Raw genomic sequence first — 54,506 nt, 5'->3', positions numbered from 1 at the left:
GTGGCTGGCGATGGCGTCGGGCCCCAGGCCATGCTCGCGGGCCAGCCAGGCGGTCAGCTCGACCGCGGCCTGCAGCTGCGCGGGCGTGGGCTGCTGCTCCTCGAAGTTGCCGACCAGCATGACCAGGGCGTGGCCGCGCGGGTCGTACTCGGTGTTGGTGTCTCCCGGCTGGGCCAGGGGCCGCGCGGCGTAGATGTGGCCGTCGGTCCCGATGACGTAGTGGTAGGGGATGTCGGCCCAGTGCTTGGTCTCGCGCGACCACTGCTGCAGACGCCGCAGATAGGCCTGGATGTCCGTGCCGGCCTGCCAGATCTCGCCCTGGTGGTGGAGGGTGATGTGCGTGATGGGCTGCGGCGCCGCCGCCGAGGGCGCGCTGTGGCCGCCCCAGGCCTCGACGGCGACGATGGCGGGCGGTGCGGGCCGCGGCGCCGCGGCGCAACCCGCCAGGGCCAGCAGCAGGGCGATGGCGAGCGCCTTCATCGGACGGCGTCGATGGCGTCCAGCACCGCCTCGGCGGTGGCCGGCGCCCGCAGCGGCGGGTCGCAATGCGCCGGGCCGCAGGCCGCGCAGGCGTCCTTGATGGCCAGCAGGGCGGCGAAGCCCAGCAGCAGCGGCGGCTCGCCGACGGCCTTGCTGCGGTGGATGGTCTCGCTGGCATTGGCCACGCCGAAGAGCTCCACCTTCAGCTCCGGCGGACAGTCGTTGGCGGTCGGGATCTTGTAGGTGCTGGGCGCGTGCGTGGTCAGCACGCCCGTCTTGGGGTGCCAGACCAGCTCCTCCATCGTCAGCCAGCCCATGCCCTGGATGAAGCCGCCTTCGATCTGGCCGATGTCCAGCGCCGGGTTGAGGCTGGCGCCGACGTCGTGCAGCAGATCGGCGCGGGTGATGCGGCTCTCGCCGGTCAGCGTGTCCACCAGGGCCTCGCAGACGGCGCCACCCCAGGCGTAGTAGTAGAAGGGGTGGCCTTGCAGGCGGTTGCGGTCCCAGTGCAGGCCGGGTGTCGCGTAGAAGCCGTCGCTCCAGAGCTGCACGCGCTGCAGGTAGGCCGCGGCGACGAGGTCGGCGAAGGGCAGCGACTGGCCTCCGCCGCTGACGCTGCCGCCTTCGAAGGCCACCAGCTCCGCCGCGCAACCGAAGCGTTCGGCCGCGAAGGCGGCCAGGCGCGCCTTCACCTTGCGCGCGGCGTCCTGTGCAGCCTTGCCGTTGAGGTCGCTGCCGGTGGAGGCGGCCGTGGCCGAGGTGTTGGCCACCTTGCTGGTATCCGTGGCCGAGCAGCGCACGGCCTGCAGCGGCAGGCCAAGCTCGTGGGCGACGACCTGGGCGACCTTGGTGTTGAGCCCCTGGCCCATCTCGGTGCCGCCATGGTTCACGAGCACCGAGCCGTCGGTGTAGACGTGCACCAGGGCGCCGGCCTGGTTCAGGTGGGCGACGTTGAAGGAGATGCCGAACTTGACCGGCGTGAAGGCCAACCCCTTCTTGAACACGTGGTTCTCGGCGTTGAAGGCGTCGATCTCGGCGCGGCGCCGGGCGTAGTCGCTGCTGGTCAGCAGACGTTCGGTCAGGGCCTGGGCATGCAGCTCCTCGACCTGCTGGCCGTAGGGCGTCGTGTCCTGGCCGGGGGCGTAGAAGTTGCGCCGCCTCACCTCGGCCGGGTCCAGGCCCAGCCGGCGGGCGATGCCGTCCAGGATCATCTCGATGGCCAGGGCGCCCTGCGGGCCGCCGAAGCCGCGGAAGGCGGTGTTGCTCTGCGTGTGCGTGCGCGCGCAGTAGCCGTGCATGGCCACGTGGGGCAGCCAGTAGGCGTTGTCGAAGTGGCACAGCGCCCGCGCCATGACGGGGGCGGACAGGTCGGCGCTGTGGCCGGCGTTGGACACCAGCTCGACGTCGGCGGCGAGGAGGCGGCCCTCGTCGTCGAAGCCCACGTCCCAGCGGTAGTCGAAGCCGTGGCGGCGCCCGGTGATGAGGAAATCGTCGTCGCGGTCCAGCCTCAGCTTGACGGCCCGCTTGAGCTTCAGCGCCGCCACGGCGGCGACGCAGGCGAAGAGGGCTGACTGGCTCTCCTTGCCGCCGAAGCCTCCGCCCATGCGGCGGCATTGCACCGTCACGCGGTGGGCTGGCCACCCGAGCGCGTGGGCGACGAGCTGCTGCATCTCGCTCGGGTGCTGGGTGGAGCAGTGCACGAGGATGCCCTCGCCGCCCTCCTGAGGCACCGCCAGGCTGATCTGGCCTTCCAGGTAGAACTGCTCCTGCCCGCCCAGGCTCCAGGCACCCTGGAGGCGGTGAGGCGCGGCGGCGAGGTGGGCGGCGGGTTCGCCCCGCGTCAGGTGCATGGGCGGCAGCACGTACTGGCCGGCGGCGTGGGCCTCGAGGGCCGTCAGCACGGCGGGCAGGGGCTCGGCGCGGACGACTTCCCTCGCCAGCGCGGCGGCGCGGCGGGCCTGCTCGCGCCCGGTGGCGATCACGGCGAACACCGGCTGGCCGGCGTAGCGCAGCTCGCCGTCGGCGAGGATGGGGTCGTCGTGCAGCAGCGGGCCGCAGTTGTTCTCGCCGGCGATGTCGGCGGCCGTCAGCACCGCGACGACGCCGGGCATGCGGCGGATGCGTTCGACGTCCAGGTCCAGCAACCGGCCGTGGGCCAGCGGCGACAGGCCCAGGGCCGCATGCAGGGTGCCAGCCGGCTCCGGCAGGTCGTCGGTGTAGGGCGCCGCGCCGCTGACGTGCAGGTGGGCCGACTCGTGCGGGCGCGGGCTGCCGACGACCGGCTCCGCCACCACCAGGGCTTCGGGCTTGTTCATTGAGGCACCCTTCGCGCTCCGCGCTGTCCCGCCAGGCGGGAATGAGCCCCTTTGGGCGGCCGAGCGGGGCTCATGCCGCCAGCCTCCCGGCACGCCAGATGGTCAGGGTGCGCCTCTCCAGGGTCTCGTGCCAGAGCTTGCGCAGCAGGTTCTGCGCCACCTTGAGCCGGTAGGCCTGAGAGGCTCGCATGTCGGTCAGCGGAGTGAAGTCGGCCGGCAGGGCGGCGGCCGCGGCCTCGGCGGCGGCTTGCGTCCAGGGCTGGCCGACGACGGCAGCCTCGGCGGCTGCCGCGCGCTTGACGATGGCGGCCATGCCGCCGAAGGCGAAGCGTGCCTGCCGCACCTGGCCGTTGCGCAGTTGCAGGGCCAGCACGGCGCAGACGGCCGAGATGTCGCTGTCGTGGCGCTTGGACACCTTGTGGGCGGAGATGGCCCAACTGGTGTCGGGCCGGGGCAGGTGCAGGGCCTCGATGAACTCGCCCGGCTGCAGGTCCTTCTTCATGTAGTCGAGGTAGAAGTCCTGCAGCGGCAAACGGCGCTGCGTGGTGCCGCGGCGCAGCACCACGTCGGCGCCCAGCGCGATGAGGGCAGGCGCCCCGTCGCCGATGGGCGAGCCGTTGGCGATGTTGCCGCCCATCGTGCCGGCGTGGCGCACCGGCGGGGAGGCGAAGCGGCGCCAGAGTTCGGCCAGCGAAGGGGCCAGCTCGGCCAGGGCGGCCCAGGCGTCTTCCAGCGGGGCGGCGGCCCCGATCCACAGCCCCGGCCCGCCGTCGAAGGGCTCGGAGCGGATCTCGCGCAGGGCGTCGACGCGGCCGGTGTAGATGAGCTGGGGCAGGTCGCGGAACTGCTTGTTGACCCACAGGCCGACGTCGGTGGAGCCGGCCAGCAGCGTGGCCTGGGGATAGGCCTCGCACAGCAGCGCCAGGTCCGGCACCGTGCGGGGCGCGTGGAAGCGCAGGCCTGCATGGTCGTAGTCGAGCGGTCCGTCGCTGGCCAGGGCCTGCAGCGCGCGGGTGATGGCCTCGCGGTCCAGCCGCTCGGGTGGTGCGTCGAACATGCGCTCGCCGGCGTCGAGGATGGGCCGGTAGCCGGTGCAGCGGCAGAGGTTGCCGGCCAGGGCGTCGGCGAGCTGCTGGCGGTCGGGCCGGGTGCCGGCGGCCAGGTGGGCCTCGTAGCAAGCCGTCAGCGTCATGACGAAGCCGGGGGTGCAGAAGCCGCACTGCGAGCCATGGCAGTCCACCAGGGCCTGCTGCACGGGACCGAGGCGTTCGGGGCCGCCGACGTCCTCGACCGTCAGCAGGGCGCGGCCGTCCAGCGTGGGCAGGAACTGGGTGCAGGCGTTGACATTGCGCAGCTGCAACTGCCCCGACGCGTCCAGCTCGCCCTGCAGCACCGTGCAGGCGCCGCAGTCGCCCTCGGCGCAGCCTTCCTTGGTGCCGGTACAGCCGGCATGCTCGCGCAGGTAACGCAGCACCGTCGTCGTGGGCGGCAGGCCGTCCACCTCGACGACCTCGCCACGGTGGAAAAAGCGGATGGGACGGGTATTCATGCTGGCCTGGATTGTCGAGCCTTGCCTCAGAATTGCCATATGAGTTTTACTAACCAGGAAAAATTCTCCGATCAACCCCGCCGTTGGGCCCTGCGGGGCGATCTGCTCGACTTCACCGCGGCACCAGCCTGGGGCGAGATCGAGCCGTCGGCGGTGCGTTTCGACCGCGACCACTGGCTGCTGGTCGAGGACGGGCGCATCGTCGGCCGCCAGGCCGAGGCGCCGGACGCGTCCTGGGTGCGCAAGGACCATGCCGGCCAGCTCGTGCTGCCGGGCTTCATCGACACCCACGTGCACTGCCCCCAGCTGGAGGTCATCGCCTCCTACGGCACCGAACTGCTGGACTGGCTGGAGCGGTACACCTTTCCGGCCGAGGCGGCCTTCGCCGACCCGGCGCGCTCGCGTGCCGGTGCCGAGGTCTTCCTGGACGCCTTGCTGGCCAGCGGCACGACCTCGGCCGTCGTCTTCCCGACCGTGCACAAGGTGTCGGCCGAGGCCCTGTTCGAGGCCGCGGCGGCGCGCGGCATGCGCCTGGTCACCGGCAAGGTGCTGATGGACCGACATGCGCCCGACGGGCTGCGCGACGACGTGGCCCAGGCCGAGCGCGACTGCATCGACCTCATCGACCGCTTCCACGGCCAGGGGCGCCTGGCCTATGCCGTGACCGTGCGCTTCGCGCCGACCAGCACGCCGGCCCAGCTGGCCATGGCGGGCGCCCTGTGCCGGGCCGATGCCAGCCTCTACATGCAGACCCACGTGGCCGAGAACCGCGCCGAGGTCGACTGGGTGGCGCGCCTCTTCCCCGAGGCGCGCAGCTACCTGGACGTCTACGAGCGTGCCGGCCTGCTCCACGAGCGCGCGGTGCTGGCCCACGGTATCTGGCTCGACGCCCACGACCGCATCCTCATCGCCGACCGCGGCGCCCAGGTGGCGCACTGCCCGTCGAGCAATCTCTTCCTGGGCAGCGGGCTGTTCGACTGGGCGGGCGCGGCCTTCAACGTCAGCCTCGCGTCCGACGTCGGCGGCGGCACGACGCTCAGCCTGCCGCGCAACATGCTCGATGCCTACAAGGTGCAGGCCCTGCGCGGCGAGCGGTTGACGGCTTGGACGGCCCTGCACGCGGCCACGCGCGGTGCGGCCGAGGCCCTGGGCCTGGGCGACGAGATCGGCGGCCTGTCGGTGGGCCAGGCGGCCGACCTGTGCGTGTGGGACTGGGCGCGCGGCCCCGTAGCCGAGGCGCGCGACGCCGTGGCCAAGGCGCTGCACGAGCGCGTCTTCGCCTGGATGGCGCTGGCCGACGAGCGCAACCTCGCGGCCTGCTACGTCGCCGGCCATCGGCGGGCCTGACCCGCCCGTCCCGCGAATCCGCCGCTTCGTCACAAACCGGATGGAAGGCGGACCGAGGCTGGCTAGAGTCTGACCACTTCATTGAACGGAGACTGCCGGCCGCGAGCCGGCAGGAGAGCCTCGATGTTCAGCTTCCTGCTCTGGTGCATCCTGTTCGTCGCCTGCTGGCCGCTGGCGCTGCTGGCCCTGCTGCTGTGGCCGCTGGTGTGGCTGCTCACGCTGCCGTTCAGGCTGCTGGGCATTGCGGTGGACGGTGCCTTCGCCTTGCTGCGCGCCGTCGTCATGCTGCCGGCGCGGGTGCTGGGCGGACGTTAGCCGCGCCTGGGCCGGCCGCCCGATCGCAAAGCCGCGCAGGCTAAGGCGCCGTGGCCGGCCTGTCGACCCCCCAGCGGCGGTAGAGCTCGGTGGCCGAGCCCGTGCGCAGCCATTGCTCGAAGGCCTGGTCGTAGCGCTGGGCCAGGGCCTCTCCGGCGGCGCTGCGGCCGAAGGCCATGTGGCCGTGCAGCACGTCCAGCGGCGGCGAACAGCGGCCGACGGCCTCGGCCAGGCCGAGGCGCTGCAGCACCGGCTGGCAGTTGCGGTCGTTGGCGGCGAAGAGCTCCACTCGACGCTTGCCCAGCATCTGCAGGCCCGCCTCCACGTTCTGCACCCAGGTCAGCTGGCCGAGCAGGGGCTTCATGCGCTCGAAGCGGCTGCCGTAGGCCCAGCCGCGCACGGCGGCCACCGGCGTCTGCGCCAGGTCCGCGAACTCCCCGGTCCAGCGGCCTTCCTCGCCGCGGCGGGCGTACCAGACCATGGCGTCGGAGTAGAAGGAGCGCACGCTGAAGAGCATGCGCGTCTCGCGTTCCGGCGTGCGGTAGGGGCCGATCAGGATGTCGGCCTCGCCCTGCTCCAGCATCAGCTGCGCCCGGGACCAGGGCAGCCATTCGCAGCGCACGCCGTCGCCGAACAACTGGCCCAGCAGGTCCACGGCCAGGCCCTTGGGGGCGACGCCTTCGGCACCTTCGAAGATGCGGGCGAATTGCGAGCCCACGGCGCGCAGCGGCGTCGCGTGCGCCGGCCGGGCCAGCGCCAGGCCGGCCATCCACCCCAACCCCGCCCTGCACCACGCGCGCCGTGTCGGCATGCCCTGCTCCCGGTCGTCGGATGGGTCGATGATGCGCGCGGCCCGCGCCGGGATCAAGGAATGTCGATCTCCCGCAGCGGGTAGCCGCTGCCGCCGCGGCGGTCGTCGAAGAAGCAGCGCAGGGTCTCGCGCGTGGTTCGGAAGGCGATGTCGTCCCAGGGGATCTCGTCCTCGCCGAAGAGCCGGGCCTCGAGGGATTCGGGGCCGGGATCGAAGTCGGTGGACCGCAGCCGGGCCCGGTAGAAGAGGTGGATCTGGCCGACGCGCACGACGTTGAGCACGGTGTAGAGCGCACCCATCTCGATGTCGGCGCCGGCCTCCTCGTGGGTCTCGCGCAGCGCGCCCTCGGCGGTGGTCTCGCCGAGTTCCATGAAGCCGGCCGGCAGGGTCCACAGCCCGTGCCGCGGCTCGATGGCGCGCCGGCACAGCAGGACGCGGCCGTCAGCCTCCCAGACCGGCAGCGTGCCGACGACGTTGAGCGGGTTCTGATAGTGGATGTGGTCGCACGCCGTGCAGATGGCGCGTTCGCGGTTGTCGTCCGGCGGGACGCGGTAGTCCACGGCGGCGCCACAGTCCGGGCAATGCTTGAAGCGGCTGGGGATGGGCATGCGGACGAGTTTATAGAGGGTCAAAATCGCCATCATGAAGCTCTATAACTACTTCCGCTCCTCCGCCTCCTGGCGGGTGCGCATCGGCCTGGCGCTCAAGGGCCTGGACTACGACTACGCGTCCATCCACCTCCAGAAGAACGAGCAGTTCGCCGAGCCCTTCGCCAACCAGCAGGTCTCCCACCTCGTGCCCGCCCTGGTGCTGGACGACGGCCGCTGGCTCAGCCAGTCCATGGCCATCCTGGAATACCTGGACGAGACCCACCCCGAGCCGCCGCTGCTCCCTCGCGACCCCGTCGCGCGCGCCACGGTGCGGGCCCTGGCCCAGGACATCGGCTGCGACATCCATCCCATCAACAACCTGCGCGTGCTGCGCTACCTGAAGAACGACCTCGCGCTGGAGCAGGAGACGGTCGACCGCTGGTACCGCCACTGGGTCGCCACGGGCCTGGCCATCGTCGAGCAGCGCCTGCAGCACACGGCCGGCACCTTCTGCTTCGGCGACGCGCCCGGCATGGCCGATTGCCTGCTGGTGCCCCAGGTCTACAACGCCCAGCGCTTCGAGTGCCCGCTGGACGCCTATCCCACCGTCATGCGCGTCAACGCCGCCTGCCTGGCCCTGCCGGCCTTCGCCAACACCCACCCCGGCGTCTGCCCCGATGCGGCCTGACCCCGACTGGCTGAGCCCGGAGTGGCCGGGCGTGACGGCCTTCATGACGACGCGCGGCCCCAATTTCGGGCGCAAGGCGGGCGACCCGCAGCAGGCCCGCGCCAACCGCGCCGGGCTGGCGGAACTGCTGGGCGCGCGGCCCATCTTCCTCGACCAGGTGCACGGTGCCGAGGTCGCGCGGCTGCGGCCCGACTGGCACGACGACAACGCGCCCCGGGCCGATGCCGCCGTGTCCACCGATCCCGACCTGGCCGTCGCCATCCTCGTGGCCGACTGCCTGCCGGTGTTGTTCGCGGCGCCCGGCGGTGTGGCGGGCGCGCATGCCGGCTGGCGCGGCCTCGCGGCCGGCGTGCTGGAGAACACGGTGGCGGCGCTGTGCGATGCCGCGGGCTGCGCGCCGGCCGACGTGAAGGCCTGGCTGGGCGCCTGCATCGGCCCGGAGGCCTTCGAGGTGGGGCCGGAGGTGGTGGCCGCCTTCGGCCGGCAGCCGCTGGCGCAGGACCAGCCGGGTTTTGCCTACCGCCCCAACCCCGAGCCGCGCTGGCGAGCCGACCTGCCGGCGCTGGCCCGCGAGCGCCTGCGGGCCGCTGGCGTTGGCGACATCAGCGGCGGGGGCTGGTGCACGCTGACCGAGGACTCACGCTTCTTCTCGTTCCGGGGCGAGACCCTCGGCCGGCCCCGTGGCCGCATGGCCGCCTGCATCAGCCTGCGCTGAGGCGTCGGCCGCCCGCCGGCGCCGGCGGCGCCCCGGCGTGCCGAGGATGTAGAGCAGCAGGCCCAGCGGCAGCACGCCATAGAGCATCAGGGTGACGAAGGCGCCGAACAGCGTGCCCTGGGGGCTCAGCGCCTCGGCGGCGGCCATCATCAGCGCAACATAGGCCCAGGCGATGGCGACGAGATACATGATGATGGGGGTGTCATGGGCGCGTCAGCGCCCGTGGTTACAAGGCCGTGTCAGCCGGATGTGGCAAGCTTATTGCAACGGTCCGGTACAGGCCCGCCCAGGAGGAAGGATCCGAGGAGACCCATGGCCCATCGCAAGAAGAACGACACGTCGCCCCCGGTCGAGGGCCAGGCCTTCGCGGACCTGATGCAGCAGATGGCCCATCTGCCGCAGATCCCGCCTGCGACGCTGGCCGAGTTGCAGGCGGACTATCTCAAGCAGGCCACCGCGCTGTGGAATGCCTCGCTCGGCCAGGGCGATGCGGGGTCGCCCGGCGACCGGCGCTTCGCCGCACCCGAGTGGCGAGCCAACCCGGCGGCCCACTTCATGGCCCAGCTCTACCTGCTCAACGGCCGTGCGCTGCAGCAGATGGCGGCGGCCGTGGAGGCCGACGACAAGACGCGGGCGCGCATCCGCTTCGCCGTGCAGCAGTTCGTCGACGCGGCCTCGCCGAGCAACTTCCTCGCCCTCAACCCCGAGGCCCAGAAGCTCGCCCTCGACAGCCATGGCGAAACCCTTGCACGCGGCCTGCAGCACCTGTGGGGCGACGTGCAGCGCGGCCACGTCTCGCAGACCGACGAGAGCGCCTTCGAGGTGGGTCGCAACGTGGCCACCACCGCCGGCAGCATCGTCTTCGAGAACGAGCTCTTCCAGCTCATCGAGTACGCGCCGCTGACGGCGCAGGTCAAGGCCCGGCCGCTGCTGATGGTGCCGCCCTGCATCAACAAGTACTACATCCTCGACCTGCAGCCCGATAACTCGTTGATCCGTTATGCCGTGGCCGAGGGGAACCGGGTCTTCGTCGTCAGCTGGCGCAACCCGGACGAGTCCGTCAAGCACCTGGGCTGGGACGACTACATCGACAGCGGCGCCATCCAGGCCATCCGCGTGGCGCAGGAGATCTCCGGCCAGGACCAGATCAACACGCTGGGCTTCTGCGTCGGCGGCACCATCCTCGCCACCGCCCTGGCCGTGCTGGCTGCGCGAGGCGAGCAGCCGGCCGCCAGCGTCACGCTGCTCACCACGCTGCTGGACTTCACCGACAACGGCGTGCTGGACATCTTCATCGACGAAGCCAGCGTGCGGCTGCGCGAGGCCACCCTCGGCGCCGAGGCGCCCCAGGGCCCGCAGCTCCTGCACGGCCAGGAGCTGGCCACGACCTTCAGCTTCCTGCGGCCCAACGACCTGGTCTGGAACTACGTCGTCGGCAACTACCTCAAGGGCGAGGCGCCGCCGCCCTTCGACCTGCTCTACTGGAACGGCGACTCGACCAACCTGCCCGGGCCGATGTTCTGCTGGTATCTGCGCCACACCTACCTGCAGAACGAGCTGAAGCAGCCCGGCAAGCTGACCGTCTGCGGCGAGCAGGTCGACCTCGGCGCCATCGAGTCGCCCGTCTACATCTACGGCTCGCGCGAGGACCACATCGTGCCCTGGCATGCGGCCTACCGCAGCACCCAGCTGCTCAAGGGCAAGCGGCGCTTCGTGCTCGGAGCCTCGGGCCACATCGCGGGCGTCATCAACCCGCCGCCCAAGCCGGGCAAGCCGCCCAAGCGCAGCCACTGGATCGCCAAGGGCGCCGCCCTGCCGGCGGACCCCGAGGCCTGGTTCAAGACCACCACGGAGCACCCGGGGAGCTGGTGGCCGGACTGGTCGGCCTGGCTGGCCTCGCATGCCGGCGCCGCCAAGGCGGCTCCCAAGGCCCCGGGCAACCGCAAATACAAGGCCATCGAGCCCGCGCCTGGCCGCTACGTCAAAGTCAAAGCCTGAAAGGAAACCGAACCATGAGCAAGCAAGAGATCGTCATCGTCGCCGCAGCGCGCACCGCCATCGGCAAGTTCGGGGGCACCCTCGCCAAGACGCCCGCCAGCGAGCTGGGCGCCGCCGTCATCCAGGACCTGCTGCGCCGCACCGGCCTGGCGGGCGACCAGATCGGCGAGGTCATCCTCGGCCAGGTGCTGACCGCCGGCGTGGGCCAGAACCCGGCCCGCCAGGCCGTCATCAAGTCCGGCCTGCCGCAGGCGGTGCCCGCCATGACCATCAACAAGGTCTGCGGCTCGGGCCTGAAGGCCGTGATGCTGGCCGCCCAGGCCATCCGCGACGGCGACAGCGAGATCGTCATCGCCGGCGGCCAGGAGAGCATGAGCATGAGCCCCCACGTGCTCAACGGCTCCCGCGACGGCCAGCGCATGGGCGACTGGAAGATGGTGGACACCATGATCGTCGACGGCCTGTGGGACGTGTACAACCAGTACCACATGGGCATCACCGCCGAGAACGTGGCCAAGAAGTACGGCATCACCCGTGAGCAGCAGGACGCCCTGTCGCTGGCGTCGCAGCAGAAGGCCGCTGCCGCCCAGGACGCTGGCCGCTTCAAGGACGAGATCGTGCCCTTCAGCATCCCGCAGAAGAAGGGCGACCCCGTCGTCTTCGCGGCCGACGAGTTCATCAACCGCAAGACCAATGCCGAAGCCCTTGCCGGCCTGCGCCCCGCCTTCGACAAGGCCGGCAGCGTGACGGCTGGCAATGCCTCCGGCCTGAACGACGGCGCCGCGGGCGTGGTGGTCATGACGGCAGCCAAGGCCGCCCAGCTCGGCCTCACGCCCCTGGCCCGCATCGCCTCCTACGCCAGCGCCGCGCTCGACCCGGCCTACATGGGCATGGGCCCCGTGCCCGCCGCCCGCAAGGCGCTGGAGCGCGCCGGCTGGAAGCCCGCCGACCTCGACCTGCTGGAGATCAACGAGGCCTTCGCGGCCCAGGCCTGCGCCGTGCACAACGAAATGGGCTGGGACACGAGCAAGGTCAACGTCAACGGCGGCGCCATCGCCCTGGGCCACCCCATCGGCGCCAGCGGCTGCCGCGTGCTGGTCACGCTGCTGCATGAGATGGTCAGGCGCGATGCGAAGAAGGGCATCGCCTCGCTGTGCATCGGCGGCGGCATGGGCGTGGCCCTGACCGTTGAGCGCTGATACCCTCACCCAACCACAACAGGAGACACACCATGAGCCAGAAAGTCGCATACGTCACCGGCGGCATGGGCGGCATCGGTACCGCCATCTGCCAGCGCCTGCACAAGGAAGGCTTCAAGGTCATCGCGGGCTGCGGCCCGAGCCGCGACTTCACCAAGTGGCTGGACGAGCAGAAGGCCCTGGGCTACACCTTTTACGCCTCGGTCGGCAACGTCGCCGACTGGGACTCGACGGTCGAGGCCTTCCAGAAGGCCATCTCCGAGCATGGCGCCATCGACGTGCTGGTCAACAACGCCGGCATCACCCGCGACCGCATGTTCCTGAAGATGACGCCCGAGGACTGGAAGGCCGTCATCGACACCAACCTGAACTCCATGTTCAACGTGACCAAGCAGGTCGTGCCGGGCATGGTGGAAAAGGGCTGGGGCCGCATCATCCAGATCAGCTCGGTCAACGGCGAGAAGGGCCAGGCCGGCCAGACCAACTACTCGGCCGCCAAGGCCGGCATGCACGGCTTCACCATGGCCCTGGCCCAGGAGCTGGCGAGCAAGGGCGTGACGGTCAACACCGTGAGCCCGGGCTACATCGGCACCGACATGGTCAAGGCCATCAAGCCCGAGATTCTCGAGAAGATCGTCGCGACCATCCCGGTCAAGCGTCTGGGCACGCCCGAGGAGATCGGCTCGGTGGTCGCCTGGCTGGCGGGCGAGGACAGCGGCTTCACGACCGGCGCCGATTTCTCCTGCAACGGTGGCCTGCACATGGGCTGACGCCTTCCGGCGCCCGGCCCTCGAACGGCCTCCCTGCCTTGCGGGAGGCCGTTTTTTTCTCAGAGCGAGGGTTTGTTCACCATCAGGAAGAAGACGATCAGCATGGCCGCGAATGCCGGGTAGCCGAGGGCTTCCCACGCGCGCTGCCAACGGTCGTATCGAGCGGACAGCGGCCGGCCCTCGGCCAGGGCTGCTTCGACCTCGCGGGCCATCTTCAACTGCAGCCACAGCACCGGCAGCCAGCACGCCCCGGCGAAGAGGAAGAGCGCGAGGGACGCGGCGAGCCAGGGCGTGGACAGCGGCCAGCCGGCGGTGTGCGCCAGCCAGATGCCGCTCAGCGGCTGCACGATGACGGCCGGCGTCGTGAACCACAGGTCCGCCCGCACGACCAGCCGGGCGACGACGGCGCGCGCCTCCAGGCTGGGGCTGCGATTGGTGAAGAACAGGTAGAAGGCCGAGCCGAAGCCCGTGCCGGCGAGCAGCACGCTCGACACGACGTGCAGCCACTTGACGATCAGGTAGGTGTTCATCGCGCTGGCGTCTCCGGGGTGAGCAGGTGCAGCAGCGCCAGCACCGGCAGGTTCTTGAGCAGGGCGCCGAAAGGGTCCAGCCACAGCGATGGCATCAGGAGCGTGGCCAGCCCCGTCATGCCGATCACGCCCGCGATGGCCAGGCGGTAGGCGAGGACGCCGGGACGCACGAGCAATAGCAGGCCCACGGCGGCGTCCCAGGCGCAGCCGGCCAGCACCAGGGCCAGGGCCGGGGCTGCGCCCATGCCGGTGGCCTGGCGGAGCAGGGCGACGCCCGCCGCGCCGCCGTCATGCAGGCTGGCCACGACGGTGCCCCACCAGAGGAGCACCAGCGACAGGCGGGCGACGGATGCCTTCATGCCCAGGCGCCTTCCAGGACGTCCCGCAGCGGCCGCGCGGCCGGCGTTGTCGTCGACGCCTCCGTGCTGTCATGGGCCAGCAACTCCAGCGCGGTGCTGCACCAGGGGCCGAGGGGCAGCAGGTCGCCCAGGCGGGCCGAGGCACGCGTGAGGGGCTCGGGCAGTTGGATGCGCCGCGGCGCCGGCAGGCCGCGGGCGACACGGCGGCGGGCGATCCAGTCGGCGATGCTGGCCGCTTCGGGCCCCACGGCCACCCAGGGCGCCAGCGTGGGCGTCGCGAGCAAGGCGACGATGCCTTCGGCCAGGTCTTCGACGCGTATGGGCTGCACCCGGCAGCGCGCCACCGCGGCCGGCAGCGGCAGCCAGGGCAGACGGGCGAGGCGGTCCAGCATCCGGCTGCTCACGCCGCCCGGCCCGATCACCAGGCTGGGCCGGACGACGGCGGCGCGCCCCGCGAGGGCGACTTCGCCCGCGTGCTTGCTGCGGGCGTAGGCGCTCACGCCGCCGCACAGGGCCGACACGTGGACGAGGCGGCGGATGCCGGCCGCATCGCAGGCATCGGCCAGGGCGGCGGGCGCGCGGTGGTGCAGCAGGTCCAGCAGGTCCGCCACGCCATCCCTGCTGTCGCGCAGGCAGCCGGCGGCGTAGACCACGCCGTCGATGCCGTTCAGGCCCGGGGCCCAGGCGGCGGGCCGGTCCCATTGCGTGACCGGCCGCAGCCTGGCCGGCACGGGTTCGTGCCCGACGGCCTGCAGGGCCTGGCAGACATGGCGGCCGATGAAGCCGCCAGCTCCGACGACGAGGATCTTCATGGCTCAGGCCCAGCGGATGGCGGCGCCAAGGGTCAACGCGAGATTCAGTTCGGACATGACGGTCTCCTGGGTTGAAAGCGGCGGCGAAGGGGTCAGCGCATGTCGCAGGCGCCGTCGGCGCGGCAGGAGCGCTGCTGCAAGCGGAAGAAGCCCTGCACGAGGGCATGGGGCAGGCGGTAACGGTTGCGCACGATCCACGGGTAGGCCCGCGCCGCGACACGCGCCGCCCAGGGGCGGGCGAGCCAGCGCGCCACGCGTTGGAAACCGGTGGCGGCGTACATGACCTGGAAGGCTGGAACGCCGACCAGCCAGCTGCCGTCCGGGCGGCGCACGTGCATGAGGCTGAGCAGGGCGGGCATGCCGACGCCGAGCGGCGCCGGGTCGAAGCCGGGTGCGGCGATGTCGACGAATTCCAGCAGGCCGGCGGTGTTGCGCTGCATGAGCATGGCGATCTCGCCGCGGCAGAGCGGGCAGGCGCCGTCGTAATAGACGGTATGGACTTGAGGTGTTATTGCAGTCATGGCGGTTATTTCTGTCTGAAGTGAAATAAACGGGCAAAAAAAGAGGCCGAAAGAGCCTCGTCAACCCGTGGGAGGCATGGGCGGCGTGACGGGGAAGATCGGCGCCGGGGCAGCCGCCTCGGTGCCCTCGCCGGGCCGCACGAACCGCTGCACCTGGGCCCCGAGCCGGAGGATCTTTTCCAGCGTGGCCGGGGACAAGCGCAGCATCTCGTCGGTCCAGCTGCCCAGCGTCTGCATGAAGTCCAGCGTGCTGCGCAGGCGGTCCTGCAGGTCGGGCGGCTCGCGGTCGAGGGCCGGGTCGGCGGACAGCTCCCGCAGCAGCGCGACGGTGGGATCGAACTCGCGCTCCTTGCGCTCGCGCACGATGGTGCGGAACAGCTCCCACACGTCGCCCGAGGTCTCGTAGTAGTCGCGGCGGTCGCCGAGCAGGTGGGTCACGCGGATGAGCCGCCAGTTCAGCAGCTCCTTGAGGCTGTTGCTGACGTTGGAGCGGGCCAGGGCCAGGGTCTCGGCGATGTCTTCGGCATGCAGGGGCCGGCCGTGGACGAAGAGCAGGGCGTGGATCTGCGCGACGCTGCGGTTGACGCCCCAGTTGGAGCCCATCTCGCCCCAGTGGACGATGAAGCGGCGGGCGATGTCGGTGAGTTCCATAGCCGCAAGCGTACTCCGACTGAAATTTCTGTCAATACAGAAATTAAGGCGGCTGGCTTTGGCCGTGGCTATCATGCGACCCGTTTTTTTGAGCGGGAGCGCTTCATGGCCATGGATGTGGTGGATTACGAGATCAAGGGTTCCGAGATGCAGTTCGTCGAGATCGAGCTCGATCCCGGCGAGGCGGCCATCGGCGAGGCGGGCTCGATGTTCTTCATGGATTCGGCCATCGGCATGGACGCCGTCTTCGGCGACGGCTCGGCCAGCCAGGGCGGTTTCCTCGGCAAGCTGCTGGGCGCCGGCAAGCGGCTGCTGACGGGCGAGTCCCTCTTCACGACGGTCTATACCAACCATGGCACCGGCAAGCAGCGCGTGGCCTTCGCCGCGCCCTATCCGGGCAAGATCATCGCGATGGACCTGCGCCAGCTCGGCGGCACGCTGATCTGCCAGAAGGACGCCTTCCTCTGCGCGGCCCGCGGCGTGTCCCTGGGCATCGCCTTTCAGCAGAAGCTCTCCACCGGCTTCTTCGGCGGCGAGGGCTTCATCATGGAGCGCCTCGACGGCGACGGTCTGGCCTTCGTCCATGCCGGCGGCACCATCGTGCGCCGCAGCCTGCAGCCGGGGCAGACCTTGCTGGTGGATACCGGCTGCGTCGTGGCCTACACGCCCAACGTCAATTTCGAGATCCAGTACGTGGGCAAGATCAAGACGGCCCTGTTCGGCGGCGAGGGCCTCTTCCTGGCCAAGCTGACCGGCCCGGGCGAGGTGTGGCTGCAGAGCCTGCCGTTCTCGCGACTGGCTTCGCGCATCTTCGCGGCGGCGCCCCAGATGGGCGGGCACAAGGAAGAGGGCTCGGTCCTGGGTGGCTTCGCCGGTGGCGGCCTGCTGGGCAGCATCCTGGGCGGCGACGACGAATAACCGCCCGGTGACGCGGTGAACTGTGTGCCTGTGTAAAGGGCTGGCCGGCCATGCGTAATTCGCGTCCGGCTTGACCTGGGACAGGGGTGCGCAAGACCCCCCGGGTAAACTCGAAGGGCAGGGCGGCAAGGGGCCGCCCTTTCCTTTGGAGAGCGGGATGTTGCGCAGTTGGGCGGTGGTCTTGGGATTCCTGGCGGCCTTCGGAGCCGAGGCCCAGCAGGCGCGGCCACCGATCTTCGTGCTGAACTCGCTGGACGCCGACATCTCGGTGATCGACCCCGCCAGCTTCGCCGTCGTGAGGCGCATTCCGACGGGCAAGGAACCCCACCACCTCTACCTGTCGCCCGACGAGAAATCCCTCATCGTCGCCAACGCCCTGGGCGACTCGCTGACCTTCCTGAACCCGCGCACCGCCGAGGTCCAGCGCGTGGTGCGCGGCATCTCCGACCCCTACCACCTGCGCTTCTCGCCGGACATGAAGTGGTTCGTCACCGCCTCCAACCGGCTGGACTACGTCAGCCTGTACCGCTGGCAGGGCAGCGAGGCCAAGGAGCCGTTGCAACTGGTCAAGCAGTTCCCCGCGCCCAAGACGCCCAGCCACCTCAACATCGACAGCAAGAGCACGGTGGTGTATGCCAGCCTTCAGGACAGCAGCGAGCTGCTGGCCATCGACCTGGCCACGCAGACCGTGCGCTGGAAGCAACCGGTGGGCAAGCTGCCGGCCGACATCTTCCTGACGCCCGACGACAAGACCCTGCTCGTCGCGCTGACGGGCGACCGCTTCGTCGAGGTCTGGGACGTCTCCGGCAAGGCGCCGCAGCTCGTCAAGCGCATACCCACCGGCGACGGCTGCCACTCCTTCCGCGGCTGGGGCGACAAGCGCCACGTGCTGGTCAGCAACCGTGCCGGCAACACCATCAGCAAGATCGACTACACCACCTTCACCGTCGTCGACCAGTTCCCCGGTCCGGCGGGCCCGGACGACATGGAGGTGCTGGGCGACGGCAAGACCCTGCTCGTGACCTCGCGCTGGGCCGGCAAGCTGACGGAGATCGACACGGCCGCCCACAAGGTGGTGCGCCAGGTCAAGGTCGGCAAGTCGCCGCACGGCATCTGGACCCTGGACCACCAGCCGCGCCAGTGAAGCCCCTCGCCCAGCCTCGCCTCGCTGAACGCGGTCGCGCCCGGTCGGTGCCCCGCGGGGACGGCGATGCTTGCGGCATCAAACCGCAAGCACGTCGCCTGCGGGCCGGCTCGGGAGCGGCCCAGCGCTCGGCCCGCCGCTGGAATGCCCTGATCATCGCTTTAGGCGTGACGACGGCGACAGCCCAGCCGCCCTGCGACAAGCCGGTCTACCTCACCTTCGACACCGGCCACATGGGCGTCGCGCCCCTCGTCGCGGAGACGCTGAAGAAGCACAACGCCAAGGCGACCTTCTTCCTCGCCAACGAGCCCACGCAGGCCGGCGGCACGACGCTGGACGAGACCTGGGCGCCGTGGTGGCGCGAGCGCGCGGCCGAGGGCCACGATTTCGGCGCCCACACCTGGGACCACGACATCTTCATGGCCGACGTGCTCGACGCCGACGGCAAGGTGGTGCGCTTCAAGGTTCGAACCCAGGCCGGCGTCAACCCGCCGGTGGTGCGCGAGCTGACGCCCGAGCAGTACTGCGAGAGCCTGAAGAAGGTGGCCGATCGCTTCACGGCCATGACGGGCAAGCCGCTCGGCCCCATCTTCCGGGCGCCGGCCGGCCGCACCTCCCCGGCCCTGCTGAATGCCGCCAAGGCCTGCGGTTTCGCCCACGTCGGCTGGAGCCATGCAGGCTTCCTGGGCGACGAGCTGCCCAGCCAGAGCCACCCGAATGCCCAGTTGCTGGAGAAGGCCCTGCGCGACGTGAAGCCGGGCGACATCCTGCTCGCCCACCTCGGCATCTGGGAGCGGCAAGACCCCTGGGCGCCTGCGGTGCTGGAGCCGCTGATGACCGGCCTGGAGCAGCGGGGCCTATGCTTCGCGCCGCTGCGCGATCATCCGCGCTACGCCCCACTCTTCAAGACGCCGGAACCCAAGAAGCCGTGATCGACTGGATCGCCAACGCCTTCGACGCCGCCCAGTTGGCGCTGTACGAGAACGTCGTGCAGCCCATCGTCTTCAACCTGGGCTTCGGCAACCTGCTGGAAGACGCCTTCGACGCCACGCGCTGGCTGCTGCTCGGTTTCATCCAGGTCGCCGTGCTGCTGCTGGGCATCCGGCTGCTGGAAAAGCGCTGGCCGGTCGAGCCCGTGACCGACCGCGCGGCCGTGCGCACCGACGTCGTCTACACCCTCATCCACCGGCTCGGCCTCGTGCGGCTGGCGATGTTCTTCAGCATCGAGCCGGCCTGGGATGCCGTCGCCGGGCAGTTGCGCCTGGCCGGCCTGCCGACCTGGCAGCTCGACGCGCTGTGGCCGGGCGTCACCGACATCGGCTGGGTCAGCCTGCTGATGTACCTGGTCGTGTTCGACTTCGTCGGCTACCTGCTGCACCGCGCCCAGCACCAGTTCGACTGGTGGTGGGCCTTGCACAGCCTGCACCACAGCCAGCGCCAGATGACGATGTGGAGCGACAACCGCAGCCACCTGCTGGATGACGTCATCGTCGCCACGGTCTTCGCCCTGCTGGCGCGCCTGATCGGCGTTGAGCCCGGCCAGTTCGTCGCCATCACCGTCATCACCCAGCTGCACGAGAGCCTGCAGCATGCCAATGCGCGCATCAGCTTCGGCCGCGTCGGCGAGCGGCTGCTGATCAGCCCGCGCTTCCACCGCCTGCACCACGGCATCGGCATCGGCCACGAGTCGCTGGGCCGCGGCACCTTGGGCGGCCACAATTTCGGCATCCTGCTGCCCGTCTGGGACATGCTGTTCCGCACTGCCGACTTCTCCCCCCGCTTCGATGCCACCGGCGTGCGCGACCAGTTGCCCGAGGAAGGTGGCCGCGACTATGGGCGCGGCTTCTGGCGCCAGCAGTGGCTGGGCCTCACACGCCTGGCCGCGTCGTTGCGAGGACAGGCCTGATGCAGGGCCTCATCGACGCCTTCTGGCGCGCCGTCGCCTATTGCCTGCATCCGCGGGTCATCGGCCTGTCGCTGCTGCCCCTCGTCATTTGCGGGGTGCTGGTGTTCGGCTTCATGTATTTCTTCTGGGAGGCGTCCATCGCCGGCGTGCGGGCCACGCTGGAGAGCTGGCGCCTGGTGGAGAGCCTGCTGCAATGGCTGGACGCCATGGGCTGGCAGTCGCTGCGCAGTGCCCTGGCCGCCATCCTCGTGCTGGCGGGCGTGCTGCCGGTCGTGGTGCTGCTCAGCCTGCTGCTCGTGGCCCTGTGCATGACGCCCGCCATCGTCCGCCTGGTGGCTGAGCGCCGCTTCCCGCTGCTGGAGAAGAAGCGCGGCGGCACGCTGCTGCAGAGCGTCGCGGCCTCGCTCGGCGCGACGCTGGTCGCCCTGGTGCTCATCGTCCTGTCGATGCCGCTGTGGCTGGTGCCGCCCCTGGTGATGGTGCTGCCGCCGCTGATCTGGGGCTGGCTGACCTATCGCGTCTTCGGCTTCGACGTGCTCGCCGAACATGCCTCCGCCGAGGAGCGCCATGCCCTGCTGCGCGAGCATCGCCTGCCCATGCTGGCCATGGGCGTGGTGTGCGGCTACCTGGGCGCGGCGCCGTCGCTGATCTGGGCCATCTCGGGCATCACCGGCATCATCTTCGCGCCCTTCGTGGTGCTGCTGGCCATCTGGCTGTACACGCTCGTCTTCGCCTTCTCGACCGCCTGGTTCGCGCACTACGGGCTGGCGGCCCTGCAGGCGCGGCGCGCGGCGGAGCCTGTGGCCGAATCCGCCGTCCTCATCGAAAGCTGAGATACCGATGCAAATTGGGTTGATCATCATTGGCGACGAGATCCTGTCCGGCAAGCGCCAGGACTCGCACCTCGCCAAGTTCATCGAACTGCTGGGCGAGCGCGGCATGCAGCTGGCCTGGGCCCAATACCTCGGCGACGACCGCGCCCAGCTGACGGCACGGTTGCGCGACGCCTTCGCCAGCGGCGACCTGGTCGTCAGCTGCGGCGGCATCGGCGCCACGCCGGACGACCACACCCGCCAGGCCGCCGCCGCGGCGCTCGGGCGGCCCCTGGCCCTGCACCCCGAGGCGCGCGAGCTGATCTGGCAGCGCATCCAGCAGATGGCGGCCGACCAGGGCAAGACCGTCACGCCCGACGAGCCCGACAGCCTGCGCCGCTTCGAGATGGGCGTCTTCCCCGAAGGGGCCGGCATCGTGCCCAACCCGTACAACAAGATTCCGGGCTTCCATGTCGGGAATGTGCACTTCGTGCCCGGCTTCCCCGTCATGGCCCACCCGATGATGGCCTGGGTGCTGGACCGCTACCCCCAGTTGCATCGCCAGGTCGGCGTCATCGAGCGCTCCCTCATCGTGCAGGGCGCCATGGAGGCCAGCCTCACGCCGCTGATGGAATCGGTCGAGGCGGAATTCCCCGGCATCAAGGTCTTCAGCCTGCCGAGCGTCGACCACCCGCAGTGGGGACGCTGCATCGAGCTGGGCGTCAAGGGCTCGCCCAACCACCTGGCCAACGCCTACGATGCTCTGAAACGGGGCGTGATCCTGTTTGGTGCATCGATTAGCACTGAGTTGGTGCGTTAGTGGCCGGCCATCGGCGAACGTCAGCCCCCGGTCATCCCGCCGCCACCATAATGCTCGGCGCTGCACGGTCGCTACCCATGTCGGTGCACGCTGGCATGCAACCTGCTTTGATTTCCCCCGTTGGCCGTGTGCGCGCGTGCGCCCGCGGCGGCAAACCACCCCTCGATCCCGCTAGGAGCTATTGATGGCCAAGACCGTCGCCGATGTGATGAACATGGTGAAGGAGAACGAAGTCAAGTTCGTCGACTTCCGCTTCACCGATACCCGTGGCAAGGAACAGCACGTCTCCGTGCCCGTGTCCGCCTTTGACGAAGACAAGTTCACGTCGGGTCACGCCTTCGACGGCTCCTCGATCGCCGGTTGGAAGGGCATCGAGGCCTCGGACATGCTGCTCATGCCCGACCCGAACACCGCCAACATCGACCCCTTCTTCGAAGAGCCGACGCTGATCCTGTCCTGCGACGTCGTCGACCCCGCCGACGGCAAGGCCTATGAACGCGATCCGCGCTCGCTGGCCAAGCGCGCCGAGGCTTATCTCAAGGCCTCCGGCCTGGGCGACACCGCCTACTTCGGTCCCGAGCCCGAGTTCTTCATCTTCGACAGCGTGCGCTGGGGCAACGAGATGTCCGGCTCGTTCTTCAAGATCGAATCCGAGGAAGGCGCCTGGAACTCCGCCAAGGAGTACGAGCACGGCAACAGCGGCTACCGTCCCACCGTCAAGGGCGGCTACTTCCCCGTGCCCCCGGTCGACAGCGGCCAGGACATGCGCTCGGAGATGTGCCTGATCCTCGAACAGATGGGCATCCCCGTCGAAGTGCACCACCACGAAGTGGCCAACGCGGGTCAGATGGAAATCGGCACCAAGTTCAGCTCGCTGGTCCAGCGCGCCGACTGGCTGCAGCTGCAGAAGTACATCATCGTCAACGTCGCCCACGCCTACGGCAAGACGGCCACCTTCATGCCCAAGCCCCTGGTGGGCGACAACGGCTCCGGCATGCACGTTCACCAGTCCGTCTGGAAGGACGGCAAGAACCTGTTCGCCGGTGACGGCTACGCCGGTCTCTCCGAGTTCGCGCTGTACTACATCGGCGGCATCATCAAGCACGCCCGTGCGCTGAACGCCATCACCAACCCCGGCACCAACAGCTACAAGCGCCTGGTCCCCGGCTTCGAAGCCCCGGTCAAGCTGGCCTACTCGGCCAAGAACCGCTCGGCCTCGATCCGCATTCCGTACGTCGGCAACCCCAAGGGCCGCCGCATCGAGGCGCGCTTCCCCGATCCTTCCGCCAACCCCTACCTCGCCTTCAGCGCCCTGCTGATGGCCGGCCTGGACGGCGTGGAGAACAAGATCCACCCGGGCGAAGCCGCCACCAAGGACCTATACCACCTGCCGCCCGAGGAAGACGCGAAGATCCCGACCGTCTGCCACAGCCTCGACCAAGCCCTCGAGTACCTGGACAAGGACCGCGCCTTCCTGACCAAGGGCGGCGTGTTCACCGACAGCTACATCGACGCCTACATCGAGCTGAAGATGCAGGAAGTGACCCGCTTCCGCATGGCGACCCACCCGGTCGAGTTCGACATGTACTACGCGCTGTGATGGCCATGGGCAGCACCTTCGCTGCCTCGTCATCCCTTGAAAGGGGCCGCCCGCGCGGCCCCTTTTTCATGGCTCGGCCTGAGCCACAATGTCTGCATGAATCGACTGCTGGCACCGCTGCTCGTCGTGGCAAGCCTGGGCGCGCAAGCGCAGGGCACGGTCTATCGCTGCCCGGGGCCGCCGGTCCTCTACACCGATGCCCTCTCCGCCAAGGAAGCCAGCGAGAAGGGCTGCCGCACCATCGAGGGCACGCCCATCACCGTCGTGCAGTCGGTCAGGCCGCGCGCCGGCAATGCGGCGGCGGGCATCGACGGAGCCCGCGGTGCTGAAAGCCGTGTCGACGCCCAGCAGCAGCGCCTGCGCGACGACGAGCGCCGCCGCGTGCTGCAGGCCGAACTGCGCCAGGCCGAGGAGCGCCTGTCCGCCGCCCAGAAGGAATTCAACAACGGCCAGGGCGAGCGCCGCGGCGACGAGCGCAACTACCAGAAATACCTCGACCGCATGGCCGAGCTCAAGGACAGCATCGCCCGCTACGAGGCCGACGTGCAGGCCCTCAAACGCGAGATCGCCAAACTGCCCTCCTGAAGCGCCGGGCGCTGCGGGAGACTCCAAGCGCCATGACTGATACCCCCCTGCTGCCGGCCGAGTTCGCCGGCCTCGACCTGCTGGCCACCATGGTGGTGGTCGCCCGCGCAGACGGCGAATGCCTCTTCGCCAACGCCGCCTTCGAGAACGGCATGCGGCTGTCGCGCCGCACGGTGCAAAAGGCCCAGTTGGCCGACTGGTTCGACGACGCCCAGCGCCTGCTCGAGACGCTCGCCGGCGTGGCTGCCAACCACTACTCCAGCAGCCGCTTCGACGCCCTGCTGCGCCGCGGCGCCTGGGCTCATGAAGACGGCCTGCCCGTGCACGTCATCGTCTCGCAAATGGATGCGGCCGAAGACGGCACGCCGCGCGTCCTCGTGGAGCTCATCGAGATCGCCCAGCAGGCCCGCCAGGACCGCGACGAGCGCAACCTCGACCAGGTGCAGGCCACCAAGGAGCTCACGCGCAACCTGGCCCACGAGATCAAGAACCCCCTGGGCGGCATCCGCGGCGCGGCGCAGCTGCTGGCGCTGGAACTGCAGGACGGCCACGCCGAACTGAACGAGTACACGCAAGTCATCGTCCACGAGGTGGACCGGCTGCAAAGCCTCGTCGACCGGCTGCTGGCGCCCCACCGCCGCGCCCAGGTCGTGGGCGACGTCAACATCCACGAGATCTGCGAGCGCGTGCGCGCCCTGGTGCTCATCGAGCATCCCCGGGGCCTGAGCATCCCCCGCGACTACGACACCTCGCTGCCCGACTTCCGCGGCGACCGCGAGCAGCTCATCCAGATGGTGCTCAACATCGTCCAGAACGCCGCTCAAGCCTTGAGTTCGCGCATCGCCGCCGGCGACGCCGAGATCGTGCTGCGCACGCGGGTGGCGCGCCAGGTGACGATAGGCAAGCAACGCTGGCGCTTGGCACTGGAATTGCATATCGAGGACAACGGTCCCGGCGTCCCCGCCGAGATCCGGGACCGCATCTTCTTCCCGCTGGTATCGGGGCGGGAGGGCGGCTCGGGGCTCGGCCTCACGCTCGCGCAGACGATCGCCCAGCAACACCAGGGCATGATCGATTGCGAGAGCGAACCGGGCCTGACGAATTTCCGAATCACGATTCCGCTGCCCTGAGGTCACGAGCCCGCCGGCGCGGTTGAGGAACCGAATGAAATCCATCTGGGTTGTAGACGACGATCACTCGATCCGCTTCGTGCTCGAGAAGGCCTTGGCCCGCGAGGGCCTGCCGGTGCGCAGCTTCAGCAACGCACGCGACATGCTCGCCGCCCTCGACGACGATTCACCTCAGGTGCTCGTCTCCGACATCCGCATGCCGGGCGGCTCGGGGCTGGAACTGCTGGCCAAGGTCAAGGCCAGGCTGCCGGCCCTGCCCGTCATCATCATGACGGCCTACTCCGACCTCGACAGCGCGGTCTCCGCCTTCCAGGGCGGCGCCTTCGAGTACCTGCCCAAGCCCTTCGACCTGCCGCGCGCCGTCGAACTCATCCGTCGAGCGCAAGAGGAAAGCCAGCGCGAGGCCGGCGAGCAGGAAGCCGCCGCCCAGGTGCCCGAGATGCTCGGTCAGGCACCGGCCATGCAGGACGTCTTCCGTGCCATCGGCCGGCTCTCGCAGAGCAACGTCACCGTGCTCATCACCGGCGAGAGCGGCTCGGGCAAGGAGCTGGTCGCCCGCGCGCTGCACAAGCACAGCCCGCGCGGCGAGGGCCCCTTCGTCGCCATCAACACCGCAGCCATCCCCAAGGACCTGCTGGAGAGCGAACTCTTCGGCCACGAGCGCGGCGCCTTCACCGGCGCCCAGGCCTCGCGGCGAGGCCGCTTCGAGCAGGCCGACGGCGGCACCCTCTTCCTCGACGAGATCGGTGACATGCCCTTCGAGCTGCAGACGCGGCTGTTGCGCGTGCTGTCGGACGGCCAGTTCTACCGCGTCGGCGGGCACAGCCCGCTGCGCAGCAATGTGCGCGTCATCGCCGCCACCCATCAGAACCTGGAGGAGCGGGTGCGCCAGGGCGCCTTCCGCGAAGACCTCTTCCACCGCCTCAACGTCATCCGGCTGCGCCTGCCGCCGCTGCGCGAGCGCCGCGAGGACATTCCCTCGCTGGCCCGCCACTTCCTGCAGCGCAGCGCGACCGAGCTGGGCGTCGAGCCCAAGCGCCTCAGCGACGCCGCCCTGGCCGTGCTGACGCAGTTCGACTTCCCGGGCAACGTCCGCCAGCTCGAGAACATCTGCCACTGGCTCAGCGTCATGGCGCCCAGCCAGGTGGTGGAGCCCAAGGACCTGCCCGACGAGCTCCAGCCAGGCTACGTCGCCGCGCCTTCCCCGGCGCCGGCCCCGCCGCCCGGCGTCGTGGCCGTGCCCGCAGCGGCGCCGGCGCCGCCCGTCAGCACCAGCAGCGGCGAAGGCTGGCTGGCCGACATGGCCGCCGATGCCCGTGCCCGGCTGCTGGCCGGCGAGCCCGAGGTCTGGGACGCCCTCACCAAGCGCTTCGAGGCCCAGCTCATCCTGACGGCGCTGGACATCACCCGCGGCCGCCGCATCGAGGCCGCGCAGAAGCTCGGCATCGGGCGCAACACCATCACCCGCAAGATCCAGGAGCTGGGGCTGGACGTGTGAGCCCTTGCGCGCGGCGGCTGTGCTGCTAACGGCCGGTCGCGCGCAAGCCCAGCAGCACCAGCGTGGCCAGGCCGAGCGCCACCGTCGCGGCGCGCCAGAACAGCAGGGGGTGGCGCTGCGCCAGCGGCGTGCGGTCGCGCGCCAGGAACTCGGGCCCCGGCTCGTGCAGGTCGTGCACGAACTCCGACAGCGCCTGCTGCCGCCGCGCTGCCTGGGGTTGCAGCGCCTTTCTCAGCACGCGGTCCAGCCACTCCGGCAGGTCCGGCCTGCGCGTGCGCAGCGGCACGTAGTGCAGCTTGTGCAGGTCGCGCGCGCCGCGCACCTGCGGTACCTGCAGGCCGTAGGGCAGGGCGCCGGTCAGCATCTGGTAGACCAGCACGGCCAGCGAGAACAGCTCGGCCACGGGTGAGCCGCCGTCGCCGGTGAAGTATTCCGGCGCCGTGTACTGCAGCGTCCCGGCCAGCTCCAGCGCACGGGCGTCACCGAGGCCTTCGCTCAAGCCGGCCACATGGGCCGAGGCCAGGTCGATGAGGATGACCGTGCCGTGGCGGTCGATGATGAGGTTCTCGGGCCGCAGGTCCTGGTGCAGCATCTCCTTGCGATGCAGCGCCTGCAGGCCGCGGGCGACCTGCCCGGCGATGTCGCGCACCTCGTCCAGGCCGGGCCGGGGGTGGTCGGTCATCCACTGCGCCAGCGTCTGGCCGTGGATGAACTCGACGGCGGTGAACAGGTGTTCGCGCTTCTTCTCGGCCGGCGCAGCCTTGACGACGTGCGGGCTGTCGATGCGCCGCGCCACCCACTCCTCCCGCGCGAAGCGGTCCAGTTCGCGGGCGTTGCCGGCCAGCTCGGCGGTCGGCAGCTTGAGCGCCCATTCACGGCCGGCGTCGTCCACGGCCAGCACGACCTGGCTGCGCGCCGTGTGCTGCAGTTCGCGCACGACACGGTAGCCCTCGAAGGCCTGGCGCGGCGACAGCCTCGGCGGCAGGCGCAGACCGTCTCGGTCGACGGGCGGCGCGATGTCGCGGGGCAGGGCGTCGACGCGTGCCAGCATGAGGGTCGCGTTGTCCTCGCTGCCGCGCGCCAGCGCCTCGGCCACCAGCGACTCCGCTGCAGCCTGCAGGTTGGGGCCGTGGCGGGCCAGCGCGTCGTTCACCAGCGCGGCGTCCAGGTAGTCGTAGGCGCCGTCGGTCGCCAGCAGGAAGGTCTCGCCGACCTCCGTGGGCCAACTGGCGTGGTCGATGTCGAGATGGGCGCTGAGGCCCAGCGCGCGGCCGAGGTAGGTGGGGCCTCCATAGGCGCGCACGCGGTGGTCCTGGCTCAACTGCTCCAGCGCCGTGGCATGGACACGGTAGACACGCGTGTCGCCGACGTGCAGCAGGTGCACCTCGCGGCCCTTGAAGACGAGGGCGCTGAAGGCGCAGACGTGGCCGCGGTCCTTGTCGAAGCGGCCCTCGCCGCGCTGGCTCTCGGCGTGCAGCCAGGCGTTGGTGGCCGACAGCACGCCGTGCGCGGCGCGGCGCACCGTCCACGCTTCGGACGTGCCGTAGTAGTCCTCCAGGAAGCCGCGCACGGCGGCGGCGCTGGCGACCTGGCTGACCGGGCTGCTGCTGATGCCGTCGGCGACGGCCAGCGCGATGCCGCGGGCGCGGCGCTGCGCGTCGGTGGGTTGCGCGACGCCGTGGAAGTCCTGGTTCAGCGGCTTGCGGCCGGCGTCGGAGTGTTGGCCGACCGCCAGTCGCAGCGTCATCAGTTCAGCACTCGCTTGGGGGCCGTCTTGTAGTGGGTCGAGTACAGCGTCAGGCCCACGAAGGTCAGGCCGCCGACGAGGTTGCCAAGCACGGTCGGGATCTCGTTCCAGATGAAATAGTCCATCAGCGTGAACTTGCCGCCCAGCATCAGGCCCGACGGGAACAGGAACATGTTGACGATGCTGTGCTCGAAGCCCATGTAGAAGAACACCATCACCGGCATCCACATGCCGATGGCCTTGCCCGAGACCGAGGTGGACATCATGGCCGCGACCACGCCGGTGGACACCATCCAGTTGCACATCACGCCGCGGATGAAGAGCGTCAGCATGCCGGCCGCGCCGTGGGCCGCGTAGCCCACCGTGCGGCCTTCGCCGATGGTGCCGATCTTCTGGCCGATGGCATTGGGCGCCTCGCTGAAGCCGAAGGTGAAGATGATGGCCATGAAGACGGCCACGGTGAGCGCGCCGGCGAAGTTGCCGGCGAACACCAGCCCCCAGTTGCGCATCACGCCGCCCCAGGTCGCGCCGGGCCGCTTGTCCAGCACGGCCAGCGGCACGAGGGTGAACACGCCGGTGAGCAGGTCGAAGCCCATCAGGTAGAGCAGGATGAAGCCCACCGGGAAGAGCACGGCGCCGAGCAGCGGGTTGCCCGTGTTGACGCTCACCGACACGGCGAAGGCCGCGGCCAGCGCCAGGATGGCGCCGGCCATGTAGGCACGGATCAGCGTGTCGCGGGTGGACATCAGCAGCTTGGATTCGCCGGCGTCCACCATCCTGGTGACGAACTCGGTCGGGACGACGTAGGCCATGGTTTGTCTCCTCTCGCCTTTGGGTTTGTTCAGTTCAATGCGACCAGCACGCGGCCGTCGCGCACCTGCACGGCATGGGCGCGCACCGACTGCTCGGGCGCCTCCAGGCATTCGCCGGTGGCGAGGTCGAAGTGGTTCTTGTAGAGCGGCGAGGCGACGACGATGCGTTCGCCCAGGTTGCCCACGAGGCCGCGGGCCAGCACGCTGGCGCCGGAGCGCGGGTCGATGTTGTCGATGGCATGGAAGCGGTCGGGGCCGACGCGGAAGACGGCCACGTGGCGTCCGCCCACGCGGGCCGCGACGCCGGTGTCGGGAAGGATGTCGTCGACGCTGCAGACGGGGGTATAGGTCATGGGGGCTCCGCAAGCTGAAGAAATGCAACCACAGAGGCGCAGAGGCACAGAGAAGCTCACTCCTGTATTTGCTCTGTGTCTCTGTGCCTCTGTGGTTGCGTTTTGGGGTTGTTCAAGCAGTGGCTTCGTCGTGCTCTTCCGCGCGCTCATCGGGTCGCGCCGGCCGGATCTGCCCGCGCTCCTCGACGAAGACGATGCGTTCGTCCGGCTGGTCGCTGTTGACGAAGGAGCGGAAGCGCTGGCGCACGGCGGGCGTGGTGACGGCGGTCTTCCATTCGCACTGGTAGCTGTCGACGACGGCCTGCATCTGCGCCTCCAGCTCGGCGGCGAGGCCCAGGCTGTCCTTCACCAGCACGTCCTTCAGGTAGTCCAGCCCGCCCTCGAGGTTCTCGCGCCAGGTGCTGGTGCGCTGCAGGCGGTCGGCCGTGCGCACGTAGAACATCAGGAAGCGGTCGACCAGGCGGATGAGTTCGGCCTTGCTCAGGTCGCTGGCGATCAGCTCGGCATGGCGCGGCTTCATGCCGCCGTTGCCGCAGACGTAGAGGTTCCAGCCCTTGTCGGTGGCGATGACGCCCACGTCCTTGCCCTGGGCCTCGGCGCATTCGCGCGTGCAGCCCGAGACGCCGAACTTGATCTTGTGCGGCGCGCGCAGGCCCTTGTAGCGGTTCTCCAGTTCAACGGCCAGGCCCACGGAGTCGTCCACGCCATAACGGCACCACGTGCTGCCCACGCAGCTCTTCACGGTGCGCAGGGCCTTGCCGTAGGCATGGCCGCTCTCGAAGCCGGCGGCGATCAGCTCTTCCCAGATCAGCGGCAGCTGCTCCACGCGGGCGCCGAAGAGGTCGACGCGCTGGCCACCGGTGATCTTGGTGTAGAGGCCGTACTTCTTGGCGACCTGGCCGACGGCGATCAGCCCCTCGGGCGTGACCTCGCCGCCCGGCATGCGCGGCACGACGGAGTAGCTGCCGTCCTTCTGGATGTTGCCGAGGTAGTAGTCGTTGCTGTCCTGCAGGCTGGCCAATTCGGGCTCGAGCACGAAGGCGTTCCAGCAGGAGGCGAAGATGCTGGCCGCGGCCGGCTTGCAGACGTCGCAGCCCAGGCCGCGCCCGTGCCTGGCGAGCAGCTCGGAGAAGGTCTTGATGCCGCCCACGCGGACGAGGTGGAAGAGCTCCTGGCGCGAATGCGGGAAGTGCTCGCAGAGGTGGTTGTTCACCGCCATGCCGCGCCTGGCCATCTCCAGCTTCATGACCTGCGTCACCAGCGGCACGCAGCCGCCGCAGGTGGCGCCCGCCTTGGTGCAGGCCTTGAGTTCGGCCATGGTGGTGGCGCCATCGCCCACGGCGGCGCAGACCTGGGCCTTGCTGACGCTGTTGCAGGAGCACAGCTGGGCGCTGTCGGGCAGGGCGTCGGCGCCCAGGCCGGGCCTGGCCTTGCCGTCGCTGCCGGGCAGGATGAGGAACTCGGGCTCGGCCGGCAGCTTGATGCCGTTGAGCGCCATCTGCAGCAGGGTGCCGTACTCGGCCGCGTCGCCCACCAGCACGGCGCCGAGCAGCTTCTCGCCGTCCTCGCTGACGACGATCTTCTTGTAGACCTGCTTGCGCTCGTCGACGTACTGGTAGCTGCGGCACTTGGGCGTCTTGCCGTGGGCGTCGCCGATGCTGGCCACGTCCACGCCCATCAGCTTGAGCTTGGTGCTGAGGTCGGCCCCGGGGAAGGCCGCGGCGGCATTGCCGGCGATGTGCCGGGCCGCGACCCGCGCCATCTCGTAGCCCGGCGCGACCAGGCCGTAGGTCTGCTCGTTCCAGGACGCCACCTCGCCGATGGCGTAGACGTTGCGGTCGCTGGTGCGGCATTGGTCGTCGATGACGGCGCCGCCGCGCGGGCCGATGGCCAGCACGCACTGGCGGGCCAGCTCGTCGCGCGGGCGGATGCCGGCGGAGAACACGATCATGTCGGTCTCGAGCCAGCTGCCGTCGGCGAAGACCAGGCGGTGGCGTGCAGCGGCGCCGTCGGTGATCTCGACGGTGCTGCGCTGGGTGTGCACCTGCACGCCCAGGGCCTCGATCTTCTCGCGCAGCACGCGGCCGCCGGTCTCGTCCACCTGCACGGCCATCAGCCGCGGCGCGAATTCGACGACGTGGGTCTGCAGCCCCATGTCGCGCAGGGCCTTGGCGCACTCCAGCCCGAGCAGGCCGCCGCCGATGACGACGCCGCTCCTGGAGACCTTGCCGCTGGCCTGCATGCCCTCCAGGTCCTCGATGGTGCGGTAGACGTGGCAGTGCGGCCGGTCGCGGCCCGGCACTGCCGGCACGAAGGGGTAGGAGCCGGTGGCCAGCACCAGCTTGTCGTAGGGAATGACCTCGCCGTCGGCCGTCGTCACCGTGTGGTTGCGGCGTTCGATGGCCGCGGCCCGGGTGGCCAGGCGCAGCTGGAAGCCGGTCTTCTCGAAGAAGCCCGGCGCGACCAGCGACAGGTCCTCGGCCGACTTGCCCGAGAAGAACTCCGACAGGTGGACGCGGTCGTAGGCCGGGCGCGGCTCCTCGCACAGCACGGTCACCTGCACGTCGGCGGCTGCCGGGCCGTCGGCGAGGCATTCGAGGAACTTCTGGCCCACCATTCCGTGGCCGATGAGGACGATGTGCATGGTCTGTCGTGGCGAAGCAGGGCTGCGCCGGGCCGCGAGCGGGCCTGGTCGGAGCGGTCAGTAAGAAGGCCCCGTCAGCAGCTGTCTGCTCGACCGGGGCCTGAGAGGAGTCGCGCCGTTGCGCTGGGTCGCCGCCGTTGGCGATGTCTTGAAAGGAAGAGGCCGCAGGGCGGTGGCCTCGATCAAGTCATCGCAAGACGCGTGCCTGCCTGCCTTCCCGGGCGCGGCGGGGCGCTCGCGCCCGGCGGCACTGGCGCGGTGCGGTGCATCGCACCGCGGCGGGGCGTGTCGCCCGCCTCAAGTGCGGGCGGGTCGGTCCAGCCAGACCTCCAGCCCCTGCGCGTTCAGTTCGGCGTCCAGGGCCAGCCATTCGGCGGCGTCGGCGCCGGCCGGGTGGCCGTGCTCACGCAGCCGGGCGAGGTAGCCGTCGAGCAGGCCGCGCTTCAGGCGCTCGTGGCGGTCCGGCGCGTCGCGCAGGGACTCGGCCAGGGTCACCATCTCGTCCACCTGGGCCAGCATCAGCGCCGCCAGCCGCCGCACCTCGCCGACGCTGCCGCCGATGCGGCCGTAGTGCGTGACCTGCATGGCCACCGGCTCGGCTGCCAGCAGCCGGCCGACCGTGGCCTTGAGCGCCTCGGGGTCGAACTGCACCGGCGTGCTGGTCGGCAGGATCCAGGCGCGGCCGTCGACGTCGAAGGCGCGGTAGGACAGGCCGAAGGTGTCGCCGGCGAACCAGCTGCGGCTCCGCTCGTCCCAGATCGCGTGGTGGTGGCGGGCGTGGCCGGGGCTGTCGATGAGGCGCAAGGGCCGGCCGGCCAGCATCAGCACCTGGCCGTCGTGGCTGGCCTCGGCGCGCTCGGCCGGCACGGGCACGAGCTTGCCGTAGCTGCGCTGCATCTCCGCCTCGCCGTAGACCGTCAGGGCGCCCAGCCACAGCGCCTTGGGGTCGACCATGTGGCGCAGGCCGCGTGGGTGCACGAGGGCGCGAGCCTGCGGCAGGGCCTCCATCAGCAGGCCGACGCCGCCGGCGTGGTCGAGGTGCACGTGGGTGGGAATGACCCAGTCCACCGACTCCGGCGCCAGGCCCATGGCATTGAGCGCCGCCAGCAGGCGCGGCACGGCGTGGTTGGTGCCGGTGTCGACGAAGGCGGCGCGGCCGTTCTCGACGACGAGGTAGGCCGCGTCGAAGCGGGGGCGCTGGAAGCCGGTGTCGATGGCGTAGAGGCCGTGGCCGAGGTCTTCGATGAAATCGAGCATGAGGCGGGTATTTCTAGAATCGGCCGACGATAGCCGAAGGAGGCCCACTTGGCCGTTCACGAGATTTTGAAGATGGGCGACCCGCGCCTGCTGCGCGTCGCCAAGCCGGTCACGGCCTTCGGCACGCCCGAGCTCAAGGCGCTCGTCGCCGACATGTTCGACACCATGGCCGCGGCCCAGGGCGCGGGCCTGGCGGCGCCGCAGATCGGCGTGGACCTGCGCCTGGTCATCTTCGGCTACACCCGCAACGCCCGCTACCCGGACGCCCCGCCCGTGCCGCCGACGGTGCTGATCAACCCGGTCATCGAGGTGCTCGATGGCGGCCGGACCGAGGGCTGGGAGGGCTGCCTGTCGGTGCCGGGTCTGCGGGGCGTGGTGGAGCGGGACGAGCGCATCCGCTACACCGGCTTCGATGCGGACGGCCAGCCCATCGACCGCATCGCCGAGGGCTTCCACGCCCGTGTCGTGCAGCACGAGTGCGACCATCTCGACGGCATCCTCTACCCCATGCGGGTGAAGGACTTCAGCCGCTTCGGCTACACCTCGGTCCTCTTCCCCGAGCTCGACGCCGCGGCCGACGACTGAAACACTTGTAAGCGCGGTGCACCGGACCAGGGACTGGAACGTTGGGCCGAAGCAAAGGAGCATCGGCTCATGACCACCGCCCAAGATTCCAAGCTCGTCCTGACCCGCCGCCGCTGGCGCATCCTGGCGATGTCGCTGCTGATCGCGCTGGTGCCCGCCGCCAAGGCTCAGGACGGCGACCGCGATCCACCCACACGCGCGGCCCGCGTCATCGACGTGATCGGCGACGCCTGGCTCTTCGACCACGAGAGCCGGGAATGGACCCGGCTGACGCGCAATCAGACGGTGGGCGAGGGCGACCGCGTGCGCACCGACGAGCGCGGCCGGCTGAGCCTGCGGGTGGGCTCCACCACCATCTGGATCGACGAGCGCAGCGACCTGGAGCTGAGCCAGCTCGACGAGGGCCAGACCCTGCTGCAGCTCGACCGCGGCGACGTCGCCGTGAGGCTGCGCAATCTCGAGAACGCGATGGAGACGCGGCTGCGCACCCGCGAGGGCACGGCCCGGCCCGAGCGCGAGGGCCTGTACCGCGTCGAACAGCTGGACCGCGGCAGCAAGGCCTACGTCTGGCAGGGGCGGTTGCGCTTCGAGTGGGCCCGCGGGGCCGACCCGGTGTGGATAGGCACGGGCGAACAGGTCGAGTTCTGGTGGCCCGACGGGCCGCGCGCCGAGCGCTCGCCGCTGTACAGCGACGGCTTCGGCGACTGGGTGCTGGCCGAGAGCCGCGACGAAGGCGACCGGCCCGTGGCCCGCTATGTGTCGCCGGAGATGACTGGCGCCGAAGACCTGGACCGTTATGGCCGCTGGGAGACGGCGCCCGACTACGGCACCGTCTGGATTCCCACCGCCCTGGTGGTGGCCGACTGGGCGCCCTACCGCTACGGCCACTGGGCCTGGTCGCGCATCTGGGGCTGGACCTGGGTGGACGACGCGCCCTGGGGCTTCGCGCCCTTCCACTATGGCCGCTGGGTCAGCTGGCGTGGCCGCTGGTGCTGGGCCCCCGGCCCCTACGTGCACCGCCCCGTCTATGCGCCGGCCCTGGTGGGCTGGGTGGGCGGGCCGACGGTGAGCGTGGGCATCAGCATCGGCAGCCGGCCGCCGCCGCCGCGCTTCGGCTGGTATCCGCTGGCGCCGCGCGAGGTCTACGTGCCGGCCTACCACCACAGTCCGCGCTACGTCGGCCGCATCAACGACCCGCGCGACCTGCGCGACCCGGTGACCGTGCAGCGCCCGCACCGCTACCGCGACGTGCCGGCGGCCGTCAGCACCTTGCCGGCGCCCGGTGCCGCCATCCAGCCGCTGCCGGTGCGCGGCCCTGACCGCAAGCCCGAGCCGGGCTGGGGCCGGCCGCTGCCCACCGCGCCCGGTCGCAACGACCTGGCCGCCGTGCTGCCCGCCGCGCCGGCGCGCCCGGCCGAGCCGGACCTCCGGCGGCCGGGTAGCCCGCGCACGCCGGAGTCGGCCCTGGGCTGGCGAAGCGACGGCCAGTTGCCGGTGCGCCGAGGCTCCGACGGCCGGCCGGAAGGCCGACCTGCCACCGGGCCCCAGCCGGCGATGCCGGCTGTCGTCCAACCCCAGCAGCCGCCGGTGCAGCAGGTGCAGCCGCAGCCTCAGGTGCAACCCCGGCCTGCCGTCGAGCCGGGCCGCGCAGTCGACAACATGCCCTGGCGTGCGCAGCAGCAACGCGAGCTGCAACAGCGCGAGACCCAGCAGCGGGAGCTGCAGCAGCGCGAGCTGCAACAGCAGCGCGAACTGCAGCAGCAGCGGGAGATCCAGCAGCAGCGGCAAATGCAGCAACAGCGCGAGCTGCAACAGCAGCGCGAGATGCAGCAACAGCAGCAGCGCCGTGAGGAGCAGCAGCGCCACGAGGAGATCATGCGACGCCGCGAGGAGATGCCGCAGCGCCCTGTGGAGGTGCCCCGCGTGCAAATGCCGGCGCCCCAGCCTCAGCCCCAGGTGCCACCTCGCGCCCAGCCGCGCGACGACGGCCCCCAGCGTGGCCGCCAGGATGGCGTACCGGTGCGGCAGGACCGGCGCGGGGAGCCGCGGCAGAACGACCGCTGACTGACGGCCCTGGCTACAGCAGCGGCTTGAGGGCCGCCCAGACGTTGTCCAGCATCAGCGGATGGGCCTTGGCCAGCGGGTGGATGCGGTCGGGCTGGAACCAGTCCATCGCGTCCGTCCGGTCGGCCACCCCCTTGAGCAGAAAGGGCACGAGGCCGGCGCGCGTCTGCCGCGCCACGTCTTCGAACAGGCCCGAGAACTCCTTGCCATAGGCGGCGCCATAGTTGGGCGGCACCTGCATGCCCGCGATAACGACCTTGGCGCCGGCTGCCTGGGCGGCCTTGGCCATGGCCAGCAGGTTGTCGCGCGTGCTGGACAGGGGCAGGCCGCGCAGGGCGTCGTTGCCGCCGAGTTCGAGGATGACGATGGCGGGCTTGTGGGTGCGCAGCGCGGCGGGCAGGCGGCTGCGGCCGCCGGCGGTGGTGTCGCCGCTGATGCTGGCGTTGACGACGCGGTAGGGCTTTTTCTGTTCGGCCAGGCGCTTCTGCAGCAGGGCCACCCAGCCATCGCCCGCCTTGAGGCCGTATTCGGCGGAGAGGCTGTCTCCGACGACGAGCAGGACCGGCGCCTCGGCCGCGGCCCGTGCAGCCCCTGCCATCCAGCCGGCCATCACCCAGAGGCTACAGTGCGCCACCATCGTTCGCCGCCGCAGTCCCGACATGCCCCAAGTCCTCGTCCAGGTTGACCAGATCACCAAGCGCGTGCGCGACGCAACCGGCGAACTGACGATTCTGCATGACATCAGCTTCGAGCTGACCGAGAGGGAATCGGTCGCCATCGTCGGCGCCTCGGGCTCGGGCAAGAGCACGCTGCTGGCCATCCTCGCGGGCCTGGACACGCCCAGCAGTGGCAGTGTCAGGCTGCGCGGGCAGGACCTCTTCTCGCTGGACGAGGACGAGCGCGCGGCGGTGCGGGCGCGCGAGCTGGGCTTCGTGTTCCAGAGCTTCCAGCTGCTGCCCAACCTCACGGCGCTGGAGAACGTCATGCTGCCGCTGGAACTGCGCGGCATCCGCGAGGCGCGCGAGCAGGCCGGCGCGATGCTCGCCCGCGTGGGCCTGGGCGAACGCCTGGGCCACTACCCGCGCGTGCTGTCGGGGGGCGAGCAGCAGCGCGTAGCGCTCGCGCGGGCCTTCGTGCAACGGCCCGCCCTGCTGCTGGCCGACGAGCCCACCGGCAGCCTGGACTTCGCCACCGGCGCCGCCGTGATGGAGCTGATGTTCGAACTCAACCGCGAGGCCGGCACGACGCTGGTGCTGGTCACCCACGACCGCGAGATCGCCACCCGCTGCGAGCGGCAGTTGCGCATCGAAGCCGGGCGCCTCGTCGCCTGAAAAGCAAGAAGCCCGCTGTCAGAGCCAGCGGGCTTCTTGCCAGGTGCGCAGCCGTCAGGCCGTCACCGCCTCTGCGCCCCTCGAGGGGGAGGCGCGGAGCGCCTACGGGGGAGGCTTATTTCGTGAAGGTGTAGTCCGTCTTGGCCTTCTTGATCAGGCTGTCCTGGAACTCGGCCATCTTCTGCTGCTCGATGCGCTGCTTGATCTGGGCCTTGACGTCGTCGAAGGCCGGGAAGGTGGCGGGACGGATGTCTTCGAGCTTGATGATGTGGTAGCCGAACTGGCTCTTGACCGGCTCCTGGGTCATCTCGCCCTTTTGCAGGGCCGTCATGGCCTTGCTGAATTCGGGCACGAAGTTGTTCGGGTTGGCGAAGTCCAGGTCGCCGCCGTTGGCCGCGGAGCCGGTGTCCTTGGAGTTCTTCTTGGCCAGTTCCTCGAAGCTGGCGCCGCCCTTGATCTGGGCGATCAGGGCCTTGGCGTCTTCTTCCTTCTCGACCAGGATGTGGCGGGCGCGGTATTCATTGCCGGAATTGGCTGCCTTGAACTTGTCGTACTCGGCCTGGGCCTCGGCGTCGGTGACCGGGTTCTTGGCGCGGAAGTCCTCCATCAGGCCGCGGATGAGCAGCATCTGCTTGGCCAGGTCCAGCTGGTCCTTGTAGTCCTGCTTCTGCGGGATGCCGCGCTTCTCGGCCTCCTGCATGAAGATCTCGCGGCGGACGACTTCGTCCTTCACCTGGGCCTCGAGCTCGGGCGAACGCTGCTGCTGGCCGCTCTTGGTGACCTGCTGGAGCAGCATCTCGACGCGCGCCTTGGGCACGGCCTTGCCGTTGACGGTGGCGACGTTCTGCGCAAGAGCGGCAGCCGGAACGATGGCCGCGACGACGGCGGCAAGCGCAAACTTCTTCATGGGTGGGAATGGGGGCTGGCTGAAAAAACGCGCCCGGATCAGGGCGCGCGGTTCGATCACGTTCGACCTTCAGGGTTCGCCCGGAGCCCGGGCGTCGATCGTCAGCGCGTGAATGCCGCGCTGCATCAGGTCGGACAAACAATGATAAACGAGGCGGTGGCGGGCCAGTCGTTGCAGGCCGGTAAAGCGTTCGGACACGACAGCCACATGAAAGTGGCCGCCTTCGCGGGCCCCGGCGTGGCCGGCGTGCTGGGCGCTGTCGTCGCGCAGGCTGAAGGCCAGCGGCGCCAGCTCGGCGCGCAGCCGGGCCTCGATCTCGGCGGCCATGCTCATCGCTGGCCGTCCTCTTCCGCCGGGGGCAGGTGCTTGCTCAGGTAAAGGCCCTGCGCGAGGGTGAACAGCACGATGAGGCCGGTGACGCCGAAGACCTTGAAGTTGGCCCAGGCGGAGGTGGAGAAGTGATAGGCCACGTAGAGGTTGGCCACGCCCATGGCGGCAAAGAACAGCACCCAGGCGCGGTTGAGCTTGAGCCAGACGGCGTCGGGCAGCTGCAGCTCGGCGCTCAGCATGGTCTGGATGAGGTTCTTGCCGAAGGCGGCCTGGGCGATCCAGAGCACCAGGGCCATGGCCCAGTACAGGCCGGTGGGCTTCCACTTGATGAAGGTCTCGTTGTGGAACCAGATGGTGGCGCCGCCGAGCACGACGACCAGCGCCAGGCTGATCCACAGCATGAGGTCGATCTTGCGCCCGCGCAGCTTGAGGATGGCCGCCTGGGCCAGCGTGGCGACCATGACGACCACGGTGGCCAGCAGCACCGGCGCCTCCTGCGGGCCCACCACGCCGCCCTGCACGAGGAAGCCGAAATGCTGGGTCGCGAAGGCCGCGGCCGCCTCCGGGCTGCCTTCCGCGCCCTTGAAGGCGACGAAGAAGAGGATGAGGGGCAGGAAGTCCAGCAACAGTTTCATGGGCTGGAATTGTCTTCCACGAAGTCGATGGCCGCCGAATTGATGCAGTAGCGCTCGCCCGTCGGCTGGGGGCCGTCGGGGAAGACGTGGCCGAGATGGCTGCCGCAGCGGTTGCAGCGCACCTCGATGCGCACCATGCCGTGGCTGCGGTCGACGACGCGTTCGACGACCTCGCCGTTCACCGGCGCCCAGTAGCTCGGCCAGCCGCAGCCGGCGTCGAACTTGGTGTCGGCCTCGAACAGGGGCGTGCCGCAGCCGATGCAGTTGTAGTGGCCGGGCTTGAAGTGGTCCCAGTACCTGCCGGTGAAGGCGCGCTCCGTCGCGGCGTGCCGGGCGACCTGGTATTGCATGGGGTCGAGCTGCTCGCGCCACTCGGCGTCGGTCTTCTGGACGGGGTAGGTCTTGCTGGAATCGTGGCTCATGATGAACAGGACACTTCGAGGCTGTGGGCCCAGTCGGGCGGCAGGGCCGCGTCGCCGGGGTTCTCGGGTTCGTCGAAGGGGCGGCCCAGAACTTTCAGCAGCCGTTCGATTTCCGTGAAATCGTCCTGCTGGGCGGCGCGGATGGCACCCTCGGCGAGGTGGTTGCGCAGGACCACGGCCGGGTTCACGGCCAGCATGCGGGCCTGGGCATCGGGCGCGGTGCGGGGCCGCCAGCGCGCCAGCCAGGCGTCCAGCGCCTCGCGGTCGATGAAGAGGTCGCGCAGCGGCTCGGGCTCGGCCAGGGCGCGGGACAGGCGGCGGAAGGTGATGGTGAAGTCGGCCCGCGAGGCCGCCATCAGCCGGAGCAGGTCGTCGGCCAGGGCCTGGTCGCCGGCGTCTTCGCCGGCCAGGCCGAGCTTGGCACGCAGGCGCGCAAGCATCTGGGCGGCGAAGCGGTCGCGGAAGGCCTCGACGGCCTCCAGCAGCCTGTCGGTCGAGTCCTGCACTTCCTGGTCGTCGCCCACCGGCAGCAGGGGCAGCAGGGCCTGGGCCAGGGCGTGCAGGTTCCAGAAGGCGACGGCCGGCTGGCGGGCATAGGCGTAGCGGCCGCGGTCGTCGCTGTGGTTGCAGACGTGGCCGGGGTCGAAGGCGTCCATGAAGCCGAAGGGCCCGTAGTCCAGTGTCAGCCCCAGCATGGACATGTTGTCGGTGTTCATGACGCCATGGCAGAAGCCGATGGCCTGCCAGTGGGCCACCAGGTCGGCCGTCTGCAGCGCGACCTTGCGCAGCAGGGCGACGACGGGCTCGGGCGCTTCGGCGCACTCCGGCGCGTGGTGGGCGATGAAGAAGTCGGCCAGGCGGCGCAGGGCTTGGAGCTGGCCGTGATGGGCGAAGTGCTCGAAGTGGCCGAAGCGGATGAGGCTGGGCGCCACGCGGGTGACGACGGCGGCCGTCTCCACCGTCTCGCGGATCACCGGCAGCCTGGAGCCGGTGATGCACAGCGCCCGTGTCGTGGGCACGCCCAGGGCGGCCATGGCCTCGGAGCAGAGGAACTCGCGGATGGACGAGCGCAGCACCGCGCGGCCATCGCCACGGCGGGAGTAGGGCGTGCGGCCCGCGCCCTTGAGCTGCATCTCCTGCGGGCCGGACGGGGTGTCGGCCTCGCCCAGCCACAGGGCCCGGCCGTCGCCGAGCTGGCCGGCCCAGACGCCGAACTGGTGACCGCTGTAGACGCTGGCCAGGGGCTGCATGCCCGGCCAGGCGCCGTTGCCGGAGAAGACGGCCAGGGCTTCGGGCCGCGAGGCCCAGTCGGCCGGCCAGCCCAGCAGTTCGGCGCAGGCCGGGCTTGTCGCGACCCAGTGCGGGTCGGGCAGGCCCTGGGCGGGCAGTTCGGTGAAGAAGTCTGGCCCGAGCGCCGCGAAGCGGTTGGTCCAGGCCAGGCCATCGAGCGGTTTCATCGCGGAAGTTTAGTGAGGCGCCCAATGGCCTCGCAGGCCTGGGTGTTTCCCCGGGGGCGAAGGGTCGCCGTTGTGACGTTCCACCCCTGAAACCGCGGGCTAGACTGGACCGATAGACCGGCAGGAGACAACCATGACATTGATGGGCCGGATGATGTCGGAGCCGCTGCTCATCTCGTCGCTGTTGAAGCACGCGGAGCGGCATTCGGGCGACACCGAGATCGTCAGCAAGCGGGTCGAGGGCGACCTGCACCGCAGCAACTGGCGCGAAGTCGCGCGCCGATCGCGCCAGGCCGCGCAGGCCTTCGCCAGGCTGGGCTGCCAGCCGGGCGACCGCGTCGGCACGCTGGCCTGGAACGGCCACCGCCACCTCGAGATCTACTACGGCACGTCCGGCTCCGGCCTGGTCTGCCACACCGTCAACCCGCGCCTCTTCCCCGAGCAGATCGTCTGGATCGCCAACGACGCCGAGGACCGGGTGCTGTGCTTCGACGCCACCTTCCTGCCCCTGGTCGAGAAGGTCGCACCGCTGATGAAGAGCGTGCAGCACTTCGTGCTGATGACCTCGCGGGCCCACATGCCGGCGGCCAGCGCCATCCCCGGCCTGCTGTGCTTCGACGACCTGCTCGATGCCGAAGACGGCGACTACACCTGGCCGAGCTTCGACGAGAACACCGCCTCCAGCATCTGCTACACCTCTGGCACCACGGGCAATCCCAAGGGCGCCGTCTACAGCCACCGCTCGACGGTGCTGCACGCCTACGCCGCGGCCCTGCCCGACGCCATGGACTGCTCCAGCCGCGACGTCATCCTGCCCGTCGTGCCGATGTTCCACGTCAACGCCTGGGGCCTGCCCTACAGCGCGGCCATCGTCGGCTGCAAGTTCGTGCTGCCCGGCCCCCACCTCGACGGCAAGAGCCTGTACGAACTCTTCGAGGCCGAGAAGGTGAGCTTCAGCGCCGGCGTGCCCACGGTGTGGCTGGGCCTGCTCAACCACGTCAAGGCCAACAACCTCAAGTTCTCGACCTTCAAGCGCACCGTCATCGGCGGTTCGGCCTGCCCGCCGGCCATGATGAAGTCGCTGCAGGAAGACTTCGGCGTCGAGGTCATCCATGCCTGGGGCATGACGGAGATGTCGCCGCTGGGCACGCTGTCCAAGCTGACGACGCGCCAGCTCGGCCTGCCCCACGAGGCTCAGCAGCGCCTGCTCGAGAAGCAGGGCCGCGTCATCTACGGTGTGGACATGGCCGTCATCGACGACGAAGGCCGCTCACTGCCCTGGGACGGGCAGAGCTCGGGCAACCTCGTCGTGCGCGGGCACTGGGTCATCTCCCAGTACTTCAAGCACGACGAATCGCCGCTGGTCAGCGTCGACGGCGAGCCCGGCTGGTTCCCCACGGGCGACGTGGCCACCATCGACCCGGACGGCTTCATGCAGATCACCGACCGCAGCAAGGACGTGATCAAGTCCGGCGGCGAGTGGATCAGCTCCATCGACCTCGAGAACATCGCCATGGCCCACCCGGCCGTGCACGAGGCGGCGGCCATCGCCGCGCGCCACCCCAAGTGGGACGAACGCCCGCTGCTCGTCGTCGTGCGCAAGCCCGGCGCCAGCCTCACGCGGGAGGAGATGCTGGCCTTCTACGAGGGCCGCATCGCCAAGTGGCAGATCCCCGACGACGTCGTCTTCGTCGAGGAGATCCCGCACACGGCCACCGGCAAGATGCAGAAGCTCAAGCTGCGCGACATGCTGAAGGACCACCGGCTGCCCACGGCATGAGGTTCTCGGGTTAGCCCGGGCGCCGCCGCGGCGCCGCTGCATTAAGTTCCGTTCACATCCAGAGCCACAACACAGGAGACAAGCATGTTCGACACCACCACGGCCCGCTTCCCTTCGGCGCGTGCCTTGACGGCCGCTGCGGTCCTTGCGCTGGCCGCCGGCGCCGCGCAGGCCCAGAAGGGCGAGACGGTCAAGCTCGCCTACATCGACGCGCTCTCCGGCCTGATGGGCCCGGTCGGCCAGAACCAGGTCAAGACCTTCCAGTTCCTCGCCGAGAAGTTCAACAAGAGCAACCCGGCGGGCGTCAAGTTCGAGATCGTCACCTTCGACAACAAGCTCAGCCCCGCCGAGTCGCTGAACCTCCTGAAGGCGGCCACCGACCAGGGCATCCGCTACATCATGCAGGGCAACGGCTCCAGCGTCGCCCTGGCACTGAGCGACGCGGTCAGCAAGTACAACGAGCGCAACCCCGGCAAGGAAGTCGTCTACCTGAACTACTCGGCGGTGGACCCCGACCTGACCAACAGCAAGTGCAGCTACTGGCACTTCCGCTTTGACGCCGACACGTCCATGAAGATGGAGGCGCTGACCACCTTCATGAAGGACCAGCCCGACGTCAAGAAGGTCTACCTGCTCAACCAGAACTACGCCCACGGCCACCAGGTGGCCAAGTACGCCAAGGAGATGCTCGGCCGCAAGCGCCCCGACGTGCAGATCGTCGGCGAGGATCTCCACCCCCTGGCCCAGGTGCGCGACTTCGCCCCCTACGTGGCCAAGATCAAGGCCAGCGGCGCCGACACCGTCATCACCGGCAACTGGGGTTCGGACCTGGCCCTGCTTGTCAAGGCCGCCAACGAGGCCGGCTACAACGGCAAGTTCTTCACCTACTACACCGGCGTCACCGGCACGCCGACGGCCCTGGGCCAGGGCGGTGCCGGCCGCGTCTACCAGGTGGCCTACAGCCACTACAACATGGGCGGTGAGACGCAGAAGCTGGCCAACGAGTTCAAGGCCAAGTTCAACGACGACATGTATACGCTGAGCGCCGACCACATCCTGCTGATGCTCAGCCAGGCCATGGCCAATGCCAAGTCCACCGACCCGGTCAAGGTGGCGCCGGCGATGGAGGGCCTGACGGTCAAGAGCTTCAACGGCGACGTGACCATGCGCAAGGCCGACCACCAGCTCCAGCAGGCCCTGTACATCTCGGTCTGGCAGAAGGCCGACGCCAAATACCCCTACAGCCCCGAGAACACGGGCATGACGCTGGCGCCGGTGAAGCAGTTCGAGAGCTATGTCTCGTCGACCCCCACTTCCTGCCAGATGAAGCGGCCCGGCTGAGCCGTCTGGCTGCTGCGCGAGCCGATCTCGGGCTTGTGATGCTCGCCGTACGGGTGTACGGCTGTGCGTCACCAGGCCGACCTCGGCCCGCTCGCGACGCCATCCGGCCCAGCCGGGAGCGTGGTTTCTCGAGAGGCGCTTTTGGATCAATTTCTCATCAGCCTGCTGAACGGCCTGTCGTCGGGCCTGCTGCTCTTCATGCTCAGCTCGGGCCTGACGCTGATCTTCAGCATGATGGGCGTGCTGAACTTCGCGCACGCCAGCTTCTACATGGTGGGTGCCTACGTGGCCTATTCGCTCGTGGGCGTGCTCGGCTTCTGGCCGGCGCTGCTGCTGGCGCCTCTTATCGTCGGGGCCATGGGCGCCGCCTTCGAGCGGCTGGCGCTGCGTCGCGTGCACAAGTTCGGCCACGTGGCCGAACTGCTCATCACCTTCGGCCTGTCCTACGTCGTGCTGGAGGTGGTGCAGTTGGTCTGGGGCCGCACGGCGGTGCCCTTCTCGCCGCCGCCTGAACTGCAGGGCTCGGCCTTCACCCTCATCTCGTCCCCCACCCAGGGCCTGTCCCTGGTGCTGGGCAAGGCGGCGCCCGAGCTGTGCACGGCGGCGCTGTGCTCCAACTTCCCCATGACCAAGGCCTTCATGATGGCCGTGGCCCTGCTGATGCTGGTCGCGCTGTGGCTGTTGCTGACACGCACGCGGGTGGGCCTGGTCATCCAGGCGTCGCTGACCCACCCCGAGATGGTCGAGGCCCTGGGCCACAACGTGCCACGGGTGCTGATGCTGGTGTTCGGCAGCGGCTGCGCCCTGGCCGGCCTGGCCGGCGTCGTGGGCGGCATCACCTTCGTGACTGAGCCCAACATGGCGGCCTTCATCGGCGCCATCATCTTCGTGGTGGTGGTGGTGGGAGGCATCGGCTCGCTGGCCGGGGCCTTCGTCGGCTCCATCGTCGTGGGCCTGCTGCAGACCTTGCCACTGACGGTCGACGGCTCGCTGGCCACGGCGCTGACGGTCATGGGCCTCACGGTCACGCCCGAGACGCCCGGCTACCCGGTGCTGCGCCTGGCGCTGAAGGACGTCGCCCAGATCCTGCCCTACCTGCTGATGGTGCTGATCCTGATCTTCCGGCCCAAGGGCCTCCTCGGCACACGGGAAGATTGATGGCCAAGACGACCGAATTCCATTTCAAGCCCCTCAACGTCGGGCGCTGGATCGTCTGGGGCTGCTTCGCCCTGGCCCTCTTCGTCGCCCCGCGCCTCTGGACCAGCGGCCTGGCCCAGACCATGCTCACGCAGATGGGCATCGGCGTCATCGCCTGCCTGGCCTACAACATGCTGCTCGGCCAGGGCGGCATGCTGAGCTTTGGCCACGCGGTCTACAGCGGGATGGGCGCCTTCCTGGCCATCCATGCGCTCAACATGGCCGGCGCCGGCACGCTCGGCCTGCCCGTCAGCCTGATTCCCCTGGTGGGCGGCCTGGCCGGCCTGGTGTGCGCCGCACTGCTGGGTTATGTCTCGACCAAGAAGGCCGGCACGCCCTTCGCGATGATCACGCTCGGCATCGGCGAGCTGGTGTTCGCCCTGGCGCTGATGCTGCCCGAGTTCTCGGGCGGCGAGGGCGGGGTGTCCAGCAACCGCGTCATCGGCAAGCCCTTCATGGGCATCAGCTTCGGGCCGCAGATCCAGGTCTACTACCTCGTTGCCGTCTATTGCTTCGTCTGCACGGCGGCCATGTTCGCCCTGACGCGCACGCCGCTGGGCCGCATGCTCAACGCCGTGCGCGACAACCCCGAGCGCGTCGAGTTCGTCGGCTACGACACCCACTGGGTGCGCTTCCTCGCCTTCACCATTTCCGGCTTCTTCGCCGGCATCGCCGGTGGCTTGGGGGCCATCAACACCGAGATCGTCAACGGCGAGGTCCTGCATGCCTCGCGCTCGGGTGCCTACCTGCTCTTCACCTTCCTGGGCGGGGCGACAGTCTTCTTCGGGCCCATCATCGGCGCGGTGCTGATGGTGTTCGCCGGCGTGCTGCTGTCCGAGCTGACCAAGGCCTGGCTGCTCTACCTCGGCCTCGTCTTCCTCTTCATGGTGATGTACGCGCCGGGCGGCATCGCCAGCCTCATCCTGATGAACCTGCGCGTGGCGGCCTTCGGCAAGCTGCGGCGCATCTGGACCTCCTACCTCGCCCTCGGCGGCACGGCGCTGGCGGCCCTGACGGGCGCGGCCGCCATGATCGAGATGGTCTACCACCGCCAGCTCAACGAGGCCCTGGGCCCGGAGCTGCGCTTCATGGGCGCGACGCTCAACAGCGCCGGTGTCGATGCCTGGTTCGGCGCCGGCTGGCTGCTCGTCGTGGGCCTGGTGCTCTTCGAGGTGGCGCGGCGCCACTACCTCGGGCAATGGGGCGAGATCCAGGAAGACATCGAGAAGGAAATCAAGCGGAGGGAGAGTCTATGACCGCCACCGCCACCGCCACCGCCTACGCCCTGGAGCTGCGCGGCGTGCGCAAGAGCTTCGGCAAGAGCGAGATCATCCGCGGCGCCCAGCTGGCCGTGCAGGCCGGCGAGCGCGTCGCCATCATCGGGCCCAACGGCGCAGGCAAGAGCACGCTGTTCAACCTCATCAGCGGGCGCTTCGCGCCGACCGTGGGCGAGATCCTGCTGCACGGCCGGCGCATCGACGGACGCAAGCCCTACGAGATCAACCGGCTGGGCCTCTCGCGCAGCTTCCAGGTCTCCAACCTCTTCACGCGGCTGTCGGTGTTCGAGAACATCCGCTGCGCCGTGCTGTGGAGCCTGGGCCACCGCTACGCCTTCTGGAAGTTCCTCGCCGGTCTGGACGACGCCAACGACCGCACCGAGCAGATCCTGGAGATGATCAAGCTCGACAAGCGCCGCGACGTGCTGGCCATGAACCTGACCTACGCCGAGGCGCGCGCGCTCGAGATCGGCATCACCATCGCCGGCGGCTCCAGCGTCATCCTGCTCGACGAGCCCACCGCCGGCATGAGCAAGAGCGAGACCCAGCGCTTCATCCAGCTCATCCGCGACGTCACCGTGGGCAAGACCCTGCTGACCGTGGAGCACGACATGGGCGTCGTCTTCGGGCTGGCGGACAAGATCGCGGTGCTCGTCTATGGCGAGGTCATCGCCTTCGACACGCCGGAGGCCGTGCGTGCGAACGCGCGGGTGCAGGAGGCCTACCTCGGGTCGGTCCTGGCGGAAACACAGGCACAGGCGGCACACGCATGACCCCCACGCCCACATCGTTCGCGGCCCCCCGGCAGGATGCCGGCCGCGCAGGAGCCCTGGCATGCGCCGCGCCGGGCCGCCCCAAGCAAGCGCGCTCCCGCCTGGCGGGACAGGCCGAAGGCCGAAGGGTGCACCAATGAGCGGCGAACGCCTTCTCAAGCTCGACAACGTCCACGCCTTCTACGGCAAGAGCCATGTGCTGCACGGCGTCAGCATGGAGGTCAGGCCGGGCGAGATCGTCAGCCTGCTGGGCCGCAATGGCGCGGGCCGCTCGACGACGGTCAAGGCCGTCATGGGCCAGGTCGACGCCACGGGCTCGGTCCGCTTCGGCGATGCCGAGCTGGTGGGCCGCAAGGCCTACGAGATCGCCCATCTCGGCGTCGGCTGCGTGCCCGAGAACCGCGACATCTTCCCCAAGCTGACCGTGCACCAGAACCTCATGCTGGGCCAGAAGTCCGGGGCGAAGAACGCCCGCTGGGGCTTCGAGGACATGTACCGCATGTTCCCGCGGCTCAAGGAGCGCCAGCACACCGAGGCCGGCGTGCTGTCGGGCGGCGAACAGCAGATGCTGACCCTGTGCCGCACCCTGATGGGCGACCCCGACCTCATCATGATCGACGAACCCACCGAGGGCCTGGCCCCCAAGATCGTCGAGCTGGTGGCCGAGTACCTGAAGGAACTCCGGCGGCGGGGCATCGGCGTGCTGCTGGTCGAGCAGAAGCTCGCCATCGCGCTCGAGATCTCGGAGCGCTGCTACGTGATGGGCCATGGCCGCATCGTCTTCGAAGGCAGCCCGGCCGATCTGCGTGCCAACGCCTACATCCGCAAGGAGTGGCTGGAGGTCTGACGGCCCGGCCCGGGCCACCGCTCAGGCTTCGGCGGGCACCGGACGACGCAGGTACACGTCGTCCATCGCGCATTGCAGCAGGGTGCTGCCCTGGCTCTGCGCCTCCGAGGCCACCCCCAGCCCGATGCTGACCTGCACGCGCGCCACCCAGCCGTCCATGCCGTAGGGCCCGCGCAGCTGCTCCTGCAGCCGGCGCTCGACGATGCCGGCCTCGTCCTTGGCGGCGTTGAGCAGCACCGCGAAGCCGGTGGACCGCACCTCGAAGACCAGGTCGGTGCGCCGCACCCGATGGCACAGCCGGGCGCCGAGCGCTCGGGCCACGTCTTCGGCAGGAGCCCGGCCCAGGGCCGGGTCGACGGGCGTGAGCAGTTCGAACTCGATCCACATCAAGGTCATGCGCTCGCCCTTGCGCCGGCAGCGGGCCAGATGGCGGAAGAGCAGCGCTTCGAAGGCCTCCACCGAAGCCACCGTCTGCAACGACTCGGCCGGTGCCGAACGGGAAGGCTGCTGAAAGTCTTGGGGGTTGACCAGCGTGGTGGACATGGCGGCAGGCGTCGGGCGAAAGGGCGGTGGGCGGGACGGAAGGTGAGGGCCACGTCGGCCGCCGCCGCCGGTCCGTGCCAGCCTCCCCGGCTGACGGTCGACGCGCCCTCAACCTGGATAAACGGGGTCGAGAAGGCAAACCCGACATGGCGGCAGAAAAAAGCTGCCCCATCCGTCGCGCGGCCGGTGCCCGGTCCACGCAATCAGCCGCTAGAGTCCGCGCCATGCACGACATCACGCAGTTGCTCCAAGCGGCCGCCCAGGGCGACCGGGAGGCTGGCGACCGCGTCGTGACTGCGCTGTACGAGGACTTGCGCCGCCAGGCCCGCCGGCACCTGAGGCAGTCCGGCGCGATGACGCTGCTGGACACCACGGCCCTGGTGCACGAGGTCTGGCTGCGGCTGGCGGACGTGCAGGGCCGCGACTTTCCGGACCGCCGGCACTTCTTCGCCTATGCCGGCCGGGCGATGCGTACCGTGATCATCGACCTGGTGCGCGCCCGCCAGGCGGACCGGCGCGGCGGAGGCCAGGACCTGCTGACCCTCAACACCGCCGTCGTCGAGCAGACGCCCCAGGCCGGAGATGAAGTGCTGCAGGTGCACGAGGCCCTGGACGAGCTGGCGCGCTGGGAGCCCCGCCTGGCCCAGGTGGTGGAGATGCGCTACTTCGCCGGCCTGGCCGAGCGCGACATCGCCGAGGCCCTGGGCGTCACGGAGCGGACGGTGCAGCGCGACTGGCAGAAGGCGCGTCTCTTCCTGTCAGAGAGTCTGCGCGGCTGAGTCGGCATGAAAGGCATGGACAAGCAACAGTGGGACCGGCTGAGCCCCCTCCTGGACGAACTGCTGGACCTGGCGGAGCCCGAGCGGCGCCAGCGCCTGGAGGAGCTGCGCCAGCGCGACGGCGAGCTTGCGGACCGGCTGGAGTCTCTGCTCGCCCATGACGCCCAGCTGGAAGTGCAGGGATTCCTGGCTTCACCGGCGGCGCAGGCCGCCATCGAGACGCTGGCGGCTCCCGACGAGCCGGCCGACCTGACGGGCCAACGCATCGGCCCCTACGTGCTGGAACAAGAGCTGGGCCGCGGCGGCATGGGCATGGTCTGGCTGGCACGCCGGGCCGACGGCCGCTTCGACGGCCAGGTGGCGATCAAGTTCCTGGGGGCCGACCTGCTGGGCAGCGGTGGCGCCAGCCGCTTCGCCCGCGAAGGGCAGATCCTCGGCCGGCTGTCGCATCCCCACATCGCGCGGCTGCTGGATGCGGGCGTCCACGAGGGTGTGCACCCCTACCTGGTGCTGGAGTATGTCCAGGGCCTGCCCATCGACCAGTACTGCCAGCAGCACGGACTGGATGCCACGGCCCGCATCCGTCTTTTCCTCGACGTGCTGGCGGCCGTGGCCCATGCGCATTCGCGGCTCATCCTGCATCGCGACCTCAAGCCCAGCAACATCCTGGTGACGGGCGATGGCGAGGTCAAGCTGCTGGACTTCGGCATCGCCAAGTTGCTGGACGACGCGAGCCAGGCCCGCGAGGGTGCGGCCGCCACCGAGCTGACCCAGCGCGTCGCCAGCGCCTACACGCCCCAGTTCGCCGCGCCCGAGCAGGTGCAGCAGGCCGACGTGACCACCGCCACCGACGTCTATGCCCTGGGCGTGCTGCTCTACCTGCTGCTGGGTGGGCGCCACCCGACGGCCGAGGGCACGCAGTCGCGGCTGGACCACCTCAAGGCCGTCGTCGAGCTGGAGCCGCGCCGGCTGTCGGGCGCGGCGGCGGAGTCCGCCGACCCGGCCCTGGTCCGCGGTGCCCGGCTGCTCAAGGGCGACCTCGACACCATCGTCGCCAAGGCCCTGCGCAAGAAGCCCGGCGACCGCTACGCCAACGCCCAGGCCCTGGCCGACGACCTCGGCCGCTGGCTGGCCCACGAGCCCATCGCCGCCCGGCCGGACAGCCGGCTCTATGTGCTGGGCCGCTTCGTGCGGCGCCACCGGCTGGCGGTGGCCGCGGGCGGCCTGGCGGTGTGTGCGCTGCTGGCGCTGACGACGGTGAGCCTGCTGCAGGCGCGGCGGGCCGAGGCGGCGGAGCGCCAGGCCCAGGCCAGGCGCCAGCAGGCCGAGGATCTGCTGTCCTACCTGCTCGGCGAGATGGCGGACCAGTTGCGCCCGGTGGGGCGCCTGGCGCTCCTGGAGGGCATCGGCCAGCAGGCCCTGCAGGTGCTCGGCGACGGCGAGCCGCAGGCGGCGGCCTTCGCGGTGGAGGATGCGCTCAAGCGGGTCAAGGCGCTGCTGATGCTGGCCGAGGTCAACCTGCAGAAGGAGCGCTTCGATGTCGCCTCGAGCGCCCTGGCCTCTGCCGCGCGCTGGTACGGCCAGGCGCAGCAGCAGGCCCCCGGGGACGATGCCGTGCTGCGCCAGGGCACCCAACTGGCCTTCTGGATGGGCGAGCTGGCGCTGCGGCAGGGCCGGGCCGACGAGGCCGTGCGGCATTGGACCCGCTACCAGGACATCGCCCAGCGGTGGGTGGCTCGGGCGCCCGGTGCGGACGAGCCGCTGATGGAGCTCTCGAACGCGCGCGGCAATCTCGGCACTCTGGCGCTGCGCTCGCTGGCCCTGGAGGAGGCGGCCCGCCAGTTCGCCGCCAGCCTGGAGTCATCTCGCAGCCTGCATGCCCGCCACCCGGAGGCCGAGGACTACCGCAAGAAGCTGGGCGACGATCTCGTCTGGGCGCTGGAGACGGCCGTGGCCCGCGGGCGCGCGGCCGAGGCCCTGGCCATCGCCGACGAGCTGCTGGCCCTGCAGGATCAGCGCATTGCCGCCCGTCCCCAGGATCTGGTGCCGCAGGTCGACCGGGCCATCGCGCTGGCCTGGCGCTCGCAGGCGCTGCAGGCGCAGGGCCGCCCCGCGGAGGCCGCCGAGGCGGAGCGCGCGGCGCTGGCCGCCCTGCGCGAGGCGGTGGCGGGCGACCCCAACAACCAGCGCTGGCGCCGCCTGCTGCTGGACCGCGAGGCCCTGGCGCTGCTGTCGGCCCTGCAAATGTCGGTTCAGCCCACGCCGGGCCAGCGGGCGCAGGCCGAGGCCTTGCGCGGCGCCATGTCGTCGGTGAAGACGCCGTCGGCGATCGCGCGCAACGTGCTGGCCCTGTGGGAGGCTCGCCAGCAGGCGCCGGCCGCGGCGCTGGCCCGCCTCGACGAGGCCCTCGCACCGCCGGCCGCCGCGGCAGCCGGCCAGCGCCCGCGCTACAGCGAGCTGCGTACCCGGGCTGCGCTGGAGCAGGAGAGGCTGCGCCTGGCCCGGCTGCCCGAGGTTCAACGGCCCGCCGAGCGTTGCCGCGAGGCGCTGGCCTATTGGGAGCCCGTCGCCCGTGCCGGCGTGGCGGGCCCTGTCCCCGAGCTGTGGCGCCAGCTGGAGGGATGTCGATGACGCGCCGTAGTGCTTTTCAAAGGATCGCTGATGTCCACTGACTCGTTTGGAACCACCAACCATCCCTATCCGGTGACCGTGACCGCGGGCATCGATGGCAACAACAACCCCTACTTCCTGTACCACGGGCCGCATGGCCTGCGCATGCACTCGCCGCTGGTCATTCCCCCGGCCGAGCCGCCCTACGACAGCATCCGCTTCACGCAGACCGGCGACACCAGCCAGCTGCGCTTCTGGGCCGCGGCCACCCACACCCTCAACGGCAGCTCGCCAGTGCCCCAGGGCGACAACCTGCTGCTGGCCGTCGGCGGCTCCGTGGCCATCACGGTGAACTGCGGCACCTGGCGCGGCACCGTGCTCATCTTCGAACAGCTCGACGAGAACGGGACGGTCGTCAACCTGGTGCCGACGCCCGACCCGATGACGCAGAACGACGGCTGAAGCTCAGGCCAGCCCGGCTTTGTCGAGGCCGTACATCTCGTCCTTGGAGCCCGGCACGTTGCGGAAGGCGACGTTCATGCGGTTCCAGCCGTTGATGGCGGCCACGCGCCAGGTCAGCGTGGACAGCTCCTCCTCCGGGAACTGCTCGCGTACCTCGGCGTAGAGCGCGTCGGGCACGCCTTCGGGCCCGATGCGGGTCAGGGCCTCGGTCCAGGCCAGGGCCGCGCGCTCGCGCGGCGTGAACAGTGGCGACTCGCGCCAGATGGCCACGTGGTGCAGGCGCAGCTCGCGCTCGCCGTGGATGCGGGCCTGCTTGACGTGCATGTCCAGGCAGAAGGCGCAGCCGTTGAGCTGCGAGGCGCGGATGTCCACCAGCAGGGCCAGGTCCTCGTCCATGCGGAAGGCCATGCTGAAGTCGAGGTACTTCTTGAAGAGGTCGGCGGACAGGCGGGAATAGTCGAGGCGGGGCGCGGGGTGGGTCATGGTCGGTTCCTGGCTTTGGGTTGACGCGGGGCGGCACGGTGCCGCCCACATCCACAAGACGGGCGCGGGCCGCCCGTTGTGACATCAGCCGCGCAGCTGTCGGGCGATGGCGGCCAGCTTGTCGGGGTTGCGCTGCACGTAGACGGCGCCCACGCGGCCCTCGTCGGCAGGCGCCAGGGCGACGGCCTGCACGAGCCGGCCGCCGTCGTGGTCGTCGACGACCAGGCAGCCGGGCAGGCCGTTGACCCGGGTCGGCAGCAGGCGCCAGCCCTGGCTGCGGGGCATGCGAGCGAAGCCGATGAAGGCCCGGGCCACACGGGCGCCGCCGTGCAGGGGCCTGGGCACGGCATTGACGCGCCCGCCGCCGTCGGCCATCAGTACCGCGTCCGCGCTGAGCAGCTGCGCGAGGGCCGACACGTCGCGGCTCTGCACGGCCTGCACGAAGGCGCCGACGAGACGGTCGCGCTCTTCCTGGGCCACCTCGCGGCGGGCGTAGTCTGCCTTGACGTTCTTGCGGGCCCGGCTGATCAGCTGGCGGCAGGCGGCCTCGCTGCGGTCGAGGTGGCGGGCGATCTCGGCGTAGTCGAGGTCGAACACGTCATGCAGCAGGAAGGCCGCGCGCTCCAGAGGCGACAGCCGCTCCAGCGCCAGCATGAAGGCCAGCGACACGTCCTGGGCGAACTCGGCCTGGGCCTCGGGACCGGGTGTCCAGCCGAAGAGGGCCTCGTCCTCCAGCAGGGGCTCGGGCAGCCAGACGCCGACGTAGTGCTCGCGCTGGGCGGCGGCCGAGCGCAGCTTGTCGAGGCAGAGATTGGTCACCAGCCGCGACAGGAAGGCGCCGGCGTGGTCGATCCAGGCCTCGTCCACCTCGGCCCAGCGCAGCCACGCCTCCTGCACGATGTCCTCGGCCTCCGCCCGCGAGCCCAGCATGCGGTAGGCGAGGGCGCGCAACCGGCGGGCATGGTCCTGGTCGAAGCGCTGGGCGCGTGCGGCGGGCGAGCGGTCGGGTGTGTCGGTCATGGCGGGGCGCGTGGAGGCTCTCACGCCGTAGACGAGGCGGGCGCCCCGTTTGTGACATGCCGCGCTCAGCCCAGGCCCAGGCCCGTGAGGCGCCGGTAGCGCTGGCGCAGGAAGTCGGCCGCCAGGCGTGCATCGCCGCCGACCCGCTCCCCGATGTAGAGCTCCTGGCGGCGCTCGGTGATCTGGGCCCGCAGCCGCGCCGCCATGATGTCCAGCGGGCGCATGCCGCCCGTCTCGGCGCGCTCGATGGCGATGCGCAGCTGGTGCATCTGCTGGCTGTGCAGCCAGGCCGTCTGGGCCTGCACGATGCGGATGCGGCCCTGGACCATGTGCTCGCACAGGCCGAGCCAGGCCCGCACCGCGTCGGCCGGCCCGCCGATGACCTTCTCCGGCGATTCGCCGGCCGCCAGCAGCAGGCTTTCCAGCCGGCCGCGGTCGCCGTTGGCATAGGCGTCGTTGACGACCATCATCCGCTGCTCGCAGACCTCGCGTTCGGGCCCCGAGGGCGCCAGGTCGGGATGAAAGCGCATGGCCGCGCGCCGGTACAGCGTCTTCAGGCTGGGCGGCGGCAGGTCGGTCAGCGGCCCGGTGGGCTCGGGCGGCAGGGGTACGGCCTCGGGGAGGGCGGGAATCTCGGGCCAGGCCTTGGCGCGCGGCAAGGCCGGCATGGGCGCGTCGACGCCCTGGCGCTTCAGGGCCTCGGAGAGCAGGGTGGTGGCCTGCTGGAGCTGGCCTTCGAGCTCGTCGAGCTCCCGCATCAGCGGCCCCAGTGCCTCGAGGTAGCGCT

55 protein-coding genes (2 of these 55 cut by a window edge) are annotated in these 54,506 nt (G+C 70.2%); 29 read left to right on the top strand and 26 right to left on the bottom strand.

Going from position 1 to position 54,506, the window contains the following annotated elements:
• The 3 genes from LXT12_RS02875 to xdhA all read right to left on the bottom strand — a co-directional run.
• A protein-coding gene (locus LXT12_RS02875) for a peptidoglycan recognition protein family protein (protein WP_233389256.1) crosses the window boundary here: on the bottom strand, window positions 1-480 show its 5' portion. It extends 96 nt beyond the left edge of the window; the window shows 480 of its 576 coding nt (coding positions 1-480); it begins with the start codon at window positions 478-480; its stop codon lies beyond the left edge, outside the window.
• Window positions 477-2,795 (bottom strand): xanthine dehydrogenase molybdopterin binding subunit, encoded by a 2,319-nt coding sequence (gene xdhB, locus LXT12_RS02870; protein WP_233389254.1) that lies wholly within the window; start codon window positions 2,793-2,795, stop codon window positions 477-479. Before xdhB ends, LXT12_RS02875 begins: the two co-directional genes overlap by 4 nt.
• Before the next feature lie 70 nt (window positions 2,796-2,865).
• Window positions 2,866-4,344 carry a xanthine dehydrogenase small subunit gene (gene xdhA / locus LXT12_RS02865; protein WP_233389251.1) on the bottom strand — a complete coding sequence of 493 codons (1,479 nt, stop codon included), beginning with the start codon at window positions 4,342-4,344 and terminating at the stop codon, window positions 2,866-2,868.
• A 39-nt stretch (window positions 4,345-4,383) separates the two neighbouring features.
• Between xdhA and guaD the strand changes: the two genes are divergently transcribed.
• Together guaD and LXT12_RS02855 are read left to right on the top strand one after the other, a co-directional pair.
• Window positions 4,384-5,691: a guanine deaminase gene (gene guaD / locus LXT12_RS02860; RefSeq protein WP_233389249.1), complete on the top strand. Its 1,308-nt coding sequence runs from the start codon at window positions 4,384-4,386 to the stop codon at window positions 5,689-5,691.
• A 123-nt stretch (window positions 5,692-5,814) separates the two neighbouring features.
• Window positions 5,815-6,006 carry a hypothetical protein gene (locus LXT12_RS02855; RefSeq protein ID WP_233389247.1) on the top strand — a complete coding sequence of 64 codons (192 nt, stop codon included), beginning with the start codon at window positions 5,815-5,817 and terminating at the stop codon, window positions 6,004-6,006.
• 40 nt (window positions 6,007-6,046) lie between these two features.
• Here the strand turns inward: LXT12_RS02855 and LXT12_RS02850 are convergent, their stop codons facing one another.
• Window positions 6,047-6,817 carry a substrate-binding periplasmic protein gene (locus LXT12_RS02850; RefSeq protein WP_233389245.1) on the bottom strand — a complete coding sequence of 257 codons (771 nt, stop codon included), beginning with the start codon at window positions 6,815-6,817 and terminating at the stop codon, window positions 6,047-6,049.
• Window positions 6,818-6,870: 53 nt separating this feature from the next.
• On the bottom strand, window positions 6,871-7,425 hold the full coding sequence (locus LXT12_RS02845) for an NUDIX hydrolase (protein ID WP_233389244.1): 555 nt from the start codon (window positions 7,423-7,425) through the stop codon (window positions 6,871-6,873).
• Between the two features lie 34 nt (window positions 7,426-7,459).
• Between LXT12_RS02845 and maiA the strand changes: the two genes are divergently transcribed.
• Window positions 7,460-8,095 carry a maleylacetoacetate isomerase gene (gene maiA / locus LXT12_RS02840; protein ID WP_233389242.1) on the top strand — a complete coding sequence of 212 codons (636 nt, stop codon included), beginning with the start codon at window positions 7,460-7,462 and terminating at the stop codon, window positions 8,093-8,095.
• On the top strand, window positions 8,085-8,810 hold the full coding sequence (gene pgeF / locus LXT12_RS02835; protein WP_233389239.1) for a peptidoglycan editing factor PgeF: 726 nt from the start codon (window positions 8,085-8,087) through the stop codon (window positions 8,808-8,810). Before maiA ends, pgeF begins: the two co-directional genes overlap by 11 nt.
• Here pgeF and LXT12_RS02830 read toward each other — a convergent pair.
• Entirely contained in the window at window positions 8,733-8,999 is a 267-nt protein-coding gene (locus LXT12_RS02830) for a hypothetical protein (protein ID WP_233389237.1), read from the bottom strand. The genes pgeF and LXT12_RS02830 overlap by 78 nt on opposite strands.
• Before the next feature lie 186 nt (window positions 9,000-9,185).
• Between LXT12_RS02830 and phaC the strand changes: the two genes are divergently transcribed.
• From phaC to phbB, 3 genes are read left to right on the top strand one after another with little or no spacing between them, the layout of a single operon-like run.
• On the top strand, window positions 9,186-10,808 hold the full coding sequence (gene phaC, locus LXT12_RS02825) for a class I poly(R)-hydroxyalkanoic acid synthase (RefSeq protein ID WP_233389694.1): 1,623 nt from the start codon (window positions 9,186-9,188) through the stop codon (window positions 10,806-10,808).
• 14 nt (window positions 10,809-10,822) lie between these two features.
• Window positions 10,823-12,007, top strand: coding sequence for an acetyl-CoA C-acetyltransferase (locus LXT12_RS02820; protein ID WP_233389235.1), 1,185 nt, complete (start codon window positions 10,823-10,825; stop codon window positions 12,005-12,007).
• A gap of 32 nt (window positions 12,008-12,039) precedes the next feature.
• Window positions 12,040-12,777: an acetoacetyl-CoA reductase gene (phbB, locus tag LXT12_RS02815; protein ID WP_233389233.1), complete on the top strand. Its 738-nt coding sequence runs from the start codon at window positions 12,040-12,042 to the stop codon at window positions 12,775-12,777.
• A 59-nt stretch (window positions 12,778-12,836) separates the two neighbouring features.
• Here phbB and LXT12_RS02810 read toward each other — a convergent pair whose 3' ends face one another.
• The 5 genes from LXT12_RS02810 to LXT12_RS02790 all read right to left on the bottom strand — a co-directional run bounded on the left by LXT12_RS02810 (window position 12,837) and on the right by LXT12_RS02790 (window position 15,650).
• A complete protein-coding gene (locus tag LXT12_RS02810; RefSeq protein WP_233389231.1) occupies window positions 12,837-13,307 on the bottom strand; it encodes a DUF2269 family protein in 471 nt (156 codons plus the stop codon).
• The gene (locus tag LXT12_RS02805) at window positions 13,304-13,666 is read right to left on the bottom strand and encodes a DoxX-like family protein (RefSeq protein WP_233389229.1); all 363 of its coding nucleotides are present in this window, start codon (window positions 13,664-13,666) and stop codon (window positions 13,304-13,306) included. Before LXT12_RS02805 ends, LXT12_RS02810 begins: the two co-directional genes overlap by 4 nt.
• Window positions 13,663-14,478, bottom strand: a complete 816-nt coding sequence (locus tag LXT12_RS02800; protein WP_233389228.1) for an NAD-dependent epimerase/dehydratase family protein — start codon at window positions 14,476-14,478, stop codon at window positions 13,663-13,665. Before LXT12_RS02800 ends, LXT12_RS02805 begins: the two co-directional genes overlap by 4 nt.
• Window positions 14,479-14,570: 92 nt before the next feature.
• Complete coding sequence (locus LXT12_RS02795) at window positions 14,571-14,999, bottom strand: thiol-disulfide oxidoreductase DCC family protein (protein WP_233389226.1); 429 nt, start codon at window positions 14,997-14,999, stop codon at window positions 14,571-14,573.
• A gap of 60 nt (window positions 15,000-15,059) precedes the next feature.
• Window positions 15,060-15,650: a GbsR/MarR family transcriptional regulator gene (locus tag LXT12_RS02790; RefSeq protein WP_233389224.1), complete on the bottom strand. Its 591-nt coding sequence runs from the start codon at window positions 15,648-15,650 to the stop codon at window positions 15,060-15,062.
• Window positions 15,651-15,755: 105 nt separating this feature from the next.
• Between LXT12_RS02790 and LXT12_RS02785 the strand changes: the two genes are divergently transcribed.
• From LXT12_RS02785 to ntrC, 10 genes are all read left to right on the top strand, one after another.
• Complete coding sequence (locus LXT12_RS02785) at window positions 15,756-16,568, top strand: TIGR00266 family protein (RefSeq protein WP_233389221.1); 813 nt, start codon at window positions 15,756-15,758, stop codon at window positions 16,566-16,568.
• A gap of 157 nt (window positions 16,569-16,725) precedes the next feature.
• On the top strand, window positions 16,726-17,712 hold the full coding sequence (locus LXT12_RS02780; RefSeq protein ID WP_233389219.1) for a YncE family protein: 987 nt from the start codon (window positions 16,726-16,728) through the stop codon (window positions 17,710-17,712).
• A gap of 167 nt (window positions 17,713-17,879) precedes the next feature.
• Entirely contained in the window at window positions 17,880-18,644 is a 765-nt protein-coding gene (locus LXT12_RS02775) for a polysaccharide deacetylase family protein (RefSeq protein WP_349255001.1), read from the top strand.
• Entirely contained in the window at window positions 18,644-19,618 is a 975-nt protein-coding gene (locus LXT12_RS02770; protein WP_233389689.1) for a sterol desaturase family protein, read from the top strand. The genes LXT12_RS02775 and LXT12_RS02770 overlap by 1 nt, the downstream gene beginning before the upstream one ends.
• Entirely contained in the window at window positions 19,618-20,451 is an 834-nt protein-coding gene (locus LXT12_RS02765; protein ID WP_233389217.1) for an EI24 domain-containing protein, read from the top strand. Before LXT12_RS02770 ends, LXT12_RS02765 begins: the two co-directional genes overlap by 1 nt.
• Window positions 20,452-20,458: 7 nt before the next feature.
• A complete protein-coding gene (locus LXT12_RS02760) occupies window positions 20,459-21,250 on the top strand; it encodes a competence/damage-inducible protein A (RefSeq protein ID WP_233389214.1) in 792 nt (263 codons plus the stop codon).
• Window positions 21,251-21,434: 184 nt separating this feature from the next.
• Window positions 21,435-22,850: a type I glutamate--ammonia ligase gene (glnA, locus tag LXT12_RS02755; RefSeq protein WP_233389212.1), complete on the top strand. Its 1,416-nt coding sequence runs from the start codon at window positions 21,435-21,437 to the stop codon at window positions 22,848-22,850.
• 96 nt (window positions 22,851-22,946) lie between these two features.
• Window positions 22,947-23,435 carry a hypothetical protein gene (locus LXT12_RS02750; protein WP_233389210.1) on the top strand — a complete coding sequence of 163 codons (489 nt, stop codon included), beginning with the start codon at window positions 22,947-22,949 and terminating at the stop codon, window positions 23,433-23,435.
• A gap of 32 nt (window positions 23,436-23,467) precedes the next feature.
• Window positions 23,468-24,565 (top strand): nitrogen regulation protein NR(II), encoded by a 1,098-nt coding sequence (glnL, locus tag LXT12_RS02745; protein ID WP_233389208.1) that lies wholly within the window; start codon window positions 23,468-23,470, stop codon window positions 24,563-24,565.
• Window positions 24,566-24,599: 34 nt separating this feature from the next.
• Window positions 24,600-26,063, top strand: coding sequence for a nitrogen regulation protein NR(I) (gene ntrC / locus LXT12_RS02740; RefSeq protein WP_233389206.1), 1,464 nt, complete (start codon window positions 24,600-24,602; stop codon window positions 26,061-26,063).
• Between the two features lie 25 nt (window positions 26,064-26,088).
• On the opposite strand, the gene LXT12_RS02735 is transcribed toward ntrC, so the two are convergent.
• From LXT12_RS02735 to LXT12_RS02715, 5 genes are all read right to left on the bottom strand, one after another.
• Window positions 26,089-27,810 (bottom strand): bifunctional protein-serine/threonine kinase/phosphatase, encoded by a 1,722-nt coding sequence (locus LXT12_RS02735; protein WP_233389204.1) that lies wholly within the window; start codon window positions 27,808-27,810, stop codon window positions 26,089-26,091.
• On the bottom strand, window positions 27,810-28,622 hold the full coding sequence (locus LXT12_RS02730) for a formate/nitrite transporter family protein (RefSeq protein ID WP_233389202.1): 813 nt from the start codon (window positions 28,620-28,622) through the stop codon (window positions 27,810-27,812). The genes LXT12_RS02735 and LXT12_RS02730 overlap by 1 nt, the downstream gene beginning before the upstream one ends.
• Before the next feature lie 29 nt (window positions 28,623-28,651).
• Window positions 28,652-28,975, bottom strand: a complete 324-nt coding sequence (nirD, locus tag LXT12_RS02725) for a nitrite reductase small subunit NirD (protein WP_233389200.1) — start codon at window positions 28,973-28,975, stop codon at window positions 28,652-28,654.
• 112 nt (window positions 28,976-29,087) lie between these two features.
• Window positions 29,088-31,619 carry a nitrite reductase large subunit NirB gene (gene nirB, locus LXT12_RS02720; RefSeq protein ID WP_233389198.1) on the bottom strand — a complete coding sequence of 844 codons (2,532 nt, stop codon included), beginning with the start codon at window positions 31,617-31,619 and terminating at the stop codon, window positions 29,088-29,090.
• Window positions 31,620-31,916: 297 nt separating this feature from the next.
• A complete protein-coding gene (locus LXT12_RS02715) occupies window positions 31,917-32,876 on the bottom strand; it encodes an MBL fold metallo-hydrolase (RefSeq protein WP_233389197.1) in 960 nt (319 codons plus the stop codon).
• A 48-nt stretch (window positions 32,877-32,924) separates the two neighbouring features.
• Here LXT12_RS02715 and def point away from each other — a divergent pair, with 48 nt between their 5' ends.
• Window positions 32,925-33,461, top strand: a complete 537-nt coding sequence (gene def / locus LXT12_RS02710; protein WP_255763420.1) for a peptide deformylase — start codon at window positions 32,925-32,927, stop codon at window positions 33,459-33,461.
• 69 nt (window positions 33,462-33,530) lie between these two features.
• Complete coding sequence (locus LXT12_RS02705; RefSeq protein WP_233389193.1) at window positions 33,531-35,525, top strand: DUF6600 domain-containing protein; 1,995 nt, start codon at window positions 33,531-33,533, stop codon at window positions 35,523-35,525.
• A 13-nt stretch (window positions 35,526-35,538) separates the two neighbouring features.
• On the opposite strand, the gene LXT12_RS02700 is transcribed toward LXT12_RS02705, so the two are convergent.
• Complete coding sequence (locus LXT12_RS02700; RefSeq protein WP_414708880.1) at window positions 35,539-36,162, bottom strand: arylesterase; 624 nt, start codon at window positions 36,160-36,162, stop codon at window positions 35,539-35,541.
• Window positions 36,163-36,184: 22 nt separating this feature from the next.
• Here LXT12_RS02700 and LXT12_RS02695 point away from each other — a divergent pair, with 22 nt between their 5' ends.
• Window positions 36,185-36,856 carry an ABC transporter ATP-binding protein gene (locus LXT12_RS02695; protein WP_233389192.1) on the top strand — a complete coding sequence of 224 codons (672 nt, stop codon included), beginning with the start codon at window positions 36,185-36,187 and terminating at the stop codon, window positions 36,854-36,856.
• A 115-nt stretch (window positions 36,857-36,971) separates the two neighbouring features.
• Here the strand turns inward: LXT12_RS02695 and LXT12_RS02690 are convergent, their stop codons facing one another.
• The 5 genes from LXT12_RS02690 to LXT12_RS02670 all read right to left on the bottom strand — a co-directional run bounded on the left by LXT12_RS02690 (window position 36,972) and on the right by LXT12_RS02670 (window position 40,607).
• On the bottom strand, window positions 36,972-37,763 hold the full coding sequence (locus tag LXT12_RS02690; protein ID WP_233389190.1) for a peptidylprolyl isomerase: 792 nt from the start codon (window positions 37,761-37,763) through the stop codon (window positions 36,972-36,974).
• 69 nt (window positions 37,764-37,832) lie between these two features.
• Entirely contained in the window at window positions 37,833-38,096 is a 264-nt protein-coding gene (locus LXT12_RS02685) for a BolA family protein (protein ID WP_233389188.1), read from the bottom strand.
• Window positions 38,093-38,728 (bottom strand): septation protein A, encoded by a 636-nt coding sequence (locus tag LXT12_RS02680; protein ID WP_233389186.1) that lies wholly within the window; start codon window positions 38,726-38,728, stop codon window positions 38,093-38,095. The genes LXT12_RS02685 and LXT12_RS02680 overlap by 4 nt, the downstream gene beginning before the upstream one ends.
• Window positions 38,725-39,150, bottom strand: coding sequence for a peptide-methionine (R)-S-oxide reductase MsrB (msrB, locus tag LXT12_RS02675; RefSeq protein ID WP_233389184.1), 426 nt, complete (start codon window positions 39,148-39,150; stop codon window positions 38,725-38,727). The genes LXT12_RS02680 and msrB overlap by 4 nt, the downstream gene beginning before the upstream one ends.
• The gene (locus LXT12_RS02670) at window positions 39,147-40,607 is read right to left on the bottom strand and encodes a protein adenylyltransferase SelO (RefSeq protein WP_233389182.1); all 1,461 of its coding nucleotides are present in this window, start codon (window positions 40,605-40,607) and stop codon (window positions 39,147-39,149) included. The genes msrB and LXT12_RS02670 overlap by 4 nt, the downstream gene beginning before the upstream one ends.
• A 133-nt stretch (window positions 40,608-40,740) precedes the next feature.
• Between LXT12_RS02670 and LXT12_RS02665 the strand changes: the two genes are divergently transcribed.
• The 6 genes from LXT12_RS02665 to LXT12_RS02640 all read left to right on the top strand — a co-directional run bounded on the left by LXT12_RS02665 (window position 40,741) and on the right by LXT12_RS02640 (window position 47,822).
• Window positions 40,741-42,387 (top strand): 3-(methylthio)propionyl-CoA ligase, encoded by a 1,647-nt coding sequence (locus LXT12_RS02665; RefSeq protein ID WP_233389180.1) that lies wholly within the window; start codon window positions 40,741-40,743, stop codon window positions 42,385-42,387.
• An 84-nt stretch (window positions 42,388-42,471) separates the two neighbouring features.
• Entirely contained in the window at window positions 42,472-43,728 is a 1,257-nt protein-coding gene (locus tag LXT12_RS02660) for a branched-chain amino acid ABC transporter substrate-binding protein (RefSeq protein ID WP_233389178.1), read from the top strand.
• A 198-nt stretch (window positions 43,729-43,926) separates the two neighbouring features.
• Window positions 43,927-44,886: a branched-chain amino acid ABC transporter permease gene (locus tag LXT12_RS02655; RefSeq protein ID WP_233389685.1), complete on the top strand. Its 960-nt coding sequence runs from the start codon at window positions 43,927-43,929 to the stop codon at window positions 44,884-44,886.
• Window positions 44,886-46,181, top strand: a complete 1,296-nt coding sequence (locus LXT12_RS02650) for a branched-chain amino acid ABC transporter permease (RefSeq protein WP_233389175.1) — start codon at window positions 44,886-44,888, stop codon at window positions 46,179-46,181. Before LXT12_RS02655 ends, LXT12_RS02650 begins: the two co-directional genes overlap by 1 nt.
• Window positions 46,178-46,975 (top strand): ABC transporter ATP-binding protein, encoded by a 798-nt coding sequence (locus tag LXT12_RS02645; RefSeq protein ID WP_233389174.1) that lies wholly within the window; start codon window positions 46,178-46,180, stop codon window positions 46,973-46,975. The genes LXT12_RS02650 and LXT12_RS02645 overlap by 4 nt, the downstream gene beginning before the upstream one ends.
• 136 nt (window positions 46,976-47,111) lie before the next feature.
• Complete coding sequence (locus LXT12_RS02640) at window positions 47,112-47,822, top strand: ABC transporter ATP-binding protein (protein WP_233389172.1); 711 nt, start codon at window positions 47,112-47,114, stop codon at window positions 47,820-47,822.
• 21 nt (window positions 47,823-47,843) lie between these two features.
• Here the strand turns inward: LXT12_RS02640 and LXT12_RS02635 are convergent, their stop codons facing one another.
• The gene (locus LXT12_RS02635) at window positions 47,844-48,365 is read right to left on the bottom strand and encodes a diguanylate cyclase domain-containing protein (RefSeq protein ID WP_233389169.1); all 522 of its coding nucleotides are present in this window, start codon (window positions 48,363-48,365) and stop codon (window positions 47,844-47,846) included.
• A 224-nt stretch (window positions 48,366-48,589) separates the two neighbouring features.
• On the opposite strand from LXT12_RS02635, the gene LXT12_RS02630 reads away from it, so the two are divergent.
• The 3 genes from LXT12_RS02630 to LXT12_RS02620 are packed head-to-tail and all read left to right on the top strand — an operon-like array spanning window position 48,590 to window position 52,216.
• Window positions 48,590-49,144 (top strand): ECF-type sigma factor, encoded by a 555-nt coding sequence (locus LXT12_RS02630; protein ID WP_233389167.1) that lies wholly within the window; start codon window positions 48,590-48,592, stop codon window positions 49,142-49,144.
• Window positions 49,145-49,159: 15 nt separating this feature from the next.
• The gene (locus tag LXT12_RS02625) at window positions 49,160-51,775 is read left to right on the top strand and encodes a serine/threonine-protein kinase (RefSeq protein WP_233389165.1); all 2,616 of its coding nucleotides are present in this window, start codon (window positions 49,160-49,162) and stop codon (window positions 51,773-51,775) included.
• Between the two features lie 30 nt (window positions 51,776-51,805).
• Window positions 51,806-52,216 carry a hypothetical protein gene (locus tag LXT12_RS02620; protein ID WP_233389163.1) on the top strand — a complete coding sequence of 137 codons (411 nt, stop codon included), beginning with the start codon at window positions 51,806-51,808 and terminating at the stop codon, window positions 52,214-52,216.
• Window positions 52,217-52,219: 3 nt separating this feature from the next.
• Here LXT12_RS02620 and LXT12_RS02615 read toward each other — a convergent pair whose 3' ends face one another.
• The 3 genes from LXT12_RS02615 to LXT12_RS02605 form a co-directional block, all read right to left on the bottom strand.
• A complete protein-coding gene (locus tag LXT12_RS02615) occupies window positions 52,220-52,699 on the bottom strand; it encodes a carboxymuconolactone decarboxylase family protein (RefSeq protein ID WP_233389161.1) in 480 nt (159 codons plus the stop codon).
• Window positions 52,700-52,783: 84 nt separating this feature from the next.
• Window positions 52,784-53,719: an RNA polymerase sigma factor SigJ gene (gene sigJ, locus LXT12_RS02610; RefSeq protein WP_233389159.1), complete on the bottom strand. Its 936-nt coding sequence runs from the start codon at window positions 53,717-53,719 to the stop codon at window positions 52,784-52,786.
• 65 nt (window positions 53,720-53,784) lie between these two features.
• Window positions 53,785-54,506: the 3' portion of a J domain-containing protein gene (locus LXT12_RS02605; RefSeq protein ID WP_233389157.1), read on the bottom strand. 130 nt of this gene lie beyond the right edge of the window; only the last 722 of its 852 coding nucleotides appear in the window; its start codon lies off the right edge, out of view; it ends in the stop codon at window positions 53,785-53,787.

The sequence above is a fragment of the Pelomonas caseinilytica genome (assembly GCF_021353235.1).
In the GTDB taxonomy this organism is placed as follows: Bacteria; Pseudomonadota; Gammaproteobacteria; order Burkholderiales; family Burkholderiaceae_C; genus Pelomonas; species Pelomonas caseinilytica.
The sequence above is the reverse complement of the archived record's forward strand: the minus strand, read 5'-3'. Positions and strand labels throughout refer to the sequence as shown.

Bases quoted from the DNA above. Each gene is read 5' to 3' on its own strand.
- LXT12_RS02715 (WP_233389197.1), bottom strand. From the start codon at position 32,876: ATGCTCGATTTCATCGAAGACCTCGGCCACGGCCTCTACGCCATCGAC.
- LXT12_RS02780 (WP_233389219.1), top strand. From the start codon at position 16,726: ATGTTGCGCAGTTGGGCGGTGGTCTTGGGATTCCTGGCGGCCTTCGGA.
- guaD (WP_233389249.1), top strand. From the start codon at position 4,384: ATGAGTTTTACTAACCAGGAAAAATTCTCCGATCAACCCCGCCGTTGG.
- glnL (WP_233389208.1), top strand. From the start codon at position 23,468: ATGACTGATACCCCCCTGCTGCCGGCCGAGTTCGCCGGCCTCGACCTG.
- LXT12_RS02750 (WP_233389210.1), top strand. From the start codon at position 22,947: ATGAATCGACTGCTGGCACCGCTGCTCGTCGTGGCAAGCCTGGGCGCG.
- glnA (WP_233389212.1), top strand. From the start codon at position 21,435: ATGGCCAAGACCGTCGCCGATGTGATGAACATGGTGAAGGAGAACGAA.
- LXT12_RS02850 (WP_233389245.1), bottom strand. From the start codon at position 6,817: ATGCCGACACGGCGCGCGTGGTGCAGGGCGGGGTTGGGGTGGATGGCC.
- LXT12_RS02790 (WP_233389224.1), bottom strand. From the start codon at position 15,650: ATGGAACTCACCGACATCGCCCGCCGCTTCATCGTCCACTGGGGCGAG.
- msrB (WP_233389184.1), bottom strand. From the start codon at position 39,150: ATGAGCCACGATTCCAGCAAGACCTACCCCGTCCAGAAGACCGACGCC.
- LXT12_RS02795 (WP_233389226.1), bottom strand. From the start codon at position 14,999: ATGACTGCAATAACACCTCAAGTCCATACCGTCTATTACGACGGCGCC.
- LXT12_RS02800 (WP_233389228.1), bottom strand. From the start codon at position 14,478: ATGAAGATCCTCGTCGTCGGAGCTGGCGGCTTCATCGGCCGCCATGTC.
- LXT12_RS02640 (WP_233389172.1), top strand. From the start codon at position 47,112: ATGAGCGGCGAACGCCTTCTCAAGCTCGACAACGTCCACGCCTTCTAC.
- nirB (WP_233389198.1), bottom strand. From the start codon at position 31,619: ATGCACATCGTCCTCATCGGCCACGGAATGGTGGGCCAGAAGTTCCTC.
- xdhA (WP_233389251.1), bottom strand. From the start codon at position 4,344: ATGAATACCCGTCCCATCCGCTTTTTCCACCGTGGCGAGGTCGTCGAG.
- ntrC (WP_233389206.1), top strand. From the start codon at position 24,600: ATGAAATCCATCTGGGTTGTAGACGACGATCACTCGATCCGCTTCGTG.
- LXT12_RS02670 (WP_233389182.1), bottom strand. From the start codon at position 40,607: ATGAAACCGCTCGATGGCCTGGCCTGGACCAACCGCTTCGCGGCGCTC.
- phaC (WP_233389694.1), top strand. From the start codon at position 9,186: ATGCAGCAGATGGCCCATCTGCCGCAGATCCCGCCTGCGACGCTGGCC.
- maiA (WP_233389242.1), top strand. From the start codon at position 7,460: ATGAAGCTCTATAACTACTTCCGCTCCTCCGCCTCCTGGCGGGTGCGC.
- LXT12_RS02690 (WP_233389190.1), bottom strand. From the start codon at position 37,763: ATGAAGAAGTTTGCGCTTGCCGCCGTCGTCGCGGCCATCGTTCCGGCT.
- xdhB (WP_233389254.1), bottom strand. From the start codon at position 2,795: ATGAACAAGCCCGAAGCCCTGGTGGTGGCGGAGCCGGTCGTCGGCAGC.
- nirD (WP_233389200.1), bottom strand. From the start codon at position 28,975: ATGACCTATACCCCCGTCTGCAGCGTCGACGACATCCTTCCCGACACC.
- LXT12_RS02785 (WP_233389221.1), top strand. From the start codon at position 15,756: ATGGCCATGGATGTGGTGGATTACGAGATCAAGGGTTCCGAGATGCAG.
- phbB (WP_233389233.1), top strand. From the start codon at position 12,040: ATGAGCCAGAAAGTCGCATACGTCACCGGCGGCATGGGCGGCATCGGT.
- LXT12_RS02805 (WP_233389229.1), bottom strand. From the start codon at position 13,666: ATGAAGGCATCCGTCGCCCGCCTGTCGCTGGTGCTCCTCTGGTGGGGC.
- LXT12_RS02635 (WP_233389169.1), bottom strand. From the start codon at position 48,365: ATGTCCACCACGCTGGTCAACCCCCAAGACTTTCAGCAGCCTTCCCGT.
- LXT12_RS02620 (WP_233389163.1), top strand. From the start codon at position 51,806: ATGTCCACTGACTCGTTTGGAACCACCAACCATCCCTATCCGGTGACC.
- LXT12_RS02705 (WP_233389193.1), top strand. From the start codon at position 33,531: ATGACCACCGCCCAAGATTCCAAGCTCGTCCTGACCCGCCGCCGCTGG.
- pgeF (WP_233389239.1), top strand. From the start codon at position 8,085: ATGCGGCCTGACCCCGACTGGCTGAGCCCGGAGTGGCCGGGCGTGACG.
- LXT12_RS02665 (WP_233389180.1), top strand. From the start codon at position 40,741: ATGACATTGATGGGCCGGATGATGTCGGAGCCGCTGCTCATCTCGTCG.
- LXT12_RS02685 (WP_233389188.1), bottom strand. From the start codon at position 38,096: ATGAGCATGGCCGCCGAGATCGAGGCCCGGCTGCGCGCCGAGCTGGCG.
- LXT12_RS02845 (WP_233389244.1), bottom strand. From the start codon at position 7,425: ATGCCCATCCCCAGCCGCTTCAAGCATTGCCCGGACTGTGGCGCCGCC.
- LXT12_RS02700 (WP_414708880.1), bottom strand. From the start codon at position 36,162: ATGGTGGCGCACTGTAGCCTCTGGGTGATGGCCGGCTGGATGGCAGGG.
- LXT12_RS02660 (WP_233389178.1), top strand. From the start codon at position 42,472: ATGTTCGACACCACCACGGCCCGCTTCCCTTCGGCGCGTGCCTTGACG.
- LXT12_RS02760 (WP_233389214.1), top strand. From the start codon at position 20,459: ATGCAAATTGGGTTGATCATCATTGGCGACGAGATCCTGTCCGGCAAG.
- LXT12_RS02630 (WP_233389167.1), top strand. From the start codon at position 48,590: ATGCACGACATCACGCAGTTGCTCCAAGCGGCCGCCCAGGGCGACCGG.
- LXT12_RS02625 (WP_233389165.1), top strand. From the start codon at position 49,160: ATGGACAAGCAACAGTGGGACCGGCTGAGCCCCCTCCTGGACGAACTG.
- LXT12_RS02730 (WP_233389202.1), bottom strand. From the start codon at position 28,622: ATGGCCTACGTCGTCCCGACCGAGTTCGTCACCAGGATGGTGGACGCC.
- LXT12_RS02810 (WP_233389231.1), bottom strand. From the start codon at position 13,307: ATGAACACCTACCTGATCGTCAAGTGGCTGCACGTCGTGTCGAGCGTG.
- LXT12_RS02855 (WP_233389247.1), top strand. From the start codon at position 5,815: ATGTTCAGCTTCCTGCTCTGGTGCATCCTGTTCGTCGCCTGCTGGCCG.
- LXT12_RS02820 (WP_233389235.1), top strand. From the start codon at position 10,823: ATGAGCAAGCAAGAGATCGTCATCGTCGCCGCAGCGCGCACCGCCATC.
- LXT12_RS02765 (WP_233389217.1), top strand. From the start codon at position 19,618: ATGCAGGGCCTCATCGACGCCTTCTGGCGCGCCGTCGCCTATTGCCTG.
- LXT12_RS02735 (WP_233389204.1), bottom strand. From the start codon at position 27,810: ATGACGCTGCGACTGGCGGTCGGCCAACACTCCGACGCCGGCCGCAAG.
- sigJ (WP_233389159.1), bottom strand. From the start codon at position 53,719: ATGACCGACACACCCGACCGCTCGCCCGCCGCACGCGCCCAGCGCTTC.
- LXT12_RS02655 (WP_233389685.1), top strand. From the start codon at position 43,927: ATGCTCAGCTCGGGCCTGACGCTGATCTTCAGCATGATGGGCGTGCTG.
- LXT12_RS02615 (WP_233389161.1), bottom strand. From the start codon at position 52,699: ATGACCCACCCCGCGCCCCGCCTCGACTATTCCCGCCTGTCCGCCGAC.
- LXT12_RS02645 (WP_233389174.1), top strand. From the start codon at position 46,178: ATGACCGCCACCGCCACCGCCACCGCCTACGCCCTGGAGCTGCGCGGC.
- LXT12_RS02680 (WP_233389186.1), bottom strand. From the start codon at position 38,728: ATGAAACTGTTGCTGGACTTCCTGCCCCTCATCCTCTTCTTCGTCGCC.
- LXT12_RS02830 (WP_233389237.1), bottom strand. From the start codon at position 8,999: ATGTATCTCGTCGCCATCGCCTGGGCCTATGTTGCGCTGATGATGGCC.
- LXT12_RS02650 (WP_233389175.1), top strand. From the start codon at position 44,886: ATGGCCAAGACGACCGAATTCCATTTCAAGCCCCTCAACGTCGGGCGC.
- LXT12_RS02695 (WP_233389192.1), top strand. From the start codon at position 36,185: ATGCCCCAAGTCCTCGTCCAGGTTGACCAGATCACCAAGCGCGTGCGC.